Source organism: Modestobacter italicus, from assembly GCF_019799965.1.
Taxonomy (GTDB): domain Bacteria; phylum Actinomycetota; class Actinomycetes; order Mycobacteriales; family Geodermatophilaceae; genus Modestobacter; species Modestobacter italicus_A.
On record NZ_JABGCJ010000003.1, the window covers coordinates 512366 to 566745 of the forward strand.

The 54380-nt window shown below is 71.5% G+C and carries 67 protein-coding genes and 4 tRNA genes (2 of these 71 running past the window's edge); 10 read left to right on the forward strand and 61 right to left on the reverse strand.

Features of this window, described 5'->3' with window-relative positions; translation table 11 throughout:
* From rpsI to HLA93_RS09995, 4 genes are all read right to left on the reverse strand, one after another.
* Positions 1–7, reverse strand: the start of a protein-coding gene (gene rpsI, locus HLA93_RS09980; RefSeq protein WP_368858260.1) for a 30S ribosomal protein S9. The gene continues 413 nt to the left of window position 1, outside the view; the window shows 7 of its 420 coding nt (coding positions 1–7); it begins with the start codon at positions 5–7; the stop codon falls past the left edge of the window.
* Positions 4–447 (reverse strand): 50S ribosomal protein L13, encoded by a 444-nt coding sequence (gene rplM / locus HLA93_RS09985; RefSeq protein ID WP_222194215.1) that lies wholly within the window; start codon positions 445–447, stop codon positions 4–6. The genes rpsI and rplM overlap by 4 nt, the downstream gene beginning before the upstream one ends.
* Positions 448–642: 195 nt before the next feature.
* On the reverse strand, positions 643–1128 hold the full coding sequence (locus HLA93_RS09990; RefSeq protein ID WP_222194216.1) for a beta-class carbonic anhydrase: 486 nt from the start codon (positions 1126–1128) through the stop codon (positions 643–645).
* A gap of 52 nt (positions 1129–1180) precedes the next feature.
* Positions 1181–2173 carry a PfkB family carbohydrate kinase gene (locus HLA93_RS09995; protein ID WP_439957977.1) on the reverse strand — a complete coding sequence of 331 codons (993 nt, stop codon included), beginning with the start codon at positions 2171–2173 and terminating at the stop codon, positions 1181–1183.
* A gap of 116 nt (positions 2174–2289) precedes the next feature.
* Here HLA93_RS09995 and moeA point away from each other — a divergent pair, with 116 nt between their 5' ends.
* From moeA to HLA93_RS10010, 3 genes are read left to right on the forward strand one after another with little or no spacing between them, the layout of a single operon-like run.
* Positions 2290–3495, forward strand: a complete 1206-nt coding sequence (gene moeA / locus HLA93_RS10000; protein WP_222194217.1) for a molybdopterin molybdotransferase MoeA — start codon at positions 2290–2292, stop codon at positions 3493–3495.
* The gene (gene moaC, locus HLA93_RS10005; protein WP_222194218.1) at positions 3492–3965 is read left to right on the forward strand and encodes a cyclic pyranopterin monophosphate synthase MoaC; all 474 of its coding nucleotides are present in this window, start codon (positions 3492–3494) and stop codon (positions 3963–3965) included. The genes moeA and moaC overlap by 4 nt, the downstream gene beginning before the upstream one ends.
* A complete protein-coding gene (locus HLA93_RS10010) occupies positions 3962–4459 on the forward strand; it encodes a MogA/MoaB family molybdenum cofactor biosynthesis protein (protein WP_222194219.1) in 498 nt (165 codons plus the stop codon). The genes moaC and HLA93_RS10010 overlap by 4 nt, the downstream gene beginning before the upstream one ends.
* A 191-nt stretch (positions 4460–4650) precedes the next feature.
* On the opposite strand, the gene fdhD is transcribed toward HLA93_RS10010, so the two are convergent.
* Positions 4651–5481: a formate dehydrogenase accessory sulfurtransferase FdhD gene (gene fdhD, locus HLA93_RS10015; protein WP_222194220.1), complete on the reverse strand. Its 831-nt coding sequence runs from the start codon at positions 5479–5481 to the stop codon at positions 4651–4653.
* Positions 5482–5523: 42 nt separating this feature from the next.
* Here fdhD and mobA point away from each other — a divergent pair, with 42 nt between their 5' ends.
* Together mobA and HLA93_RS10025 are read left to right on the forward strand one after the other, a co-directional pair.
* Positions 5524–6111 carry a molybdenum cofactor guanylyltransferase gene (gene mobA, locus HLA93_RS10020; RefSeq protein WP_222194221.1) on the forward strand — a complete coding sequence of 196 codons (588 nt, stop codon included), beginning with the start codon at positions 5524–5526 and terminating at the stop codon, positions 6109–6111.
* 43 nt (positions 6112–6154) lie between these two features.
* Positions 6155–6820: an NAD(P)H-binding protein gene (locus tag HLA93_RS10025; protein ID WP_222194222.1), complete on the forward strand. Its 666-nt coding sequence runs from the start codon at positions 6155–6157 to the stop codon at positions 6818–6820.
* Positions 6821–6827: 7 nt separating this feature from the next.
* Here the strand turns inward: HLA93_RS10025 and truA are convergent, their stop codons facing one another.
* The 36 genes from truA to rpsL form a co-directional block, all read right to left on the reverse strand.
* Positions 6828–7712, reverse strand: coding sequence for a tRNA pseudouridine(38-40) synthase TruA (truA, locus tag HLA93_RS10030; RefSeq protein ID WP_222194223.1), 885 nt, complete (start codon positions 7710–7712; stop codon positions 6828–6830).
* A 27-nt stretch (positions 7713–7739) separates the two neighbouring features.
* Complete coding sequence (rplQ, locus tag HLA93_RS21790; protein WP_222194224.1) at positions 7740–8462, reverse strand: 50S ribosomal protein L17; 723 nt, start codon at positions 8460–8462, stop codon at positions 7740–7742.
* Positions 8463–8590: 128 nt separating this feature from the next.
* Complete coding sequence (locus HLA93_RS10040; RefSeq protein ID WP_222194225.1) at positions 8591–9658, reverse strand: DNA-directed RNA polymerase subunit alpha; 1068 nt, start codon at positions 9656–9658, stop codon at positions 8591–8593.
* A gap of 118 nt (positions 9659–9776) precedes the next feature.
* Positions 9777–10403 carry a 30S ribosomal protein S4 gene (gene rpsD, locus HLA93_RS10045; protein WP_222194226.1) on the reverse strand — a complete coding sequence of 209 codons (627 nt, stop codon included), beginning with the start codon at positions 10401–10403 and terminating at the stop codon, positions 9777–9779.
* A gap of 34 nt (positions 10404–10437) precedes the next feature.
* Positions 10438–10845 (reverse strand): 30S ribosomal protein S11, encoded by a 408-nt coding sequence (gene rpsK, locus HLA93_RS10050; protein ID WP_026844840.1) that lies wholly within the window; start codon positions 10843–10845, stop codon positions 10438–10440.
* A gap of 128 nt (positions 10846–10973) precedes the next feature.
* Entirely contained in the window at positions 10974–11348 is a 375-nt protein-coding gene (gene rpsM, locus HLA93_RS10055; RefSeq protein WP_036334299.1) for a 30S ribosomal protein S13, read from the reverse strand.
* A gap of 14 nt (positions 11349–11362) precedes the next feature.
* Positions 11363–11476: a 50S ribosomal protein L36 gene (gene rpmJ, locus HLA93_RS10060; RefSeq protein ID WP_014742835.1), complete on the reverse strand. Its 114-nt coding sequence runs from the start codon at positions 11474–11476 to the stop codon at positions 11363–11365.
* A gap of 70 nt (positions 11477–11546) precedes the next feature.
* Positions 11547–11768, reverse strand: a complete 222-nt coding sequence (gene infA, locus HLA93_RS10065; RefSeq protein WP_012950459.1) for a translation initiation factor IF-1 — start codon at positions 11766–11768, stop codon at positions 11547–11549.
* A gap of 268 nt (positions 11769–12036) precedes the next feature.
* On the reverse strand, positions 12037–12840 hold the full coding sequence (gene map / locus HLA93_RS10070; protein WP_222194227.1) for a type I methionyl aminopeptidase: 804 nt from the start codon (positions 12838–12840) through the stop codon (positions 12037–12039).
* A gap of 73 nt (positions 12841–12913) precedes the next feature.
* Positions 12914–13558, reverse strand: a complete 645-nt coding sequence (locus HLA93_RS10075) for an adenylate kinase (protein ID WP_222194228.1) — start codon at positions 13556–13558, stop codon at positions 12914–12916.
* Entirely contained in the window at positions 13558–14868 is a 1311-nt protein-coding gene (gene secY, locus HLA93_RS10080) for a preprotein translocase subunit SecY (protein ID WP_222194229.1), read from the reverse strand. The genes HLA93_RS10075 and secY overlap by 1 nt, the downstream gene beginning before the upstream one ends.
* A 175-nt stretch (positions 14869–15043) precedes the next feature.
* Positions 15044–15487, reverse strand: coding sequence for a 50S ribosomal protein L15 (rplO, locus tag HLA93_RS10085; protein ID WP_222194230.1), 444 nt, complete (start codon positions 15485–15487; stop codon positions 15044–15046).
* Between the two features lie 13 nt (positions 15488–15500).
* On the reverse strand, positions 15501–15683 hold the full coding sequence (rpmD, locus tag HLA93_RS10090; RefSeq protein WP_164699904.1) for a 50S ribosomal protein L30: 183 nt from the start codon (positions 15681–15683) through the stop codon (positions 15501–15503).
* 1 nt (position 15684) lies between these two features.
* On the reverse strand, positions 15685–16311 hold the full coding sequence (gene rpsE / locus HLA93_RS10095) for a 30S ribosomal protein S5 (protein ID WP_222194231.1): 627 nt from the start codon (positions 16309–16311) through the stop codon (positions 15685–15687).
* A 34-nt stretch (positions 16312–16345) separates the two neighbouring features.
* Complete coding sequence (rplR, locus tag HLA93_RS10100) at positions 16346–16726, reverse strand: 50S ribosomal protein L18 (protein ID WP_222194232.1); 381 nt, start codon at positions 16724–16726, stop codon at positions 16346–16348.
* 35 nt (positions 16727–16761) lie between these two features.
* On the reverse strand, positions 16762–17301 hold the full coding sequence (gene rplF / locus HLA93_RS10105; RefSeq protein WP_222194233.1) for a 50S ribosomal protein L6: 540 nt from the start codon (positions 17299–17301) through the stop codon (positions 16762–16764).
* Positions 17302–17316: 15 nt separating this feature from the next.
* Complete coding sequence (gene rpsH / locus HLA93_RS10110) at positions 17317–17727, reverse strand: 30S ribosomal protein S8 (protein WP_222194234.1); 411 nt, start codon at positions 17725–17727, stop codon at positions 17317–17319.
* A 175-nt stretch (positions 17728–17902) separates the two neighbouring features.
* Complete coding sequence (locus HLA93_RS10115; RefSeq protein ID WP_222194235.1) at positions 17903–18088, reverse strand: type Z 30S ribosomal protein S14; 186 nt, start codon at positions 18086–18088, stop codon at positions 17903–17905.
* 32 nt (positions 18089–18120) lie between these two features.
* Complete coding sequence (gene rplE / locus HLA93_RS10120; protein ID WP_222194236.1) at positions 18121–18705, reverse strand: 50S ribosomal protein L5; 585 nt, start codon at positions 18703–18705, stop codon at positions 18121–18123.
* 5 nt (positions 18706–18710) lie between these two features.
* Positions 18711–19058: a 50S ribosomal protein L24 gene (gene rplX / locus HLA93_RS10125; RefSeq protein ID WP_246626160.1), complete on the reverse strand. Its 348-nt coding sequence runs from the start codon at positions 19056–19058 to the stop codon at positions 18711–18713.
* A gap of 2 nt (positions 19059–19060) precedes the next feature.
* Positions 19061–19429 carry a 50S ribosomal protein L14 gene (gene rplN / locus HLA93_RS10130; RefSeq protein WP_029433456.1) on the reverse strand — a complete coding sequence of 123 codons (369 nt, stop codon included), beginning with the start codon at positions 19427–19429 and terminating at the stop codon, positions 19061–19063.
* A 202-nt stretch (positions 19430–19631) separates the two neighbouring features.
* Positions 19632–19931 carry a 30S ribosomal protein S17 gene (gene rpsQ / locus HLA93_RS10135; protein ID WP_222194237.1) on the reverse strand — a complete coding sequence of 100 codons (300 nt, stop codon included), beginning with the start codon at positions 19929–19931 and terminating at the stop codon, positions 19632–19634.
* Entirely contained in the window at positions 19928–20161 is a 234-nt protein-coding gene (rpmC, locus tag HLA93_RS10140; protein WP_014742850.1) for a 50S ribosomal protein L29, read from the reverse strand. The genes rpsQ and rpmC overlap by 4 nt, the downstream gene beginning before the upstream one ends.
* Positions 20161–20577, reverse strand: coding sequence for a 50S ribosomal protein L16 (gene rplP, locus HLA93_RS10145; protein ID WP_222194238.1), 417 nt, complete (start codon positions 20575–20577; stop codon positions 20161–20163). The genes rpmC and rplP overlap by 1 nt, the downstream gene beginning before the upstream one ends.
* 3 nt (positions 20578–20580) lie before the next feature.
* A complete protein-coding gene (gene rpsC, locus HLA93_RS20900; protein ID WP_222194239.1) occupies positions 20581–21510 on the reverse strand; it encodes a 30S ribosomal protein S3 in 930 nt (309 codons plus the stop codon).
* Positions 21510–21974, reverse strand: a complete 465-nt coding sequence (gene rplV, locus HLA93_RS10155) for a 50S ribosomal protein L22 (protein WP_222194240.1) — start codon at positions 21972–21974, stop codon at positions 21510–21512. The genes rpsC and rplV overlap by 1 nt, the downstream gene beginning before the upstream one ends.
* 31 nt (positions 21975–22005) lie before the next feature.
* Entirely contained in the window at positions 22006–22287 is a 282-nt protein-coding gene (gene rpsS / locus HLA93_RS10160) for a 30S ribosomal protein S19 (protein WP_153359827.1), read from the reverse strand.
* Positions 22288–22310: 23 nt separating this feature from the next.
* Positions 22311–23144 carry a 50S ribosomal protein L2 gene (gene rplB, locus HLA93_RS10165; protein ID WP_222194241.1) on the reverse strand — a complete coding sequence of 278 codons (834 nt, stop codon included), beginning with the start codon at positions 23142–23144 and terminating at the stop codon, positions 22311–22313.
* Between the two features lie 42 nt (positions 23145–23186).
* Positions 23187–23489: a 50S ribosomal protein L23 gene (gene rplW / locus HLA93_RS10170; protein WP_014742856.1), complete on the reverse strand. Its 303-nt coding sequence runs from the start codon at positions 23487–23489 to the stop codon at positions 23187–23189.
* Positions 23486–24505, reverse strand: coding sequence for a 50S ribosomal protein L4 (gene rplD / locus HLA93_RS20905; protein WP_308128045.1), 1020 nt, complete (start codon positions 24503–24505; stop codon positions 23486–23488). The genes rplW and rplD overlap by 4 nt, the downstream gene beginning before the upstream one ends.
* Positions 24502–25167 (reverse strand): 50S ribosomal protein L3, encoded by a 666-nt coding sequence (rplC, locus tag HLA93_RS10180; protein WP_222194242.1) that lies wholly within the window; start codon positions 25165–25167, stop codon positions 24502–24504. The genes rplD and rplC overlap by 4 nt, the downstream gene beginning before the upstream one ends.
* Before the next feature lie 15 nt (positions 25168–25182).
* Positions 25183–25488 carry a 30S ribosomal protein S10 gene (rpsJ, locus tag HLA93_RS10185; protein WP_012950483.1) on the reverse strand — a complete coding sequence of 102 codons (306 nt, stop codon included), beginning with the start codon at positions 25486–25488 and terminating at the stop codon, positions 25183–25185.
* A gap of 122 nt (positions 25489–25610) precedes the next feature.
* On the reverse strand, positions 25611–26804 hold the full coding sequence (gene tuf / locus HLA93_RS10190; RefSeq protein ID WP_222194243.1) for an elongation factor Tu: 1194 nt from the start codon (positions 26802–26804) through the stop codon (positions 25611–25613).
* A gap of 101 nt (positions 26805–26905) precedes the next feature.
* The gene (fusA, locus tag HLA93_RS10195; RefSeq protein ID WP_222194244.1) at positions 26906–29005 is read right to left on the reverse strand and encodes an elongation factor G; all 2100 of its coding nucleotides are present in this window, start codon (positions 29003–29005) and stop codon (positions 26906–26908) included.
* 87 nt (positions 29006–29092) lie between these two features.
* On the reverse strand, positions 29093–29563 hold the full coding sequence (gene rpsG, locus HLA93_RS10200; RefSeq protein WP_222194245.1) for a 30S ribosomal protein S7: 471 nt from the start codon (positions 29561–29563) through the stop codon (positions 29093–29095).
* A 1-nt stretch (position 29564) separates the two neighbouring features.
* Positions 29565–29939, reverse strand: coding sequence for a 30S ribosomal protein S12 (gene rpsL / locus HLA93_RS10205; RefSeq protein ID WP_153359811.1), 375 nt, complete (start codon positions 29937–29939; stop codon positions 29565–29567).
* 645 nt (positions 29940–30584) lie between these two features.
* On the opposite strand from rpsL, the gene HLA93_RS10210 reads away from it, so the two are divergent.
* The 3 genes from HLA93_RS10210 (at position 30585) to HLA93_RS10220 (ending at position 32987) form a co-directional block, all read left to right on the forward strand.
* Positions 30585–31586: a S1 family peptidase gene (locus HLA93_RS10210; RefSeq protein WP_222194246.1), complete on the forward strand. Its 1002-nt coding sequence runs from the start codon at positions 30585–30587 to the stop codon at positions 31584–31586.
* Positions 31587–31666: 80 nt separating this feature from the next.
* The gene (locus HLA93_RS10215) at positions 31667–31882 is read left to right on the forward strand and encodes a hypothetical protein (protein WP_222194247.1); all 216 of its coding nucleotides are present in this window, start codon (positions 31667–31669) and stop codon (positions 31880–31882) included.
* 67 nt (positions 31883–31949) lie between these two features.
* Positions 31950–32987: an LLM class F420-dependent oxidoreductase gene (locus tag HLA93_RS10220; protein ID WP_222194248.1), complete on the forward strand. Its 1038-nt coding sequence runs from the start codon at positions 31950–31952 to the stop codon at positions 32985–32987.
* A gap of 165 nt (positions 32988–33152) precedes the next feature.
* Here the strand turns inward: HLA93_RS10220 and HLA93_RS10225 are convergent, their stop codons facing one another.
* From HLA93_RS10225 to HLA93_RS10310, 19 genes are all read right to left on the reverse strand, one after another.
* Complete coding sequence (locus HLA93_RS10225; protein WP_222194249.1) at positions 33153–37052, reverse strand: DNA-directed RNA polymerase subunit beta'; 3900 nt, start codon at positions 37050–37052, stop codon at positions 33153–33155.
* A gap of 97 nt (positions 37053–37149) precedes the next feature.
* Positions 37150–40659, reverse strand: a complete 3510-nt coding sequence (gene rpoB, locus HLA93_RS10230) for a DNA-directed RNA polymerase subunit beta (RefSeq protein ID WP_222194250.1) — start codon at positions 40657–40659, stop codon at positions 37150–37152.
* Between the two features lie 575 nt (positions 40660–41234).
* A complete protein-coding gene (rplL, locus tag HLA93_RS10235; protein ID WP_222194251.1) occupies positions 41235–41624 on the reverse strand; it encodes a 50S ribosomal protein L7/L12 in 390 nt (129 codons plus the stop codon).
* Positions 41625–41641: 17 nt separating this feature from the next.
* Positions 41642–42259, reverse strand: coding sequence for a 50S ribosomal protein L10 (gene rplJ, locus HLA93_RS10240; protein WP_222194252.1), 618 nt, complete (start codon positions 42257–42259; stop codon positions 41642–41644).
* 476 nt (positions 42260–42735) lie between these two features.
* Positions 42736–43455 (reverse strand): 50S ribosomal protein L1, encoded by a 720-nt coding sequence (rplA, locus tag HLA93_RS10245; protein ID WP_222194253.1) that lies wholly within the window; start codon positions 43453–43455, stop codon positions 42736–42738.
* A gap of 127 nt (positions 43456–43582) precedes the next feature.
* A complete protein-coding gene (rplK, locus tag HLA93_RS10250; protein WP_222194254.1) occupies positions 43583–44011 on the reverse strand; it encodes a 50S ribosomal protein L11 in 429 nt (142 codons plus the stop codon).
* 90 nt (positions 44012–44101) lie between these two features.
* Complete coding sequence (nusG, locus tag HLA93_RS20910; protein ID WP_222194255.1) at positions 44102–44998, reverse strand: transcription termination/antitermination protein NusG; 897 nt, start codon at positions 44996–44998, stop codon at positions 44102–44104.
* A gap of 42 nt (positions 44999–45040) precedes the next feature.
* Positions 45041–45517, reverse strand: a complete 477-nt coding sequence (secE, locus tag HLA93_RS21795; RefSeq protein WP_222194256.1) for a preprotein translocase subunit SecE — start codon at positions 45515–45517, stop codon at positions 45041–45043.
* An 84-nt stretch (positions 45518–45601) separates the two neighbouring features.
* Positions 45602–45677 (reverse strand) — tRNA-Trp (locus HLA93_RS10265).
* A gap of 196 nt (positions 45678–45873) precedes the next feature.
* Complete coding sequence (locus HLA93_RS21505; protein WP_281425215.1) at positions 45874–45999, reverse strand: hypothetical protein; 126 nt, start codon at positions 45997–45999, stop codon at positions 45874–45876.
* A complete protein-coding gene (locus tag HLA93_RS10270; protein WP_222194257.1) occupies positions 45990–46511 on the reverse strand; it encodes a hypothetical protein in 522 nt (173 codons plus the stop codon). Before HLA93_RS10270 ends, HLA93_RS21505 begins: the two co-directional genes overlap by 10 nt.
* Before the next feature lie 100 nt (positions 46512–46611).
* On the reverse strand, positions 46612–47034 hold the full coding sequence (locus tag HLA93_RS10275; RefSeq protein WP_222194258.1) for a MaoC family dehydratase: 423 nt from the start codon (positions 47032–47034) through the stop codon (positions 46612–46614).
* Complete coding sequence (locus HLA93_RS10280) at positions 47031–47477, reverse strand: MaoC family dehydratase N-terminal domain-containing protein (protein WP_222194259.1); 447 nt, start codon at positions 47475–47477, stop codon at positions 47031–47033. The genes HLA93_RS10275 and HLA93_RS10280 overlap by 4 nt, the downstream gene beginning before the upstream one ends.
* 30 nt (positions 47478–47507) lie before the next feature.
* Complete coding sequence (gene rpmG, locus HLA93_RS10285) at positions 47508–47672, reverse strand: 50S ribosomal protein L33 (protein ID WP_014742879.1); 165 nt, start codon at positions 47670–47672, stop codon at positions 47508–47510.
* 111 nt (positions 47673–47783) lie between these two features.
* Positions 47784–47857: transfer RNA gene (locus HLA93_RS10290), tRNA-Met, on the reverse strand.
* Between the two features lie 49 nt (positions 47858–47906).
* A tRNA-Thr gene (locus HLA93_RS10295) sits at positions 47907–47979 on the reverse strand.
* Between the two features lie 100 nt (positions 47980–48079).
* Entirely contained in the window at positions 48080–50530 is a 2451-nt protein-coding gene (locus HLA93_RS10300) for a putative bifunctional diguanylate cyclase/phosphodiesterase (RefSeq protein ID WP_308128046.1), read from the reverse strand.
* Positions 50531–51019: 489 nt separating this feature from the next.
* Entirely contained in the window at positions 51020–53065 is a 2046-nt protein-coding gene (locus HLA93_RS10305; protein ID WP_222194260.1) for a hypothetical protein, read from the reverse strand.
* Positions 53062–53334, reverse strand: coding sequence for a hypothetical protein (locus HLA93_RS10310; RefSeq protein WP_222194261.1), 273 nt, complete (start codon positions 53332–53334; stop codon positions 53062–53064). Before HLA93_RS10310 ends, HLA93_RS10305 begins: the two co-directional genes overlap by 4 nt.
* A gap of 162 nt (positions 53335–53496) precedes the next feature.
* Here HLA93_RS10310 and HLA93_RS10315 point away from each other — a divergent pair, with 162 nt between their 5' ends.
* On the forward strand, positions 53497–53937 hold the full coding sequence (locus HLA93_RS10315; RefSeq protein ID WP_222194262.1) for a pilus assembly protein TadG-related protein: 441 nt from the start codon (positions 53497–53499) through the stop codon (positions 53935–53937).
* Between the two features lie 90 nt (positions 53938–54027).
* On the opposite strand, the gene HLA93_RS10320 is transcribed toward HLA93_RS10315, so the two are convergent.
* Positions 54028–54109, reverse strand: a tRNA-Tyr gene (locus tag HLA93_RS10320).
* Between the two features lie 89 nt (positions 54110–54198).
* On the opposite strand from HLA93_RS10320, the gene HLA93_RS10325 reads away from it, so the two are divergent.
* Positions 54199–54380, forward strand: partial view of a YajQ family cyclic di-GMP-binding protein gene (locus HLA93_RS10325; protein ID WP_222194263.1) — the start only. The gene runs 310 nt beyond the window's last position; only the first 182 of its 492 coding nucleotides appear in the window; the start codon lies at positions 54199–54201; its stop codon lies off the right edge, out of view.

Below are 54380 nucleotides of genomic sequence, written 5' to 3' on the forward strand. Positions count from 1 at the left end.
TGGTCACTGGGCCACCTGCTTGATCTCGTAGGTCTGGGGCTGCTGGGCGGCGTGGGGGTGCTCGGGCCCGGCGTAGACCTTGAGCTTGGAGAGCATCTGCCGGCCCAGCGAGTTGTGCGGCAGCATCCCCTTGACGGCGCGCTCGATCACGCGGTCGGGACGGGTCTTCAGCTCGTCACCGACGTTGATCGCCCGCAGGCCGCCCGGGTAGCCGGAGTGCCGGTAGGCGACCTTGGTGTCGCGCTTGGAGCCGGTGAGGGCCACCTTGCCCGCGTTGACGATGACGACGAAGTCGCCGGCGTCGACGTGCGGCGCGAACTGGGGCTTGTGCTTGCCGCGGAGGAGGATCGCGGTCTGGCTGGCGAGTCGACCGAGCACCACGTCGGTGGCGTCGATGACGTGCCAGGCCCGGGTGATGTCACCGGGCTTGGGGCTGTACGTGCGCACGAGGCTCACTTGTCCTGTCGTCGTCGGGCGGGTGGCTGGTGGGATCGCCTCACCGAACACGGGAGACGCGGACTGACCCGACGGGTCGGGGTCCCGGACGCGCGCGCACCAGCCGGCGGCGCGCACCAGCGGATGACGATACCAGCCACACCAGCCCGGCCTCCCGCCGTCTGCCCGGCAGGACGGCGACGGTGGTCAGCTGACCTCGCGCAGCCTCCCGGTGGCCACGTCGTAGACGGTCCCGCGGACCTCGGTGCTGAGCAGGTAGGGCGTCGCGCGGATCAGCGCCATCGACTCGCGCACGTCGGCGTCCACGTCGGTGAAGGTGCGGGCGGCCCACGGCGGCCGGTGCCCGGTGCGCTGCTCGACCAGGTCGGCGACCTGGTCGTCGGTGGCCTTGTTCAGGCCGCAGTCGGTGTGGTGCACCAGCACGACCGCGCGGGTGCCCAGCACGTGCTGGGAGATGGTCAGCGAGCGCAGGGTGTCCTCGGTGACGACGCCGCCGGCGTTGCGGATGACGTGCGCGTCGCCGACGGCCAGGCCGAGCATGCCGAACAGCGGCATCCGGGAGTCCATGCAGGCGACGACGGCGACCTTGCGCGCCGGGGCCACCGGGAGGTCTCCGGGGAACTCCCCGAGCCAGGCCTCGTTGGCCGCCAGCATCCGGTCGATCTCGGTCACCAGGTCCTCCGCCCGTCGTGCGCTGATCGCCGAACACCGTAACCGGGCCCGGCTACACCCGGGACCGGCCCTCCTCCGCGAGCCGGGCGACCTCGGCCGGGGACAGCCGCGGCCGGCCGCCCAGGCGGGACACCGTCAGCGCCGCCGCGGCACCGGCCTCCCAGGCCGCCGTCCGGGGGTCGGCGCCGCGCAGCAGGGCGACGGTCAGGGCGGCGACGACGCTGTCGCCGGCCCCGGTCGGGTCGACCGGGTCCTGCCCCAGCAAGGGCACCAGCTGTTCCCGCACCTGGCCGCCGGGCTCCCGCCAGACGGTCAGGTCGCCCTCCTCGCCGGCGGCGAGGCTGACGACCCGGGGGCCGGCGGCGCACAGCTCGCGGGCCGCGGCCCGCACGTCGCGGAGCCCGTCCAGCTCACCACCCACCCACATCGCCGCCTCGGCCTCGTCGGCGCGGAGCACGTGCACCGACGCCAGCAGCGCGTCCCGGGTCTCCTCGTCCGGCGGGGCCCCGTCGGCCACGGTCAGCGCGCCGCGCGGCGCCCGCTGCAGCGCGGCACGCACCGCGTCGCCGGGCTGCTGGAGCTGCAGCAGCACCGCCCGGGCCCGGCGGAGCAACGGATCGGCCGCCGCGACGTCCGCCGGGGTGAGCAGGGTCGGGCCGGGGACGTCCTCCAGCAGCCGGCGGACGCCACCGGGTTCCACCAGGTCGACCAGCAGGGCCGTCGCCGCGTCCGGCCGGCGGACGACCCCGGACACCCACAGGCCGTCGCTGACCGCCTGGGCCAGCACCAGATCGCCGGCCGGGTCGTCCCCGAGGACGCCGACCAGCGCCACCGGACAGCCCAGCTGGACCGTGGCCAGCCCCTGGTTGGCGCCCTTGCCGCCGAGCACCTCGCGCCGGCGGCGCACCGCCGTGGACCGCCCGCCGCGCGGCAGCCGGTCGATGTTCAGGACGAGGTCCCGGCCCACCTGACCGACGACGACGGCGGGTCCCTCCAGGGCGGTCAGCGGTCCTCTCCACTCCGTCGGCGGCGTCCCGGCCGCGATCCGATGATCATCACTCGGACAGCCTGCCCGGTCACGCTGCGTGGTGCGAGTACCGGTGGCGCACCACCGGTCCCCGCACCGTCCCGGCGCCGGGGCCCATCGGTGAGGATGGGCGGGTGCGCACCGTCGAGGAACACCAGGCAGTGGTCGCCGGGCTGCTCGCCCCGCTGCCGGTCGAGGACGTCCCGGTCGCGGGGGCAGCAGGGCGGGTGCTGGCCCGGGACCTGACGGCGCGGGTCGCGCTGCCGGGCTTCACCAACTCCGCGATGGACGGCTACGCCGCCCGCCACGCCGACGTGGGGTCCGCCCGGGAGGACGCCCCCCTCCGGCTGCCGGTCGCCGCCGACCTGCCGGCCGGCCGCAGCGACGTCCCCCCGCTGGAGCCGGGCACCGTGCACCGGATCATGACCGGCGCCCCGGTGCCCGCCGGCGCCGACGTGGTCGTCCCGGTCGAGCGCACCGACGCCGGCACGGACGTCGTCACGATCAGCTCCTCCCCCGCCGCCGGCAGCCACCTGCGCCACGCCGGGGAGGACATCCGGGCCGGCGAGCTGGCCATGCCGGCCGGGACCGCACTGGGCGCCGCCCAGCTGGGCCTGGCCGCCGCGGTCGGGTACGCCACCGTCCCGGTCCGCCGGCGGCCCCGGGTGCTGGTGCTCTCCACCGGCAGCGAGCTGGTCGAGCCGGGCCGGCCGCTGCGGATGGGGCAGATCTACGAGTCCAACTCGGTGCTGCTGGCCGCCGCGGTGGCCGATGCCGGGGGCGAGGCCCGCACGCTGCACTTCGTGCCCGACGACGTCGAGCAGTTCCTCACCGCCGTCCGCGCCGAGCTGCCGGACGCCGACCTGCTGGTGACCAGCGGCGGGGTCAGCGCCGGGGCCTACGAGGTGGTGAAGGACGCCTTCGCCGGGCTGGGCACCGTCGAGTTCGGCAAGGTCGCCATGCAGCCGGGCGGGCCGCAGGGCGCCGGCACCGTGGACGGAGTCCCCGTGGTGACCCTGCCCGGCAACCCGGTCAGCTCCTTCGTCTCCTTCGAGGTGTTCGTCCGGCCCGCGCTGCGCCGCGCGCTCGGCCACGGCTCCCCCGACCGGCTGCGCACGACCGCCCGGCTGACCACCCCGCTCCGCTCCCCCGCCGGCCGCCGGCAGTTCCTCCGCGGCCGGTTCGACGGCGAGGTCGTCAGCCAGGTCGGCGGGCCCGGTTCCCACCTGGTCGCCCACCTCGCGCGGGCGAACTGCCTGGTCGTCGTCCCCGAGGACGTCACCGAACTGCCCGCCGGCGCGCAGGTCGCCGTCGTCCTGATCGAAGGAGCCCTCCAGTGAGCGAACCGCGCCTGACCCACGTCGACGAGACCGGCGCAGCCCGGATGGTCGACGTGACCGCCAAGCCGGTCACCCCCCGGGTCGCGACGGCCGCCGGCCGCGTCCTGGTCAGCCCGGAGGTGGTCGCGCTGCTGCGCGGCACCGGGGTGCCCAAGGGCGACGCGATCGCGGTGGCCCGGATCGCCGGCATCGCCGGGGCCAAGCGGACGCCGGACCTGGTGCCGCTGTGCCATCCCATCGCGCTGCACGGGGTCACCGTCGACCTGGAGGTGACCGACGAGGCCGTGGAGATCACCGCGACCGCCCGCACCGCCGACCGCACCGGGGTGGAGATGGAGGCGCTGACCTCCGTGGCCGTGGCCGGGCTGACCGTCATCGACATGGTGAAGGCCGTCGACCCGCGTGCGTCGGTCACCGACGTGCGGCTGCTCGCCAAGTCCGGCGGCAAGAACGGCGACTGGGTCCGGTGACCGCCGAGCTGCCCGCCGGCGCCCGGGCCGTGGTGCTCACCGCCTCCAACCGGGCCTCCGCCGGGGTCTACGAGGACCGTTCGGGGCAGCTGCTGGCCCAGGGGCTGCAGGAGCTGGGCTTCGCCGTCGAGGGCCCACACGTCCGCCCGGACGACGTCGGGGCCCTCACCGAGGTCCTCCGGGCCGCCGTGGCCGGCGGGGCCGACGTCGTCCTCACCACCGGGGGCACCGGCCTCTCGCCCACCGACGTCACTCCGGAGGCGACCCGCGCGGTGCTCGAGCGCGAGGCACCCGGCATCGCCGAGGCGGTGCGCCGCTTCGGTGCCGACCACGTGCCGACGTCGGTGCTGTCCCGCGGCCTCGCCGGCACCGCCGGGCGCACGCTCATCGTGAACCTGCCCGGCTCCACCGGTGGCGTCCGGGACGGCCTCGCCGTCCTCGGCCCGCTCCTGCCGCACGTCGTCAGCCAGCTCCGCGGCGGCGACCATTCCTGACGTCGCGCTGCCGCGCTCCCCCGTGGCCAGGTGCCGTCCCGGCTCTCGCTGAGCCGTTCCCCGGGCCCGCAGCGGGAGCCTCCGGCCCCACGCTGCGCTCCCGGACCGTCCTGGCGGACGGGAGGTCCGTACCCGTGCCCGACTCAGCCCGTGGCCGATTCAACGGGTGGCCGACTCCCGTCGGGGCCGGATCAGGTGGGCAGGACGAGCCGCTCGGGGTGGGTGTAGACGTTGCAGCCGTCGCCGCGGAGGAAGCCGATCAGGGTGATGCCGACCTCCTGGGCCAGCTCCACGGCCAGCGAGCTGGGGGCGGAGACGGCCGCCAGCACCGGCACCGCGGCCATCGCCGCCTTCTGGGTCAGCTCGAACGACGACCGGCCGCTCACCATCAGCACGTGCCCGGCCAGCGGCACCCGGCCCTCCCGGACCGCGTCCCCGACCACCTTGTCCACCGCGTTGTGCCGCCCCACGTCCTCCCGCAGGGCCACCAGCTCGCCGTCGGTGCGGAACAGCCCAGCCGCGTGCAGCCCACCGGTCTTGTCGAACACCTCCTGCGCGGCCCGCAGCCGGTCCGGGAGCGCCAGCAGCGTCTCCAGCGTCAGCCGGGTGCCGTCCGCGGCGACGTCGTAGGCGGTCTTGGTGCGGATGGCGTCGATGCTGGCCTTGCCGCACACCCCGCAGGAGCTGGTCGTGTAGAAGTTCCGGTCCAGCGCGGTGTCCGGTGCCTCCACGCCGGGGGCAAGGTCGACGTCGACCACGTTGTAGGTGTTGCGGCCCTCGTCGTCGACGGAGTTGCAGTAGCGCAGCCCCGCGATGTCCGCGGCCGAGGCGATCACGCCCTCGGTGGTGAGGAACCCGTGCACGAGGTCGAAGTCGTCGCCCGGGGTGCGCATGGTGACCGCGAGCGGCGTCCCGTTCAGCCGGATCTCCAGCGGCTCCTCCGAGGCGACGGTGTCCGGCCGCCGGGTGTGCAGGGGCCCACGGATGCGCAGCACCGGGGTGCGGCTGGTGACTCGTCCCACCCCGCAGACGGTACTCACGGCCCGCGCCCTACCGTTCGCCCCATGACCGCGCTGCCGCCCTTCGCCGCCGTCGTCCTGGCCGGCGGTCGCGCCGCCCGGCTGGGTGGGCAGGCCAAGCCCCAGCTGGACGTCGGCGGGCGGTCGATGCTGGCCACGGTCGTGGCCGCGGTCGCCGATGCGTCCCCGGTCGTCGTGGTGGGCCCGCCGCAGCCGGTCCCGGACGGCGTCGTGCTGGTCCGCGAGGAGCCCCCGGGTGGCGGACCGGTGCCGGCGCTCGCGGCCGGCCTCGCCGCCGTGGGGGACGCCGAGGTCGTCGCCGTCCTCGCCGCCGACCTCCCCTTCCTCACCCCGGCCCTGGTGCAGGCGCTGCGCGAGCGGCTGACCGGTGACGGGGTGCTGGTGGTCGACGAGACCGGCCGGGACCAGCTGCTGCTCGGCGTCTGGCGCACAGCGGCGCTGCGGGCCGTCACCGGTTCGGCTCGCGCGCACGCCCCACTGCGCGGGCTGCTGGCCCCGCTCTCCGTGCAGCGGTACCGGCCCGAGTCGCTGCCCGGGGCACCGGCGCCGTGGACCGACTGCGACACCCCGGCCGAGCTGGCCCGCGCTCGCGCCGCCGCACTGCGCCCCTGATCACGATCGGAGTGCCTGCCGCCCGCGCGGGTAGGGCCCGGACATGCGCGTCGTCATCGCAGGAGCCCACGGGCAGATCGCCCGCCGCCTCGGCCGGATGCTGAGCGACCGGGGGGACACGGTGCTCGGCATCGTCCGCAACCCCGACCACCGACCCGACCTGGAGTCCGACGGCGTCCAGCCGGTGGTCCTGGACCTGGAGCAGGCGTCGGTCGAGGACGTCACCGCCGTCGTCAGCGGGGCGGACGCGGTCGTCTTCGCCGCCGGCGGCGGCCCGAACAGCGGCGCCGCCCGCAAGGACAGCGTCGACCGGGGCGCCGCCGTGCTGCTGGCCGACGCCGCCGTCGCCGCCGGGGTGCGCCCCTACCTGCTGGTGTCCTCGATCGGGGTCGAGCTGGTCGCCGACGGGGCGACCCCCGAGGGGGTGGACGAGGTCTTCGTCGCCTACCTGCGAGCGAAGCTGGCCGCCGAGCAGCACGTGCTGTCCCTGGAGGGCCTGGCTCCGGTGGTGCTGCGTCCCGGGAGCCTCACCGATGGGCCCGGCACCGGCCGGGTGCGACTGGAACGCACGACCGACCGCGGCGAGGTGCCCCGGGACGACGTCGCCGCGGTGCTGCTCGCCCTGCTCGACGACCCGAAGGACGGCGCGGTGGTGGAGCTGCTCGGCGGCGACACCCCCGTCGCCGAGGCCGTCGCCGCCCTGCGCTGACGCCCGGTTACCCGCCGGCGGCCTCCGCCGGGTCGGCCCGGTGCGGCTCGGGCCGCTTGGCCCGGGTGACCACCGCCCGGGCGGCGAGCTCGTCGTCGTCCGGGTAGTCGACCCGGACCAGCGTGAGACCGCCGGCGGGTGCCACCGGCACGTCGTTGGCCCGTTCCGTCCGGGTCAGCAGGGAGGCCGGCCAGCCCGCCGGGCGACGGCCCTCCCCCACGGCGATCAGCGCGCCCACCAGGCTGCGCACCATCGAGTGGCAGAACGCGTCGGCTGAGGCCCGGATCTCGATCAGGTCGCCGTCCCGGCTCACGTCGAGGTCCAGCAGGGTGCGGATGGTGGTCGCGCCCTCGCGTCGTCTGCAGAAGGCGGCGAAGTCCTGCTGCCCCAGGAGCAACGAGGCGGCGACCCGCATGTCGGAGACCCGCAGGGAGCGGGGCCAGGCGGCGGTGTCCGCCCGGCGCAGCGGGGGCGGACCTGAGTCGGCGTCGGTCAGCCGGTAGACGTAGTGCCGGGCCAGCGCCGCAAAGCGGGCGTCGAAGTCCGGACTGACCACCCGGGCGCCGGTGACCGCCACGTCCGGGGGCAGCACCCCGCGCAGCCGCCGCAGCAGCTTGCCGTGGTGCCGGGCGAACAGCTCCGCCGGCAGGTCGGTGTGGGCGACCTGGCCGGTGGCGTGCACGCCGGCGTCCGTGCGGCCGGCGACCGTCAGGTCGACGTCGTGCCGGAGCACGGTCGCCAGACCGAGCTCCAGTTCACCCTGGACGGTGCGCTGGCCGGGCTGGCGCGCCCAGCCGTGCAATGCAGTGCCGTCGTACGAGATGTCGAGCCGGACGCGGACGAGCCCGCCACCGGTTCCGGTGGCGGGCTCGTCGACGTGCTGCTGCTCCATGGAGCGGACCGTCAGCAGACGGTCAGGTCACTTCGGGTCGGTGGCCGGCTCGCCACCGGGTGCCTGGACGCCGGCGGTCGCAGCATCGCCGAGCTCGGCGGCCTCGACCTCGGCGGCGGCCGCGTTGGCCACGTCCGGGGACAGCTCCGGGTCATCGACCACGGCGGCGTTCTCGCGGGTGGGCTCAGGGGTGACGTCGCCGTCGTCCTGCCGCTCACCGTCGGGGTTGTAGACGTCGGTGACGACCTGCTCGGCCTCGGCCGCCGGGTCACCGCTGCCGGACTCGACCGCGTCCGCGGTCACCTCACCGGCGGCCGCGGACGAACCGGCGCCGGAGGCGAACTGGGTACCGCGGGCGCGCTCGGCCTCGCCGACGGCCTGCTGCGCCACCGTCTGGCCCTCGACCAGCTCGATGATCGCCATCGGTGCGTTGTCGCCCTTGCGCGGACCGACCTTGACGATGCGCGTGTAGCCACCGGGGCGGTCGGCGAAGCGCGGGCCGATCTCGGCGAACAGGTGGTGGACGACGTCCTTGTCACGGATGGTCGTCATGACCTGGCGACGAGCGTGCAGGTCCCCGCGCTTGGCGAAGGTGACCAGCTTCTCGGCCAGCGGACGGAGCCGCTTGGCCTTGGTCTCGGTGGTGGTGATCCGCCCGTGCTCGAACAGCGAGGTGGCCAGGTTGGCCAGCATCAGCCGCTCGTGCGCGGGGGACCCGCCGAGACGGGGGCCCTTTGTGGGGGTGGGCATGTCGGTCCTTCCTCAGGCCGCCGGGGGGTCCCTGCGAGCCGCGCGTTCACTGATGGGTGGTGCTCCGGTGCCGGCGGTGCCGGACCCGGCGGGACCCTGCCGCCCCGGGAGGCGGCAGGGTCCGTCTGTCAGAGCTGCTCGGTCTCCTGGAAGCTGCCCTCGTCGTACTGGGCCGGGTCGCCGTAAGCGGCGTCGCCCTGGTACGCGTCGGTCTCGTAGCCTTCGTCGTAGCTCTCCACCGAGGTCGGGATGAACCCGGGCGGGCTGTCCTTGAGGGCCAGACCCATCGCGGCGAGCTTGAGCTTGACCTCGTCGATCGACTTCGCACCGAAGTTGCGGATGTCGAGCAGGTCGGCCTCCGAGCGGGTCACGAGCTCACCGACGGTGTGCACGCCCTCGCGCTTGAGGCAGTTGTAGGACCGGACCGTGAGGTCCATGTCCTCGATCGGCATGGAGAAGTTCGCGATGTCGGCGGCCTCGGCCGGGCTGGGCCCGACCTCGATGCCCTCGGCGTCGACGTTCAGCTCGCGCAGCAGGCCGAAGAGCTCGACCAGGGTCGAACCGGCGCTGGCGATCGCGTCCCGGGGCTCCATCGACGGCTTGGTCTCGACGTCGACCACGAGGCGGTCGAAGTCGGTGCGCTGCTCGACGCGGGTCGCCTCGACGGCGTAGGTCACCTTCAGCACCGGCGAGTAGATCGAGTCGACGGGGATGCGACCGATCTCCTGGCCGGGCTGCTTGTTCTGCGTGGCCGGCACGTAGCCGCGACCGCGCTCGACGACCAGCTCGATCTCGAGCCGGCCCTTCGCGTTGAGGGTCGCGATGTGCAGCTCGGGGTTGTGCACCTCGACACCGGCCGGCGGAGCGATGTCCGCGGCGGTGACCTCACCCGGGCCCTGCTTGCGCAGGTACATGGTCACCGGCTCGTCCGAGTCGGAGCTGACCACGAGGCCCTTGAGGTTCAGGATGATCTCGGTGACGTCCTCCTTGACGCCCGGCACGGTGGTGAACTCGTGCAGGGTGCCCTCGATGCGGATGCTGGTGACAGCAGCGCCGGGGATCGAGGACAGCAGGGTGCGACGCAGTGAGTTGCCGAGGGTGTAACCGAAGCCCGGCTCCAGCGGCTCGATGACGAACCGCGAGCGCTGGGCGTCGATGGTCTCCTCGGTGAGGGTCGGACGCTGTGCGATGAGCATGGTTCTCCTCCAGGTCCTCCGGCACCCGCCATATGACGCCGTGAGGGGTGGTGCCGGCGGGACGGGCATCCGTCCGCCCGTCCCGCCGTCCTGCTGGTCGTGCTGCCTTACCGGCCGATCACTTCGAGTAGAGCTCGACGATCAGCTGTTCCTGCACCGGGGTGTCGATCACCTGGCGCGCCGGGATGCTGTGGACCAGCACCTTCAGCTGCGAGGAGATGACCTCCAGCCACGGCGGGACCGGACGGGAGCCGGCCTTCGCCTGGGCGACCTGGAACGGCACCATCTCGGCGGACTTCGCAGCCACCTCGAGGATGTCGTTCGCGGTCACCCGGTAGGACGGGATGTCGACCTTGCGGCCGTTGACCTTGATGTGGCCGTGGCGCACCAGCTGGCGGGCCATGTCACGGGACTCGGCGAAGCCGGCCCGGTAGACCACGTTGTCCAGGCGCGACTCGAGGATCTGCAGCAGGACCTCACCGGTCTTGCCCGACTTCTTGTTGGCCTCTTCGTAGTAGCCGCGGAACTGCTTCTCCAGCACGCCGTAGATGCGGCGGGCCTTCTGCTTCTCACGCAGCTGCAGCAGGTACTCGCTGTCCTTGGTGCGACCGCGACCGTGCTCGCCCGGCGGGTACGGCCGGATCTCGATCGGGCACTTCGCGGACTCGCACTTGCTGCCCTTGAGGAACAGCTTCATCTTCTCGCGCCGGCACAGGCGGCAATCGGCTCCGGTGTAACGGGCCACGTCTATCTACCTTCTTCGTCTCGTCAGTGACCGGTCAGACCCGGCGGCGCTTCTTGGGGCGGCAGCCGTTGTGCGGCTGCGGCGTCACGTCCTGGATCTGACCCACCTCGAGGCCGGTGGCCTGCAGGGAGCGGATCGCGGTCTCGCGGCCGGAGCCCGGGCCCTTCACGAAGACGTCGACCTTGCGCATGCCGTGCTCCTGCGCCTTGCGCGCGGCGTTCTCGGCAGCCATCTGCGCCGCGAACGGCGTCGACTTGCGGGAGCCCTTGAACCCGACGTGGCCGGCCGAGGCCCAGCTGATCACGTTGCCCGTGGGGTCGGTGATCGACACGATCGTGTTGTTGAAGGTGCTCTTGATGTGCGCCGCGCCGTGAGCGACGTTCTTCTTCTCCTTGCGGCGCACCTTCTTGGTGCCAGCTGCCGCGCGAGCCCTGGGAGGCATCTCTCTCCGGTCTGAGTCTGTGTTCGTGGCCTGGTCGCCCACCCGGTCCTAGCCGAGGGGACGGTCGTGCTCAGGCGCACCGCCGGTCCGGCCCTACGGACCCGCGACGGTGCGCCGACGTGCTGAGGTCAGCGGGCCTTCTTCTTGCCCGCGATGGTCTTGCGCGGGCCCTTGCTCGAGCGCGCGTTCGTCTTGGTGCGCTGCCCGTGCACCGGCAGGCCGCGGCGGTGCCGCAGGCCCTGGTAGCAACCGATCTCCACCTTGCGGCGGATGTCGGCAGCCACCTCGCGGCGCAGGTCACCCTCGACGCGGAAGTGCTCGTCGATGTAGTCGCGCAGCTTGAGCAGGTCCTCGTCGGTCAGGTCCTTGGCGCGCAGGTCCGGGCTGACGCCCGTCGCGGCCAGGGTCGCCTTGGCCGAGGTCGGCCCGATCCCGTAGATGTAGGTGAGCGCGATCTCCATCCGCTTCTCGCGGGGAAGGTCGACGCCAGCAAGTCGTGCCATTGTCAGGTACTCCCTCAGCCCTGGCGCTGCTTGTGCCGGGCGTTCTCGCAGATGACCATGACCCGGCCGTGCCGGCGGATCACCTTGCACTTGTCGCAGATCTTCTTCACCGACGGCTGGACCTTCACCGGTGCCGCCCTCATTCCTGTAGTTCGTGGCCGGAGCCCGACGTCCGCACGGACGCCGGACCGGCGGGGGTCACTTGTAGCGGTAGACGATGCGGCCGCGCGTGAGGTCGTAGGGCGAGAGCTCCACGACGACGCGGTCCTCGGGCAGGATGCGGATGTAGTGCTGCCGCATCTTGCCGCTGATGTGGGCGAGCACCCGGTGCCCGTTCTGCAGTTCGACCCGGAACATCGCGTTGGGCAGCGGCTCGACGACGCGACCCTCGACCTCGATGGCCCCGTCCTTCTTCGCCACGCCTACACGGCCTCCTCGTTCGATCGAAGTGCATGCGCCCATGCCGGTGCGACAGGGCGGTGGTGCTGGGGTCCACTGCTGGATGGTGCGAGCGATCTCGCTGAGGGCGTCCATCGGCGTACGGCCACAGCACGACGACGGACGGCGCGAACGCCATCGGTCACTGTACTCCCCGTGGCACCAGGTCTCCAACCCGGCCTGGGGTGACGGTGACCATCCCCCCGGCTGCGGTGGGACCCGCGCGGGACGGGCGTCCGCGGTCGACCGATCAGGACCGGGCGGTGACGCCGAACGGCGCCAGGCCCGCGAGGCCGCCGTCCTCGGCGGTGAGGACCCAGGGGCCCTCAGGGGTGACGGCCACGGTGTGCTCGAAGTGCGCCGCTCGGGAGTGGTCCTTGGTCACCACGGTCCAGCCGTCCTCGAGCTCGACGGTGGCCGGGTCACCGATGGTCACCATCGGCTCGATCGCCAGCACCAGCCCCGGCACGAGCTTGGGCCCGCGGCCCGGCCGCCCGTAGTTGAGCACGTGGGGGTCCTGGTGCATCTCCGTGCCGATGCCGTGGCCGCCGTAGTGGTCGACGATGCCGTAGGGGTGCTCGTGCGCGGTGATGGACTCCTCCACCGCGTGGCTGATGTCGGTCAGCCGACCACCGGCGATCGCCTTGGCCAGCCCGGCCCACATCGACCGTTCCGTGACCTCCAGCAGCGCTGCGTCCTCCGGGGTGGCCGAACCGACGGTCACGGTCACGGCCGAGTCGCTGTGCCAGCCCTGCAGGATGGCGCCGCAGTCGATCGAGATGTTGTCCCCCTCGGCCAGCACCCGGTCCGGATCGGGGATGCCGTGCACAACCTCGTCGTTGATCGACGCGCAGATGGTGCCGGTGAACCCGTGGTAGCCGAGGAAGTTCGGCACCGCGCCATGGGACCGGATGTGGTCCTCGGCGATCGCGTCGAGCTCACCGGTGGTGACACCGGGCGCCACCGCGGCCTTGACCGCCTTCAGCGCACCGGCGGTGATCAGACCGGAGGCCCGCATCAACTCGACCTCGTGCGCGGTCTTGATCTGGATCATGCGTCCACTCCACTTCGCCACCAGGGGCAGTCGGCCGAGGAGCGCGGCACCGCGGTCGCCGTGCACCGGAGACCTACCGGTCTCGGTCCTCGGTCGAGCCGTCGGCCGGCTCGTCCCCGGGCTCGTCGTCCAGTGCGGCCTCGGCGCCCAGCGCCTCCAGCGCACGTCGGGTGACCTCGTCGATCTCGCCGATCGCGTCGATCTGGCTCAGCAGCCCGGCCTCCGCGTAGAAACCGGACAGCGGCGCCGTCTGTTCCCGGTAGACCTCCAGACGGTGCCGGACGGTCTCGGGCTTGTCGTCGTCCCGCTGCACCCACTCGCCGTCGACGAGCATCCGGCGTCCGGAGAGCCGACGGACCAGCTCGTCCTCGTCCACGACGAGCTCGAGGCACCGGTCCAGTACGTGACCCATCTCGGCGAGCGAGTCACGCAGCTGCTCCGCCTGGGCGATGGTGCGGGGGAAGCCGTCCAGCAGGAAACCGGCCTTGGCGTCCGGCTCGGCCAACCGGTCGGACACCATCGCCACGGTGATCTCGTCGGGGACCAGGTCACCGGCGTCCATGTAGGCCTTCGCCTGCTGTCCGAGCTCGGTCTCCCCGCTCACGTTCGCCCGGAAGATGTCACCCGTCGAGATGGCGGGCACGCCGAGCCGGCGGGCGATGATCTGGGCCTGGGTCCCCTTGCCGGCTCCGGGCGGGCCCAGCAGCACGACGCGCACTACCGCAGGAACCCTTCGTAGCTGCGCTGGTTGAGCTGCGTCTCGATCTGCTTCACCGTCTCCAAGCCAACTCCCACCATGATCAGCACCGCGGTCCCGCCGAACGGGAAGTTCTGGTTCTGCCCCTCTTGCGTGATCGAGAGGAACAGGTTGGGCAGCACCGCCACCAGCCCGAGGTAGATCGAGCCGGGGAGGGTGATCCGCGACAGCACGTACTGCAGGTACTCAGCGGTGGGACGCCCGGGCCGGATGCCGGGGATGAAGCCGCCGTAGCGCTTCATGTCGTCGGCCCGCTCCTCGGGGTTGAACGTGATCGACACGTAGAAGTACGTGAAGAACATGATCAACGCGAAGTAGATCGCGATGTGGACCGGGCTGCTCTGGTTGATCACGTAGTTCTCGAAGAACCGCCGCACCGGACCGGTCGAGTCGCTCTGCAGCTGACTGATCAGCTGCGGCAGGTACAGCAGCGAGGAGGCGAAGATGACCGGGATGACGCCGGCCTGGTTCACCTTCAGCGGCAGGTACGTCGAGGTCCCGCCGTACATCCGGCGGCCGACCATGCGCTTGGCGTACTGCACCGGGATACGGCGCTGCGCCTGCTCGACGTAGACCACCGAGGCGATGACCACCAGCGCGAAGATGCACACGACCGTGAAGACGACCGCGCCACGGGTCTGCAGGATGGACCCCCCCTCGGCGGGGATGCGCGCCGCGATCGAGGTGAAGATCAGCACGGACATGCCGTTGCCGATCCCCTTCTCGGTCAGCAGCTCGCCCAGCCACATGATCACGGCCGTGCCCGCGGTCAGCGTGACCACCAGGACGACGGTGGTCCAGACCGAGTCGGACGGGATGATGTCCTGCTGACAGTTCGGGAACAGCTGCCCGCTGCGCGCCAGCGCGATGATCCCGGTGCTCTGCAGCACGGCGAGCGCGATGGTCAGGTACCGGGTGTACTGGGTCAGCTTCTGCTGGCCCGACTGCCCTTCCTTCTTCAGCTGCTCGAAACGCGGGATGACCACGACCAGCAGCTGCACGATGATGCTCGCGGTGATGTACGGCATGATGCCGAGCGCGAACACCGAGAGCCGCAGCAGCGCGCCACCGGAGAAGAGGTTGACCAGCGAGTAGACGTCGCGCTGGTCGGAGGCCTGGGCCTGGTCCAGGCAGCTGTTGATCGCCTCGATCGAGACGCCCGGCCCGGGCACGCTGGCCCCCAGCCGGTACACGGCGATGAGGGCCAGGGAGAACAGCAGCTTGCGCCGGAGGTCTGGCGTCCGGAACGCCGCGGCGAACGCCTGCAGCACGTGCCCTCCCCGAGTCGGTCGTGTGAGTGTAAGGACCACCCCGCCCCCCACCACTCGCAGGCTCGCGGCGGGGCCCTGCGGGGCGGCCGTCCAACCCTATCCGTGGGGAGCTGGATGCCAGACGACCCCCGGGACAGGCACCCTGTTCGGGTGACCGGCCCGGGGGTCGGCTGGGTCAGATCTGGGTGGTGCTGCCCCCGGCAGCGCCGATCTTCTCCTCGGCGGACTTGGAGAAGGCGTGCGCACGCACGTTCACCGAGACCCCGCCGAGCTCGCCGGTGCCGAGCACCTTGACCGGCTGACCGCGCCGGATGGCGCCGGCGTCAGCCAGCGTGTCCGGGTCGATCGCGCCGCCCTGCGGGAACAGGGAGGCGATCCGGTCCAGGTTCACGACCTGGAAGACGACCTTGTTGTTGTTCTTGAAGCCCGAGAGCTTCGGCAGCCGCATGTGCAGCGGGGTCTGACCGCCCTCGAAGCGGGCAGAGACCTGCACGCGGGCGCCGGAGCCCTTGGTGCCGCGACCAGCGGTCTTGCCCTTGGAGCCCTCACCACGACCGACGCGGGTCTTCTTGGTGTGGGCGCCGGGGGCCGGCCGCAGGTGGTGGACCTTGAGAGTCATTGCGTTCCCCTGCTCAGACGATCTCTTCGACGGCGACCAGGTGCGGCACCGTCGCGACCATCCCGCGGATCTCGGGACGGTCCTCCTGGACGACCGAGTCGTTGATCCGCTTGAGCCCCAGCGAACGCAGCGTCTGACGCTGGTTCGGCTTGGTGCCGATGGCCGACTTGACCTGGGTGACCTTCAGCTGAGCCATCTCAGACCCCCTGACCGGCCCGCGCGCGCAGCATGGCGGCCGGGGCGACGTCCTCCAGGGGCAGGCCGCGGCGAGCCGCGATCTCCTCGGGGCGGACGAGGTCCTTCAGCGCCTGCATGGTCGCGTGGACGATGTTGATCGGGTTCGAGGACCCGAGGCTCTTGGAGAGCACGTCGTGGATGCCGGCGCACTCCAGGACGGCGCGCACCGGACCACCGGCGATGACACCGGTACCCGGGCTGGCCGGCTTGAGCAGCACCACACCGGCCGCCGCCTCACCCTGCACGGGGTGCGGGATGGTGCTGGCGATGCGGGGCACCTTGTAGAAGTGCTTCTTGGCCTCCTCGACGCCCTTGGCGATCGCCGCGGGCACCTCCTTGGCCTTGCCGTAGCCGACACCCACGGTGCCGTCGCCGTCGCCGACGATCACCAGCGCGGTGAAGCTGAAACGCCGACCGCCCTTGACGACCTTCGAGACGCGGTTGATGGCCACGACCCGCTCGATGAACTGGCTCTTCTCCGCGGCACCACCGGGTCCGCGACCGCCGTCCCGGCGGTCACGACGGTCGTTGCCGCCGGTGCCACCGGCACCGCCGGCGCCACCGCCGCGTCGCTGTGGTCCTGGCATCAGACGTCCCTCTCGATCTCGGTTGTGGTGCTCATCAGAAGTCCAGCCCGCCCTCGCGGGCAGCATCGGCCAGAGCCGCGATGCGCCCGGCGTACCGGTTGCCGCCGCGGTCGAACACGACCGCGTCGATGCCGGCGGCCTTGGCGCGCTCGGCGACCAGGGCCCCCACCCGGCGGGCGAGGGCGGACTTGTCGCCCTCGGCGCCCTTGAGGCTGGCGTCCATGGTCGAGGCGCTGGCCAGCGTACGGCCCACCGTGTCGTCGATGACCTGGACGTGGATGTGCCGGGAGCTGCGCTTGACGACCAGACGCGGTCGCTCCGGCGTGCCACCCACCCGCTTGCGCAGGCGGTTGTGACGGCGCAGCCGCGAGACGCGGCGCGCAGTGCTGACGTCGGTGCCCACGGGCTTGTGCACCCGGGCACCCTTCGCGGTGTTCGCTGCCTGTGCCATCACTTGCCCGTCTTCCCGACCTTGCGCTTGACGACCTCGCCCTGGTACCGCACGCCCTTGCCCTTGTACGGGTCGGGCCGGCGGATCTTGCGGATCTTGGCGGCGACCTCGCCCACCTGCTGCTTGTCGATGCCGGTCACCCGCAGGCGGGTGGGGGCCTCGACCGTGAAGGAGATCCCCTCGGGGGCCTTCACCACCACCGGGTGGCTGAAGCCGAGCGCGAACTCGAGGTCCGAGCCCCGGGCCTGCACGCGGTAACCGACACCGACGATCTCCAGGGTCTTGTCGTAGCCCTGGGTCACACCGGTGATCATGTTGGCGATCAGCGTCCGGGACAGACCGTGCAGGGCCCGGCTCTCGCGCTCGTCGTTCGGGCGCTGCACCAGCAGCGTCCCGTCCTCACCGCGCTCGACGGTGATGGGAGCGGCCACCGTGTGGCTCAGCTTCCCCTTCGGTCCCGACACGTTGACCGTGCGCCCGTCCAGGGCGACGTCCACTCCGCTGGGCACCGGAATCGGGAGTCGTCCGATCCGTGACATGTCTGCTCGCTCCTCTTACCAGACGTAGGCGAGGACTTCCCCACCCACGCCCTTCTTGGTCGCCTGCTTGTCGGTCAGCAGCCCAGTGGAGGTGGAGATGATCGCCACCCCGAGGCCGCCGAGGACCTTCGGCAGGGCGGTCGACTTCGCGTAGACCCGCAGGCCGGGCTTGGACACGCGGCGGACGCCGGCGATGCTGCGCTCACGGTTGGGGCCGTACTTGAGGGAGACCACGAGCTCCTTGCGGACGTGGCCGTCCACCTCGACGTCGTTGACGGTCCAGCCGCCGATGTAGCCCTCCTGCTGGAGGATCTCGGCGACCTTCGTCTTCAGCTTCGACGACGGCATGGCCGCGGCGTCGTGGTACGCCTGGTTGGCGTTGCGGATGCGCGTGAGCATGTCCGCGATCGGGTCGGTCATCGTCATGGGTGCGTCGTGCCTCTCTCGCCGCGGTTCCTCATGCGCTGGGTCCCGGAGACTTGGCGCTGGGCCTGTCGGCGATCGGTGGTGCTCATCTGGGTGACCGGTTGGTCGGTGTCACTGCTGAACAGCCCCGCTCCGTCCCACCGCGACTCAGTCGCGACGGGACGGAGCGGGTACGTCACCAGCTGGACTTGCTCACGCCGGGGAGCTCCCCGGCGTGCGCCATCTCGCGCAGGCAGATCCGGCACAGGCCGAACTTGCGGAACACGGCGTGCGGACGACCGCAGCGCTGGCAGCGGGTGTAGCCGCGCACGGCGAACTTCGGCGTGCGGGCCGCCTTGTTGACAAGGGCCTTCTTGGCCATCTCTCGGTCTCCTACCTTCTACGCAGACCGCGTCAGCGGGTCGCGTTCACGACGGTCTGGCCGGCGAAGGGGAAGCCGAGCAGCGTGAGCAGCTCGCGGCCCTCCTCGTCGGTGGTGGCGGTGGTCACCAGGGTGATGTCCATGCCACGCGGACGGTCGATCTTGTCGACGTCGATCTCGCGGAACATCGACTGCTCGGTCAGGCCGAACGTGTAGTTGCCGTGGCCGTCGAACTGCTTGGGGTTCAGGCCGCGGAAGTCGCGGATGCGGGGCAGGGCCAGCGACAGGAGCCGGTCCAGGAACTCCCACATGCGGTCGCCGCGGAGGGTGACCTTGGCGCCGATCGGCATGCCCTCGCGCAGCTTGAACTGCGCGATGGACTTGCGGGCCCGCACGACGGCGGGCTTCTGGCCGGTGATGGCGGTGAGGTCACGGACCGCACCGTCCATCAGCTTGGCGTCACGGGTGGCCTCGCCGACGCCCATGTTGACCACGATCTTGACCAGACCGGGGATCTGCATGACGTTGCTGTAGCCGAACTCGGACTGCAGGGCCGGCGCGATCTCCTCGCGGTACCGGGCCAGCATCCGGGGCAGCTCACGGGTGGGTGCGCTCATGGTGATCAGAGGTCCTTACCGGTGCGCCGCGAAACCCGGATGTTGCGGCCTTCCTCGTCCTTGCGGTAGCCGACCCGGGTCGGCTTGTCCTCGGAGTCGATGACCATCACGTTGCTCACGTGGATGGCCGCCTCCTGCGTGACGATCCCGCCCGACTGGGCACCACGCTGGGTGGTGCTGATCCGGGTGTGCTTCTTCACCCGGCCGATGCCCTCGACGAGGACCTTCTGGGTCTTCGGGAACGCGGCGATGACGCGGCCCTTGGCGCCCTTGTCCTTGCCGGACAGGACGACGACCGAGTCGCCCTTCTTGACCTTCATCGACGGGGTCTTCCCGCTCGACGGCTGAGCCATGATCACAACACCTCCGGAGCGAGCGAGATGATCCGCATGAAGCGCTTGTCACGCAGCTCGCGGCCGACCGGGCCGAAGATGCGGGTCCCGCGCGGGTCGCCGCTGTCGCGGATGATGACCGCGGCGTTCTCGTCGAAGCGGATGTAGGAGCCGTCGGGACGCCGACGCTCCTTCACCGTGCGGACGACGACGGCCTTGACCACGTCGCCCTTCTTGACGCCGGCGCCGGGCAGCGCGTCCTTGACGGTGGCGACGATGACGTCACCGATGCCCGCGTAGCGGCGCCCGGACCCGCCGAGCACGCGGATGCACAAGATCTCCTTGGCCCCGGTGTTGTCGGCGACCCTGAGCCGCGACTCCTGCTGGATCACTTCCTGCTCCTGTATCTCAGTGGCGACAGCCGGACCGGATCGGTGAACCGGCTGTCCGGCACCCACGTGCGGACGCACCGGCAGCATGTGCCGCCGGTGCGTCCGTGCACGGGTACCGGGATGCGGCGCGCACCCGGAGGGCGCGCCAGTCGTCCAGAGTACTCCCTGCCCACCGGCCCCGAGAGGCCGGCTGCCGAGTGACTTACTTGGCCCGCTCGACGATGGTCACCAGGCGCCAGCGCTTGGTGGCCGAGGTCGGCCGGGTCTCCATGATCTGGACCCGGTCGCCGATGCCGGCGGTGTTCTCGTCGTCGTGCGCCTTCAGCTTGCTCGTCCGGCGCAGGACCTTGCCGTACAGGCCGTGCTTCACGCGGTCCTCGACCTCGACGACGATGGTCTTGTCCATCTTGTCGCTGACGACCAGGCCCTCACGGACCTTGCGGTAGCCGCGCCCGGCGAGGCCCGGGCCGCTGGCAGCCTGCGTCTGCTCGCTCTCGCTCATGCCACACCCTCGTTCGGGGCGACCGAGAGACCCAGCTCGCGCTCGCGCATGATCGTGTAGATCCGGGCGATGTCGCGGCGGACGGTCTGCAGTCGCCGGTTGTTGTCCAGCTGGCCGGTGGCCACCTGGAACCGCAGGTTGAACAGCTCTTCGCGCGACTCGCGCAGCCGGGTGGCCAGCTCGTCGGCGGACAGCTCGCGCAGCTCAGGCGCAGTGAGACCGGCGGCCATCACACCTCTCCTTCGCGAGTGATGAAGCGGCACTTCATGGGCAGCTTGTGGATGGCGCGGCGCATGGCCTCGCGGGCCACCGGCTCGGCGACACCCGACAGCTCGAACATGATCCGGCCGGGCTTGACGTTGGCGACCCACCACTCGGGCGAGCCCTTGCCGGAGCCCATGCGGGTCTCGGCGGGCTTCTTGGTGAGCGGACGGTCCGGGTAGATCGAGATCCACACCTTGCCGCCACGCTTGATGTGACGGGTCATGGCGATACGAGCGGACTCGATCTGCCGGTTGGTCACGTACGCCGGCTCGAGAGCCTGGATGGCGTACTCACCGAAGTTGATCGCGGTACCGCCCTTGGCCCGCCCGGAACGGTCCGGGTGGTGCTGCTTGCGGTGCTTGACGCGACGTGGGATGAGCACGTCTCAGCCCTCCGTGTTCTCGGCACCGGCGGCCTGCGCGGCTGCGGTGCCCTCGGCGCCGGCGGCCTCGCCGACGCTCTGTGCGGGAACGGCCTCACCGGAGGTGACGGCGACGACGTCGGCCGGCGCGTCGGTGGGCTGCTCGGTGGTGGCCGGGCCGGTGGTGGTCTCGGCCGCGGCGCGGCCGGCCTCGGTGCCACCGGCGGTCGTGCCGGAGGAACCCGACCGGCGCTGCGGGCGCTGGGCCCGCTCACGGCGCTGCTGACGCTGGGCGAGGGCCTCGAGGGCCTCCCGCTCGGCCCGCGAACCGCTGGCGTCGCCCTTGTAGATCCACACCTTGACGCCGATCCGACCGAAGGTCGTACGGGCCTCGTAGATGCCGTAGTCGATGTTCGCCCGCAGCGTGTGCAGCGGCACACGACCCTCGCGGTAGAACTCCGAACGGCTCATCTCGGTGCCGCCCAGGCGCCCGGAGCACTGCACGCGGATGCCCTTGACCTGCGGGCTGCGCTGCGCCGACTGCATGGCCTTGCGCATGGCCCGACGGAAGCTGACGCGGCTGGAGAGCTGCTCGGCGACACCCTGGGCGACGAGCTGGGCATCGGACTCGGGGTTCTTGACCTCGAGGATGTTCAGCTGCACCTGCTTGCCGGTGAGCTTCTCCAGCTCACCGCGGATGCGGTCGGCCTCCGCACCACGGCGGCCGATGACGATGCCCGGCCGGGCGGTGTGGATGTCCACGCGGACGCGGTCACGGGTGCGCTCGATCTCCACCTTCGAGATGCCGGCGCGCTCCATGCCCTTGCCCATGAGCTTGCGGATGGCCACGTCTTCCTTGACGTAGTCGGCGTACAGCTTGTCCGCGTACCACCGGGACTTGTAGTCGGTGGTGATGCCGAGCCGGAACCCGTGCGGGTTGACCTTCTGACCCACTAGCGGGTCCCTCCCCTCGTGTTGCTCTTCTGCTGGGTCGCCGGGCCGGACTGCCCGGTGTCCCGACGTGCCTTGCGGGAACGCTGCGCGAGCTCGGCGCTCGAGCTCACCTCGCTCACCTCGACGGTGATGTGGCTGGTCCGCTTGTTGATGCGGAACGCCCGGCCCTGCGCACGCGGACGGATCCGCTTGAGCGTGGGGCCCTCGTCGACGAACGCGGCGCTGACGACGAGCGCAGCCGGGTCGAGCTGCAGGTTGTGCTCGGCGTTGGCGACGGCGCTGGCGACGACCTTGGCCACCGGCTCGCTGGCGGTCTGCGGCGCGTAGCGCAGCAGGGCCAGTGCCTCGTCGGTCGGCAGGTAGCGGATCAGGTCCACCACCCGGCGTGCCTTCATGGGGGTGACGCTGACGAACCGGGCCGTGGCCCGGGCGACCGGCGTTTCCTGTCCCAACTGGGAAGTCATCTGGAGATTCTCTTCTCTACCTGGTCGTCGCTCAGCCGCGCCGCGACCGGCGGTCGTCCTTGACGTGCCCACGGAAGGTGCGCGTGGGCGCGAACTCGCCGAGCTTGTGCCCGACCATCGCCTCGGTGACGAACACCGGGACGTGCTTGCGGCCGTCGTGCACGGCGATCGTGTGCCCGAGCATGTCGGGGATGATCGTCGAACGCCGCGACCAGGTGCGGATGACGTTCTTGGTGCCCTTGTCGTTCTGAGCGTCCACCTTGGCGAGCAGGTGGTCGTCGACGAACGGGCCCTTCTTCAGGCTGCGTGGCATGTCTGTCGGACTCCTCTACCCGCTCAGCGCTTCTTGTTGGTGCGCCGGCGGCGCACGATCAGGGCGTCACTGGCCTTCCGCTTGCGCGTCCGGCCCTCCGGCTTGCCCTTCGGGTTGACCGGGTGCCGGCCACCGGAGGTCTTGCCCTCACCACCACCGTGCGGGTGGTCGACCGGGTTCATGGCGACACCGCGGACGGTGGGGCGCTTGCCCTTCCACCGCATGCGACCGGCCTTGCCCCAGTTGATGTTCGACTGCTCGGCGTTGCCGACCTCGCCGATCGTCGCGCGGCAGCGGACGTCGACGTTGCGGATCTCGCCGGAGGGCATGCGCAGCTGCGCGAAACGACCCTCGCGGGCGACCAGCTGGACGCTGGTGCCGGCCGAGCGGGCGATCTTGGCCCCGCCACCGGGCCGGAGCTCGATGGCGTGGATGACCGTGCCGACGGGGATGTTGCGCAGCGGCAGGTTGTTGCCCGGCTTGATGTCGGCCGCGGGGCCGCACTCGACCAGGTCGCCCTGCTTCAGCTTCGCCGGGGCGATGATGTAGCGCTTCTCGCCGTCGGCGAAGTGCAGCAGGGCGATGCGCGAGGTGCGGTTCGGGTCGTACTCGATGTGCGCGACCTTCGCCGGCACGCCGTCCTTGTCCGCCCGGCGGAAGTCGATCAGCCGGTAGGCGCGCTTGTGCCCGCCGCCCTGGTGCCGAGCGGTGACCCGGCCGTGGACGTTGCGCCCGCCGCGACCGTGCAGCGGCCGGACCAGCGACTTCTCGGGGTGGTCGCGGGTGACCTCGGCGAAGTCGGCGACGGACGAGCCGCGGCGGCCCGGCGTCGTCGGCTTGTACTTACGGATGGCCATGGTTCCTCAGAGTCCTCTGGTCCGATCGGGAGTCCGGGGCCGTCAGGCGCCCGGGCCCCCGAAGAGCTCGATGCGGTCGCCGGGGGCCACGGAGACGATGGCGCGCTTGGTGTCCTTGCGCTTGCCCATCACAGCGCCCTTCGAGCGCTTCCTCTTCCCCTGACGGTTGATCGTGTTGACGGCGAGGACCTTCACGTTGAAGACCTGCTGCACAGCGATCTTGATCTGGGTCTTGTTGGCGTCGGGACGCACGATGAACGTGTACTTGTTCTCGTCGAGGAGCCCGTAGCTCTTCTCCGAGATGACCGGGGACAGCAGGACGTCCCGGGGGTCGCGGACGCTCATGCCTTCTCCTCGGTGCTCGCGGCGACATCGCTGTTCTGGTTCGACGTGGTGCCGTCCTCGGTGGGCGCGGTCGCGTCGACACCGGCGTTGGCGGCCTCGGCCTGCTCGGCCGGGGCAGCAGCGGCCTCGGCCGCAGTGGCCGGGGCAGCGTCCTCGGCGGAGGCCTTGGGCGCTGCCTTCTTGGCGGCGGCCTTCTTCGTCGCCTTCTTGACCGGCGCCGGGTCGACCGGGGCGACGCCCTCGTCGAGGTCCGTGGTGCCGTGACCCTCGATGGAGGGGATGGCGCCCGGGATGTCCGGCGTGGTCAGGTCGGGCAGCTCGGCGGAGCTGGCCCGGCCGCGACCGGTGGCACCGGGGCCGGCGACGTACTCGGCCAGCGCGGTCTCGGTGAAGACGACCTCGTCGGCGACGAGCACGTCGTAGGTGTTCAGCTGGCCGGCCTCGATCAGGTGCACCCGCGGCACGTTGCGCAGGCTGACCCAGTTGAGGACGTCGTCCCGGTCGAGCACGACCAGGACCCGCTTGGCGGCGCTGACCGCGTCGAGCACCTTGAGCGCGGCCTTGGTCGAGGGCGCGTCGCCGTCGACGAAGGCGGTGACCACGTGCACCCGACCCTCACGGGCCCGGTCGGAGAGGGCACCACGCAGGGCGGCGGCCTTCATCTTCTTCGGGGTCTTCTGCTCGTAGTTGCGCGGCTGCGGGCCGTGCGAGATGCCACCGCCGGCGAACTGCGGCGCGCGCAGCGAGCCCTGACGGGCGCGGCCGGTGCCCTTCTGGCGGTACGGCTTGGCGCCGGTACCGCTGACCTGGGCGCGCGTCTTGGTGGCGTGCGTGCCCTGGCGGGCCGCGGCCAGCTGGGCCACGACGACCTGGTGCAGCAGCGAGACGTTCGCCGGGGCGTCGAAGAGCTCACCGGGCAGCGTCACGCTGCCGGAGGTCTCCCCCGCCGGCGTCCGGACGTCGACCTGACGGTCGGTCCGGGTCGCGTTCGACCCGGCAGAAGTCGGTGCGGTCACTTCGCGTCACTCCCCACGGGGCCGCCCTTGACCGCGGACCGGACGAGCAGGAGCCCGCCGCGCGGTCCGGGGACGGCGCCCTTGATCAGGACCAGGCCCTTCTCGGTGTCCACCTGGTGGACCTTCAGCGAGAGCGTGGTCGTGGTGACCGCGCCCATGCGCCCGGCCATGCGCACGCCCTTGAAGACGCGACCGGGGGTGGAGGCACCACCGATCGAGCCAGGGGCGCGGTGCTTGCGGTGGGTGCCGTGTCCGGCGCCGAGGCCCTTGAAGCCGTGACGCTTCATGACACCGGCGGTGCCCTTGCCCTTGCTGGTGCCGATGACGTCGACCTTGGCGACGCCGGAGAGGACCTCAGCGGTCAGCTCCTGGCCCACGGTGTAGTCGCCGGCGTCCTCGGTGCGCAGCTCGACCACGTGCCGCCGGGGCGTGACGCCCGCCTTGGCGAAGTGCCCGCCCTCGGGCTTGTTCACCTTGCGGGGGTCGATCGCGCCGAACCCGAGCTGGACGGCGGAGTAGCCGTCCTTCTCCGGGGTGCGGACCTGGGTGACCACGCACGGGCCCGCCTTGACGACGGTCACCGGCACGATGCGGTTGTTCTCGTCGAAGACCTGGGTCATCCCCAGCTTCTCGCCGAGGAGACCACGGAATGTGCTCGCCATGTCTGGAAACAGCCCTTACTGGATGTTGACGTCGACCGAGGCCGGCAGGTCGATGCGCATGAGCGCGTCGACCGTCTTCGGCGTCGGGTCGAGGATGTCGATGAGCCGCTTGTGCGTGCGCATCTCGAAGTGCTCGCGCGAGTCCTTGTACTTGTGCGGCGAGCGGATGACGCAGTAGACGTTCTTCTCCGTCGGCAGCGGCACGGGGCCGACGACGCGCGCTCCGGTCTTCGTCACCGTCTCGACGATGCGCCGCGCCGAGGCATCGATCGCCTCGTGGTCGTAGGCCTTCAGCCGGATGCGGATCTTCTGTCCCGCCATCGGTTGTCTTCGCTCCTGCCGATCGGTTGTGAAAGTTCAGGTGGGTCTGCTGACCCGGTGGTCGGTTGAGCCGACCAGGCTGACGGGCGGCGATCGCTGAGCGACCGCCGCCCGTCAGGGTGTCACTTGAGGATCTTGGTGACCCGGCCGGCGCCGACGGTGCGGCCACCCTCACGGATGGCGAACCGCAGGCCCTCCTCCATGGCGATGGGCTGGATCAGCTCCACCGTCATCTCGGTGTTGTCGCCGGGCATGACCATCTCGGTGCCCGAGGGCAGCGTGACGACGCCGGTCACGTCCGTGGTCCGGAAGTAGAACTGCGGACGGTAGTTGTTGAAGAACGGCGTGTGCCGACCGCCCTCGTCCTTCGAGAGGATGTAGACCGAGCCCTCGAAGTTCGTGTGCGGGGTGATCGAACCCGGCTTCACGACCACCTGGCCGCGCTCGACGTCCTCGCGCTTGATGCCGCGCAGCAGCAGGCCCACGTTGTCGCCGGCCTGACCCTGGTCGAGCAGCTTGCGGAACATCTCGACGCCCGTGACGGTCGTCTTCGTCGAACCCTCGCGGATGCCGACGATCTCGATCTCCTCGGAGACCTTGACGATGCCGCGCTCCACGCGACCGGTGACGACGGTGCCGCGACCGGTGATGGTGAAGACGTCCTCGACGGGCATGAGGAACGGCTTGTCGATCTCACGCTCGGGCTCGGGGATCGCCGAGTCGACGGCGTTCATGAGCTCCATGAGCTTGTCGCCCCACTCGGCGTCGCCCTCGAGGGCCTTCAGCGCCGAGACGCGGACCACGGGGACGTCGTCGCCCGGGAACTCGTACTCGGACAGCAGCTCGCGGACCTCCAGCTCGACGAGCTCGAGGATCTCCTCGTCGTCGACCATGTCGGCCTTGTTGAGCGCAACCACGATGTAGGGGACGCCGACCTGGCGGGCCAGGAGGACGTGCTCCTTGGTCTGCGGCATCGGGCCGTCGGTGGCCGCGACCACCAGGATGGCGCCGTCCATCTGCGCCGCACCGGTGATCATGTTCTTGATGTAGTCGGCGTGCCCGGGGCAGTCGACGTGCGCGTAGTGCCGGTTCTCGGTCTGGTACTCGACGTGGGCGATCGAGATCGTGATGCCGCGGGCCTTCTCTTCGGGCGCCTTGTCGATCTGGTCGAAGGCGGACGCCTCGTTGAGCTCCGGGTACTTGTCGTGCAGCACCTTGGTGATCGCCGCGGTCAGCGTCGTCTTGCCGTGGTCGATGTGCCCGATGGTGCCGATGTTGACGTGCGGCTTGGTCCGCTCGAACTTGGCCTTGGCCACTGGGTTCCTCTCCTCGTGTCTTCGCAGTCGTGCGCGTGCTTGGGGTGGGCCGTGCTCGGGGGCGGCGGGCGCCCAGTGGGGTCCTGGAGCCCGCCGTCCGGTTACTCGCCGGTCGCCTTGGCGATGATCTCCTTGGCGACGTTGGCCGGGACCTCGGCGTACGAGTCGAACACCATGGTGTAGCTCGCCCGCCCCTGGGTGCGGCTGCGCAGGTCGCCCACGTAGCCGAACATCTCCGACAGCGGCACCAGGGCCCGGACGACGCGGGCGCCGGAGCGCTCCTCCATCGCCTGGATGGTCCCGCGGCGGGAGTTCAGGTCGCCGATCACGTCACCCATGTAGTCCTCGGGGGTGACGACCTCGACGGCCATCATCGGCTCGAGCAGGGCCGGGCTGGCCTTGCGTGCGGCCTCCTTGAAGACCATCGAGCCGGCGATCTTGAAGGCCATCTCCGAGGAGTCGACCTCGTGGTACTGGCCGTCGATCAGCGTCGCCTTCACGCCGACCATCGGGTACCCGGCCAGGATGCCGTACTGCATGGCGTCCTGCATGCCCGCGTCGACCGACGGGATGTACTCCCGCGGGATGCGACCGCCGGTGACGGCGTTCTCGAACTCGTAGGTCGGGCCGTCGGCCGCGACCTGGAGGGGCTCGATCGTGACCTGCACCTTGGCGAACTGGCCGGACCCACCGGTCTGCTTCTTGTGGGTGTAGTCGACCTTCTCGACCTTCTTGCGGATGGTCTCGCGGTAGGCCACCTGCGGCTTGCCGACGTTCGCCTCGACGCGGAACTCACGCCGCATGCGGTCGACCAGGATCTCCAGGTGCAGCTCGCCCATCCCGGAGATGACGGTCTGGCCGGTCTCCTCGTCGAGCTTCACCTGGAAGGTCGGGTCCTCCTCGGCGAGCTTCTGGATCGCGGTGCCCAGCTTCTCCTGGTCGCCCTTGGTCTTGGGCTCGATGGCCACCGAGATGACCGGCGCGGGGAAGGTCATCGACTCGAGGATCACCGGACTCTGCGGGTCGCAGAGGGTGTCACCCGTCGTCGTCTGCTTCATGCCGTTGACGGCCACGATCTCGCCGGCGCCCACGCCCTGACGCTCTTCGCGCTTGTTGGCGTGCATCTGGTAGATCTTGCCGACCCGCTCCTTGCGGTCCTTGGTGCTGTTCAGCACCGGAGAGCCCGCGTCGAGCTTGCCGGAGTAGACCCGGATGTAGGTCAGCTTGCCCAGGTGCTGGTCCGTCTGGATCTTGAAGGCCAGCGCCGAGAACGGCTCGTCCTCGTCGGCGTGGCGCAGCACCTCGGTCTCACCGTCGAGCGCGGTGCCGACGATGGCCTCGATGTCCAGCGGGCTGGGCAGGTAGTCCACGACACCGTCGAGCAGGGGCTGCACGCCCTTGTTCTTGAACGCGGTGCCGGTGAGGACCGGGTTGACCTGGCCGGCGATGGTGGCCTTGCGGATGGCCGCCTTCAGCCGGTCGACGGCGATCTCCTCGCCACCGAGGTAGTCCTCCATGAGCGAGTCGTCGAAGTCCGCGATGTTCTCGAGCAGCTTCTCGCGGTACTCGGCGGCCTGGTCGGCGAGCTCGGCCGGGATCTCCTCGACCGCGTAGTCCTCACCCATCTTGGTCTCGCCGCGCCAGGTGAGCGCCCGCATCTGGACCAGGTCCACGACACCGATGAAGTCGGCCTCGGCACCGATCGGCAGCTGCAGGACCAGCGGGTTCGCCGCCAGCCGCTCGACCATCATGTCGACGCAACGGAAGAAGTCGGCACCGGTGCGGTCGAGCTTGTTGACGAAGCACATGCGCGGGACGCCGTACTTCTCGGCCTGCCGCCACACCTGCTCGGTCTGCGGCTCGACGCCGGCGACCCCGTCGTAGACCGCGACCGCACCGTCGAGCACGCGCAGGGACCGCTCCACCTCGACGGTGAAGTCGACGTGCCCGGGGGTGTCGATGATGTTGATGTCGTGGTCGTTCCAGGAGCACTTGGTCGCGGCGGACGTGATGGTGATGCCGCGCTCCTGCTCCTGCTCCATCCAGTCCATCGTGGCCGCGCCGTCGTGGACTTCACCGATCTTGTAGTTGATACCGGTGTAGAAGAGGATCCGCTCGGTCGTCGTCGTCTTGCCGGCGTCGATGTGCGCCATGATCCCGATGTTGCGGGTCTTGGCGAGTTGGGCCTCGTTCTGGGCCATTCTCTTACTCCTCTTCCTTCTCGTCCGTGCGCGGTGTCCGGGGGTCGCCCGGTTCGACCGCGGGCAGCGGCTGCTGGTGGACCGTCGTCACCAGCGGTAGTGCGCGAAGGCCTTGTTCGACTCGGCCATCTTGTGCGTGTCCTCGCGGCGCTTGACCGCGGCACCGAGACCGTTGCTGGCGTCCAGGAGCTCGTTCATCAGGCGCTCGGTCATCGTCTTCTCGCGACGGGCCCGGCTGTACTGGATCAGCCAGCGGAGCCCCAGCGTGGTGCTGCGGGAGGCGCGGACCTCGATCGGCACCTGGTACGTGGCGCCACCGACGCGGCGGCTGCGGACCTCGAGGGCCGGCTTGACGTTGTCCAGCGCCCGCTTGAGCGTGACGACCGGGTCTGTGTCGTTCTTGGCCCGGACGCCCTCGAGGGCGCCGTAGACGATCGCCTCGGCGACGGAGCGCTTGCCGTCGACGAGCACCTTGTTCACCAGCTGGGTCACCAGCGGCGACTGGTACACCGGGTCGGCAACGAGCGGACGCTTCGGCGCAGGTCCCTTGCGAGGCATGTCAGCTCTTCTCCTTCTTCGCGCCGTACCGGCTGCGAGCCTGCTTGCGGTTGCGGACGCCCTGGGTGTCCAGCGAGCCGCGGATGATCTTGTAGCGGACGCCGGGGAGGTCCTTCACGCGACCGCCGCGCACGAGCACCATGGAGTGCTCCTGCAGGTTGTGGCCGACGCCCGGGATGTAGGCGGTCACCTCGATGCCACTGGTGAGGCGGACGCGAGCGACCTTGCGCAACGCCGAGTTCGGCTTCTTCGGCGTCGTCGTGTAGACGCGCGTGCACACGCCGCGGCGCTGAGGGGAACCCTTCAACGCCGGGGTCTTGGTCTTCTCGACCTTGTCCTCGCGGCCCTTGCGGACCAGCTGCTGGATCGTGGGCATGGGTGGCCTGGATCTCCTGCCTGCGCTGGGTCGTGCTGTGGATGTGGTGCGGTGCTGTGGTGTGCCCGGTCGCCCGGCCGTGCCGAGCCTGGTCATGACCCGCCCTCCGACCCCCGCGTTCGGGCGTGTCGCCCTTCGCGAGAACCGGCCAGCTGGTCGAACCGGACTCGTCGCCCCGTGTTCGGCGCCGGCCACACCATCGCGAGATGGCCCCCGTCTGAGACGAGCGTGACCCCCGGCGCCCCGCCGACCCGTGGGGGTCGATGGACGCGCAGGTGCACCAGTATCGGAGCAAGGCCCAGTCACCCTGGGCACAGCTGACCACAGTACCCGGCCCTCTCGACCCGGTCAAAGCCGGGTCGACATGTGGTCCCGAGCACCGGACCAGCCGGTCTCCTCAGCTCCAACTGCGGACCGGCGGAGGCCATTCCCCCGGACGGTGACGGCGGGCCCGGCGGCGCTCGACGGCACCGCTGCGCGCCCCGCCCGGAGCGGAACGTACCGGAGCCGGGCCGACGACGGACGGACGGCGCGCGCCGGCTCGACGTCCCACGTCGCTTCTGTCCGACCCCCGCCCTACCGTCGGTGGCGCACCGCTCACGAACCGCAGTCCATCCTGGGCCGCTCGACCACCGGAGGTACGCCGTGCTCCCCGACTCCGCACGAGAACTGAAGGCCCGGCTGTCCCAGCGGCTCAGCGAGGCCCCGCTCAGCGGGGCGACGGCCCGGGCGGCCGACGGCGCCCGCCCGTGGAGCGGGGTCGCCCTGGGCCTGCGCCCGGTGGCCCCCGAGCAGGTGCACCTGGCGATCCGGCTGGTGTCGCAGGCCGATGCGGACGTGGTGCTGGCCGGGCTCGACGAGAGCGCCCGGGAAGAGGTCGACGTACGGGTGATCGGCCGGGTCCACCCGCTGTCCTCCCCCACCCCCGAGGAGCTCCGCCGGCGCACGCGGCCGCTGCGGCCCGGCCTCTCCATCAGCCACCCGGACGTCACCGCGGGCACGCTGGGCGGGTTCGTCCGGCGCCCGGGGAGCGACGCGCTGCTGGTGCTGTCCAACAACCACGTGCTGGCCAACAGCGACGCGGCGGCCGAAGGCGACGAGGTGCTCCAGCCGGGCGTCGCCGACGGGGGCAGGGCCACCGACCGCATCGGCGTCCTGACCTCGTTCGTCCGGTTCTCCCCGGAGCCCGGCAACCTCGTGGACGCCGCCGTCGCCACGCTGGACGCCGGCACGGTCGCCGACCCGGGTGCCTACCCCGGCGGTCCCCTGGGGTCCCTGGTCGCCGCGGCCGACACCGTGGACCCGGACGAGCTGGTGGAGAAGGTGGGCCGGACGACCGGGCACACCCGCGGCAGGGTCACCGCCGTCGAGGTCGACGGGGTGGGCGTCCAGTACGACGACGGCGTGTACACGTTCGACGACCAGGTGGAGGTGGAGGGGCTCGACGGCGCCTTCAGCGCGGGCGGCGACAGCGGCTCGGTGATCTGGCGGAGCAGTGACCGGGCTCCGCTGGGCCTGCTCTTCGCCGGCTCCACGGTGGGTGGCAGCGCCGGGGGTGGGGTCACCTTCGCCAACCCGCTGGCCACCGTGCTGCGTGAGCTCGGCGTGGAGTGGCCGACGGGCCCTCTGCCGCCCACCAACCGCTAGCCCGCGGTCGCCCCCCCCCATGGGGGCGACGAGGGCCGGACCCCTGGGCAGGCGGCGTCCGTGGGGGCACCATGGGTGCCATGACCGACCGTGCCACCGCCCGCGCCGCCAAGAGCGCGCTGGCGTCGCGCTTCGCCGCCGACCCAGCGGTCGCCGGCGTGGGGCTGGCCCGGCAGGACGCCGAGTACGTCGTCCGGGTCGACCTGACCGAGGCCGGTGCTGGTGGCCGGGTGCCCCACGACGTCGACGGCGTCCGCGTCGTCACCCACGTGATCGGCACCGTCCGGCCCCAGTGACCCACCGGGCCGTTACCGTCCCCGGGAGCGGCACCGACGAGGGTGCCGCGAACGCCGAGGAGGACGCGTGCGCATCGGGATCCAGGCAAGCTACGCCGGGAACTTCAAGCAGACCGCGGCAGAGATCCGCGACCTGGAGTCCGCCGGTCTCGACGTCGCGATGTGCGCGGAGGTCTACACCTTCGACGCGGTGAGCCAGCTCGGCTACCTGGCCGCGGTCACCGACCGGGTGGAGCTGATGAGCGGCATCCTGCCGATCTACAGCCGCACCCCCGCGCTGACCGCGATGACCGCGGCCGGGCTGGACTTCGTCTCCGACGGGCGGTTCACCCTGGGCCTGGGCGCCTCGGGGCCGCAGGTGATCGAGGGGTGGCACGGCCTCCCCTACGACGCCCCGATCCAGCGCACCCGGGAGGTCGTGGAGATCTGCCGGCAGGTGTGGCGGCGGGAGCGCCTCGTGCACGAGGGCAAGAAGTACACCGTGCCCCTGCCGGCCGAGCAGGGCACCGGGCTGGGCAAGCCGCTGAAGCTGATCAACACCCCGGTGCGCGAGCGGATCCCCGTTCTGCTGGCGGCCCTGGGCCCCAAGAACGTCGAGCTGGCCGCGGAGATCGCGGAGAAGTGGGAGCCGATCTTCTTCCACCCGGAGCGGGCGGCGGACGTCTGGGGTGCCTCCCTCGAGTCCGGGAAGGCCAAGCGCGACCCGGCCCTGGGCGAGCTGGACGTGGTGGTCGGGGTCCCGGTGGCCATCGGCGAGGACGTCGACCACCTGGTGCAGGCGGTTCGGCCGGGCATCGCCCTCTACGTCGGCGGCATGGGTGCCAAGGGGAAGAACTTCTACAACGACCTGGCCCGCCGCTACGGCTACGAGGCGGAGGCCGAGACGATCCAGGACCTCTACCTCGCCGGCCGCAAGGAGGAGGCAGCCGCCGCGGTGCCGGAGGACCTGGTCCGCGCGACCTCGCTGATCGGGCCGGAGTCCTACGTGGCCGAGCGGATCGCGGCCTTCGCGCAGGCAGGCGTCACCACGATCAACCTGCAGCCCCTGGACGACAGCCGCGAGGGTCGCCTGCGGACCGTGGAGACCATGCGCCGGCTCTGCTGACGGGTGCGGCCCGGGCCGCACTGCGGCGGTGAGGTGCCGGATCCCCCGTGCGCCGGTCCGCCGTCCGGCCCCTTGCTCCGGGCGGGTTCCGTCACGTGACGCCGAGGACGCAAGAGGCCCCGCACGCCGATGGCGTGCGGGGCCTCTTGTCACTCACTCAGCGCATCAGCGCCAGTCGTACTCCTCGAGTCGGACGGCCTCGCCCGACCCCTGACCGAAGACGTCCGGGCTGTAGTACTGCCCGTCGTCGTAGCCGGCCATGGTGTAGACCGCGGCGCGGGCCTCCTCGGTCGGCTCGACCGTGATGTTCCGGTAGCGGCTGATCCCGGTACCGGCCGGGATCAGCTTGCCGATGATCACGTTCTCCTTGAGCCCGAGCAGGCTGTCGCTCTTGCCCTGGATCGCGGCGTCGGTGAGCACCTTGGTCGTCTCCTGGAAGGAGGCGGCCGACAGCCACGACTCCGTCGCCAGCGACGCCTTGGTGATCCCCATCAGCACCGGACGGGCCGAGGCGGGCTCGCCGCCCTCGGCGACGACCCGGCGGTTCTCGGTCTCGAACAGCGTCCGCTCGACCAGCGCACCGGGCAGGAACTCCGTCGCACCCGAGTCGATGATGGTCACCCGCTTCAGCATCTGCCGGATGATCACCTCGATGTGCTTGTCGTGGATCGACACACCCTGGCTGCGGTAGACCTCCTGGACCTCGCGGACCAGGTGCAGCTGCACCTCGCGCGGGCCCATGATCCGCAGCACCTCGTGCGGGTCGACCGCACCCTCGGTCAGCTGCTCGCCGACCTCGACGTGGCCGCCGTCCTCGACCCGCAGCCGCGAACGACGCGACAGCTTGTCGTAGACGACCTCGTCGGAGCCGTCGTCCGGGGTGATCGTGAGCTTGCGGAACTGCTCGCCGTCCTCGATCCGGACGGTGCCCGCCAGCTCGGCGATCGGGGCCTTGCCCTTGGGGACGCGGGCCTCGAAGAGCTCCACCACACGCGGCAGACCGTGGGTGATGTCCTCACCCGCGACACCACCGGTGTGGAAGGTGCGCATCGTCAGCTGGGTACCGGGCTCACCGATCGACTGGGCGGCGATGATGCCGACCGCCTCGCCGACATCCACCAGCTTGCCGGTCGCCAGGGAGCGGCCGTAGCAGGTGGCACAGGTGCCCAGCAGCGACTCACAGGTGAGCACGCAGCGGACCTTGACCTCGGCGATGCCGGCGTCGACCAGCTGGGCGATGAGCACGTCACCCAGGTCGGCCCCGGCCGGGGCGATCTGCGTGCCGTCGGCGGCGACCACGTCGGCGGCCAGCGCACGGGCGTACACGCTGGTCTCCACGTGGGCGTCCCGCGTCACGACGCCGTCGGAGACGGTGCCGATCGGCATGATCACGCCACGCTCGGTGCCGCAGTCCTCCTCGCGGATGATGACGTCCTGCGAGACGTCCACCAGCCGGCGGGTGAGGTACCCGGAGTCGGCGGTCCGCAGCGCGGTGTCCGCCAGGCCCTTGCGGGCGCCGTGGGTGGAGATGAAGTACTCGAGCACGGACAGACCTTCCCGGAAGTTGGCCTTGATCGGCCGCGGGATGATCTCGCCCTTCGGGTTGGCCACCAGGCCACGCATGCCGGCGATCTGGCTGATCTGCATCATGTTGCCGCGAGCGCCGGAGTTGACCATGACCCACACCGGGTTGGTGGTGGGGAAGTTGTCGACCATCGCCTGGCTGACCTCGGCCCGCGCGCGGGTCCAGATCTCGATGAGCTCGGAACGACGCTCGGCGTCGGTGATGACGCCGCGCTCGTACTGACGCTCGATCTTGCGCGCCTCGTCCTCGTGCCGGTCCAGGATCGCCTGCTTCACCGGCGGGGTGACGACGTCGTCGATCGCGATCGTCACGCCCGAACGGGTGGCCCAGCGGAAGCCGGCCGCCTTGAGGGCGTCCAGGGTCGCCGCCACCTGCACCTTGGGGTAGCGCTCGGCGAGGTCGTTGACGATCGCGCCCAGCGCCTTCTTCGGCACCTGGTAGTTGACGAACCGGTAGTCCTCCGGCAGGGCCTCGTTGAACAGCACGCGGCCCAGGCTGGTGGAGACGACGGCGGGCTTGCCCGGCTCCCAGTCCTCCGGGGCCTCCCACGGGTCGTTGGGCCCGCTGTCGACGCCGAAGACCTCGTCGAGACGGATGAGCACCCGCTCCTGCAGCCCGAGCACGCCCTTGTCGTAGGCCATGACCGCCTCGGCGGTGGTGGCGTAGGACTTCGGACGCTCGTCCTCGGCCAGCTCCGCCGAACCGGTGAGGCTCGTCAGGTGGTAGAGGCCCAGCACCATGTCCTGGGTCGGCGCGGTGATCGGACGACCGTCGGCCGGGCTCAGGATGTTGTTGCTGGACAGCATCAGGATCCGGGCCTCGGCCTGGGCCTCAGCCGACAGCGGCAGGTGCACCGCCATCTGGTCGCCGTCGAAGTCCGCGTTGAACGCGGTGCAGACCAGCGGGTGGATCTGGATGGCCTTGCCCTCGACCAGCTGGGGCTCGAAGGCCTGGATGCCCAGACGGTGCAGGGTGGGCGCACGGTTCAGCAGCACCGGGTGCTCGGTGATGACCTCCTCGAGCACGTCCCACACGACCGGCCGCGCGCGCTCCACCATCCGCTTGGCGGACTTGATGTTCTGCGCGTGGTTGAGGTCCACCAGCCGCTTCATGACGAACGGCTTGAACAGCTCCAGCGCCATCTGCTTGGGCAGACCGCACTGGTGCAGCTTCAGCTGCGGGCCGACGACGATGACCGAACGGCCGGAGTAGTCGACGCGCTTGCCCAGCAGGTTCTGGCGGAACCGCCCCTGCTTGCCCTTGAGCAGGTCGCTCAGGGACTTCAGCGGGCGGTTGCCCGGACCGGTCACCGGACGGCCACGACGACCGTTGTCGAACAGCGCGTCCACGGACTCCTGGAGCATCCGCTTCTCGTTGTTGACGATGATCTCCGGCGCGCCCAGGTCCAGCAGTCGCTTCAGCCGGTTGTTCCGGTTGATCACCCGGCGGTAGAGGTCGTTCATGTCGCTGGTGGCGAAGCGGCCACCGTCGAGCTGCACCATCGGGCGCAGGTCCGGCGGGATGACCGGGACGCAGTCCAGCACCATGCCCATGGGCGAGTTCTGGGTCTGCTGGAACGCCGCGACGACCTTGAGGCGCTTGAGCGCGCGCAGCTTGCGCTGGCCCTTGCCGCTGCGGATGGTCTCGCGCAGCGAGACGGCCTCGGCGTCGAGGTCGAAGCCGGCGAGCAGCTTCTGCAGCGCCGCGGCGCCCATGCCGCCCTCGAAGTACTCACCGAAGCGGTCGCGCAGCTCGCGGTAGAGGCCCTCGTCGGCGATGAGCTGCTTGACCTCGAGCTTGCGGAAGGTGTCCATCACCTCGTCGAGGCGGTCGATCTCCCGCTGGGCGCGGTCGCGCAGCTGACGCATCTCGCGCTCGCCGCCCTCGCGCACCTTGCGGCGCACGTCGGACTTGGCACCCTCGGCCTCGAGCTCGGCGAGGTCGGCCTCCAGCTTCTGCTGGCGGGCCTCCACATCGGCGTCGCGCCGGGTCTCCAGGTTGTGCTTCTCCGCGCTGATCTCGGCCTCGACGGTCGGCAGGTCGCGGTGACGCGCCTCGTCGTCGACCGAGGTGATCATGTATGCGGCGAAGTAGATGATCTTCTCGAGGTCCTTGGGCGCCAGGTCGAGCAGGTAGCCCAGGCGCGAGGGGACGCCCTTGAAGAACCAGATGTGGGTGACCGGCGCGGCCAGCTCAATGTGGCCCATCCGCTCACGACGCACCTTGGCGCGAGTGACCTCGACGCCGCAGCGCTCACAGATGATGCCCTTGAAGCGGACGCGCTTGTACTTCCCGCAGTAGCACTCCCAGTCCCGGGTGGGACCGAAGATCTTCTCGCAGAACAGACCGTCCTTCTCCGGGCGGAGAGTGCGGTAGTTGATGGTCTCGGGCTTCTTCACCTCGCCGTGTGACCACTGGCGGATGTCATCACCGCTGGCCAGACCGATGCGCAGTTCGTCGAAGAAGTTGACGTCGAGCACTCGATGTACCCCTTTCCGGGGCTAGTTCTTCGCTTCTAATCGATGAGGGTGGGTGGCCGGCCGGCCCTGACTCGGTCAGGGCCGGCCGGCGGGCCGATCAGACGTCTTCGACGGACGACGGCTCGCGACGGCTCAGGTCGATGCCCAGCTCCTCCGCGGCCCGGAAGACCTCGTCGTCGGTGTCGCGCAGCTCGATCGCCTGCCCGTCACCGGACAGGACCTCCACGTTCAGGCAGAGCGACTGGAGCTCCTTGAGCAGCACCTTGAACGACTCCGGGATGCCCGGCTCGGGGATGTTCTCGCCCTTGACGATCGCCTCGTACACCTTGACGCGGCCGAGGATGTCGTCGGACTTGATGGTGAGCAGCTCCTGCAGCGCGTAGGCCGCGCCGTAGGCCTGCATCGCCCAGCACTCCATCTCACCGAAGCGCTGGCCACCGAACTGCGCCTTACCACCCAGCGGCTGCTGCGTGATCATCGAGTACGGGCCGGTCGAGCGGGCGTGGATCTTGTCGTCGACCAGGTGCAGCAGCTTCAGGATGTAGACGTAGCCCACGGCGATCGGCTCGGGGAAGGGCTCCCCGGAGCGGCCGTCGAACAGCCGCGCCTTGCCGGTCTCCTTGACCATCCGCTCACCGTCACGGTTCGGCGTCGTGGAGCCGAGCAGGCCGATGAGCTCGTCCTCCTTGGCGCCGTCGAACACCGGGGTGGCGGTGCGGGTGCCGGGAGCGGCCTGGCGGGCTGCGCCGGGCAGCTTCGCAGCCCACTCCGGCGTGCCCTCGACCTGCCAGCCCTGCTTGGCGATCCACCCGAGGTGCATCTCCAGCACCTGGCCGACGTTCATCCGACCGGGCACGCCCAGCGGGTTGAGCACGATGTCGACCGGGGTGCCGTCCTCGAGGAACGGCATGTCCTCCTGCGGGAGGATCTTGGAGATGACGCCCTTGTTGCCGTGCCGGCCGGCCAGCTTGTCGCCGTCGCTGATCTTGCGCATCTGGGCCACGTAGACCCGGATGAGCTCGTTCACGCCGGCGGGCAGCTCGTCGCCGTCCTCGCGGGAGAAGACCCGGACGCCGATGACCTTGCCGGACTCACCGTGCTTGACCTTGAGGCTGGTGTCGCGGACCTCGCGGGCCTTCTCACCGAAGATCGCCCGCAGCAGCCGCTCCTCCGGGGTCAGCTCGGTCTCGCCCTTGGGCGTGACCTTGCCGACGAGGATGTCGCCGGGGACGACCTCGGCACCGATCCGGATGATCCCGCGCTCGTCGAGGTCGGCGAGGACCTCCTCGGAGACGTTCGGGATGTCCCGGGTGATCTCCTCGGCGCCGAGCTTGGTGTCGCGGGCGTCGACCTCGAACTCCTCGATGTGGATCGAGGACAGGACGTCGTCCTGCACGAGGCGCTGCGACAGGATGATCGCGTCCTCGTAGTTGTGGCCCTCCCAGGGCATGAAGGCGACGAGCAGGTTCTTGCCCAGCGCCATCTCGCCCTCGTCGGTGCACGGGCCGTCGGCGACGACCTGACCGACCTCGACCCGCTGGCCCTCCTGGACCACCGGGCGCTGGTTGATCGAGGTGCCCTGGTTCGAGCGCTGGAACTTCAGCAGCCGGTAGGTCTGCCGGGTGCCGTCGTCGGCCATCACGGTGACGTAGTCGGCGGTGGAGTCCTCGACCACACCGGCCTTCTCGGCCACCACGACGTCGCCGGCGTCCACGGCGGCACGCAGCTCCATGCCGGTGCCGACCAGCGGCGCCTCGCTGCGCAGCAGCGGGACGGCCTGACGCTGCATGTTCGCGCCCATCAGGGCGCGGTTGGCGTCGTCGTGCTCGAGGAACGGGATCATCGCCGTCGCGACCGAGGTCATCTGCCGCGGCGAGACGTCCATGTAGTCGACGTTCTCGGGAGCCAGGTAGTCGACCTCACCGCCCTTGGTGCGGACCAGGACCCGCTCCTCGGCGAGGCGGCCCTGGGCGTCCAGCGGCGAGTTGGCCTGCGCGACGACGAAGCGGTCCTCCTCGTCGGCGGTCAGGTAGTCGATCTGGTCGGTGACGGTGCCGTTCTCGACCTTGCGGTACGGCGTCTCGATGAAGCCGAACGGGTTCACCCGGCCGAAGGAGGACAGCGAGCCGATCAGGCCGATGTTCGGGCCTTCCGGGGTCTCGATCGGGCACATCCGGCCGTAGTGGCTGGGGTGCACGTCGCGGACCTCCATGCCCGCGCGCTCACGGGACAGACCACCCGGGCCCAGCGCCGACAGGCGGCGCTTGTGGGTCAGGCCCGCGAGCGGGTTGGTCTGGTCCATGAACTGCGAGAGCTGGCTGGTGCCGAAGAACTCCTTGATGGAGGCGACGACCGGCCGGATGTTGATCAGGGTCTGCGGCGTGATCGCCTCGACGTCCTGGGTGGTCATCCGCTCGCGGACCACGCGCTCCATGCGGGAGAGGCCGACCCGGATCTGGTTCTGGATCAGCTCGCCCACGGTGCGCAGCCGGCGGTTGCCGAAGTGGTCGATGTCGTCGACGCCGTGGTCGGGCTCGCCGGCGTGCAGACGCACGACGTACTCGATGGTGGCAACGATGTCGTCCTCGGTCAGCGTCGAGGTGCCCTGCGGCACCTCCACACCGAGCTTCTTGTTCACCTTGTAGCGGCCGACCTTGGCCAGGTCGTAGCGCTTGGGGTTGAAGAAGAGGTTCTCCAGCAGCGCCTGCGCCGACTCGCGCGTCGGCGGCTCGCCCGGACGCAGCTTGCGGTAGATGTCCAGCAGCGCCTCGTCCTGGCCGGCGATGTGGTCCTTCTCCAGGGTGGCCAGCATGGTGGGCGACCACTGGAAGTGCTCACGGATGCGGTCCTCGGTCCAGCCGAGGGCCTTGAGCAGGACGCTGACCGGCTGACGGCGCTTGCGGTCGATCCGGACGCCGACGGTGTCGCGCTTGTCGACGTCGAACTCCAGCCAGGCACCACGGCTGGGGATGACCTTGGCGCTGTAGACGTCCTTGTCCGACGTCTTGTCCAGGGCCTTGTCGAAGTAGACGCCCGGCGAGCGGACCAGCTGCGAGACGACGACGCGCTCGGTGCCGTTGATGACGAACGTGCCCTTGCTCGTCATCACCGGGAAGTCGCCCATGAACACCGTCTGGCTCTTGATCTCGCCGGTGGTGTTGTTCATGAACTCGGCGGTGACGAACAGCGGCGCCGCGTAGGTCATGTCCTTGTCCTTGCACTCCTCGAGGGACGCCTTGACGTCCTCGAAGCGCGGGTTGGAGAAGGACAGCGACATCGAGCCGCTGAAGTCCTCGATCGGGGAGATCTCCTCGAGGATCTCGGCCAGACCGCCGACCGCGTCGGCCTGCTCCTCGGGGGGGAGGGTGGCCTTCCACGCGGGGCTGCCGACCAGCCAGTCGAAGGACGCGGTCTGCAGGGCCAGCAGATCCGGCACCTCGAGGGGCTCGTGGATCTTCGCGAAGGAGACGCGCAGCGGGGCGCCGGGGATCTTCTGGTGGTCGGTGCCACCGGTGCGGGGACCGGCCTGGACGTCGACCGGGGTGGTCTGGGTGGTGCCGGACTCGGTGGTGCCGGGGGTGATGCTGGTGGGGCGAGAGCCTGCCAAGATGCGTCCTTCCAAGGACCTCACGACGTGCGGGCGGTGGGGTGCAGATCGTCCTGGGTCGTCGTCGGTTTCGGCGAGGCTGACCGCGGATGCCGACCTCGTCGGTACGGTCAACACGGGGTTGCCCGGAGCCGTTCCCGGGCACCCCTGGTGACCCGTGTCAACGGGCTGGCAGTCAGAGGGCAGCGCAACAGGAGACCCTACCCCTGCTGCGCGCCGGTGTCCACGTCGGGTCGCGCTCGCGACGGGTGACCCACCCGCGAGGGGTGGCCGGCGCCCGCCCGGCCCAGGGAGCGCAGCCTCGGAGGGGCCGGTGCCGTGGGATCGGGGGCAGAGCGCGGGGGGATCAGCGGAAGAGCGCGGTGGGATCGGGGGCGGGCGAGGTGGGTGCACCGCCGATGATGCCAGCGAGCCGGTCGGGTGGCAGCAGCCACGCCGTGCCCTGGGGGTGAACGGCGGCCGGCCGTTCCCCGACCGGGACGTGCGACAGGGGCCGACCCACCGGAGTGGATCGGCCCCTGTCGTTGGTGCGGGGTGGTGCTACCCGGCGGCCACGCGGGCCGCCGGGCGGGGGGTCACTTGACGGTGACGGTGGCGCCGGCGCCCTCGAGAGCGGCCTTGGCCTTCTCGGCGGCGTCCTTGGCGACCTTCTCCAGGACCGGCTTCGGCGCGTTGTCGACCAGGTCCTTGGCCTCCTTGAGGCCGAGCGAGGTCAGGCCGCGCACCTCCTTGATGACCTGGATCTTCTTGTCACCGGCGGACTCGAGGATGACGTCGAACTCGTCCTGCTCGGCGGCGGCCTCGGGGGCAGCGCCACCACCGGCGGGGCCGGCGGCCGCGACGGCGACGGGGGCGGCGGCGGTGACCTCGAAGGTCTCCTCGAACTGCTTCACGAAGTCCGACAGCTCCAGGAGGGTCATCTCCTTGAAGGCGTCGAGCAGCTCGTCGGTGGAAAGCTTGGCCATGGTGTCTCCTTGGTGGGTCAGGCGTCGCTGGCCGCGGTGTCCGCGGCAGCGTCGGTGGTCTCGGGGGTGGTGTCAGCAGCAGCTGCGTCGGCGGCAGGAGCAGCGACCTCGTCGGTCGACGAGGCGGGCTTCTTCTCCTTGAGGGCCTCGGCCAGGCGGGCGACCTGCGACAGCGGGGCCTGGAACAGCCCGGCAGCCTTGGTCAGGTTGCCCTTCATCGCGCCGGCCAGCTTGGCCAGCAGGACCTCGCGCGGCTCGACGTCGGCGAGGCGGGTGACCTCGGAGGCGTCGACCGTGCGGCCGTCGACCACGCCACCCTTGACGACGAGCGACGGGTTGGCCCGCGCGAAGTCACGGATGGCCTTCGCGGCCTCGACCGGGTCGCCCTCGATGAAGGCGATCGCGGTCGGGCCGTTCAGCAGCGGGCCCAAGTCGGAGAAACCGACCGAGTCCGCCGCCCGCTTCGTCAGGGTGTTCTTGACGACGGCATAGCTGCTGCCCGCACCGAGGGAACGACGCAGCTCGGTCAGCTGCGCCACGGTCAGCCCGCGGTACTCGGTGAGCACGGCCGCGCTTGATGCCTGGAAACGCTCGGTGATCTCCTGGATCGCGGCGTCCTTGGCCTGCGTGGGCATGGGCCTCCTCTCGCTGTCGGGCGACCACCGGCCGGTGCGCGCTCGCACACGATCGGGGCCCGGAGACGAGGAACGCCCCGGCGCAGGGCGCACGGGGCGAGGGAGGTCGGTGGATTCGGGTCAGCCGACCCGGATCCGACGTCACATCGATCCGTCCACCTGCGCAGGCCGTCCGGAGGTCCGGACCTTCGATCGCACGCGGACGTGCGACGACCAAGCGGTCATGGGGGGAACAGCGGCAAGAGTACGTCATGCCCCGTCGTCCGCGCCAACCGCCTCGGCCACACCCCGCCGGCGGCGGTGCGCACCTGCCTCCTCGTGGCCCCCGACCGGGTCCCCCACGATCGTCGAGCCCGCCGGGAGCGCGGCCCGACAGACGACGAACGGCGCCGCCCCCGAGGGGGCGGCGCCGTCACGGTCTCGTCCTACGGCTCAACCCGGGCCTGCGCCCGGGGTGAGGAGGACGGTGTCCTCCGTCAGGCGGAGGGCTCGTCCACCGTCAGGTTGCGGGTGCGGTTCGGGTCGACCTGGATGCCGGGGCCCATCGTCGTGGAGACGGTGACCTTCTTGACGTAGCGACCCTTGGCCGCGGACGGCTTGGCGCGGAGGACCTCGTCGAGGGCAGCGGCGTAGTTCTCCACCAGCTTCGTCTCGTCGAAGGAGGTCTTGCCGATCACCAGGTGCAGGTTGGCCTGCTTGTCGACGCGGAAGTTGATCTTCCCGCCCTTGATGTCGTTGACGGCCTTGGTGACGTCGGGGGTCACGGTCCCGGTCTTCGGGTTCGGCATCAGGCCACGGGGGCCGAGGATGCGGGCGATGCGGCCGACCTTGGCCATCTGGTCCGGGGTCGCGATCGCGGCGTCGAAGTCCAGGAAGCCGCCCTGGATCTGCTCGATCAGGTCGTCGGAGCCGACCACGTCGGCGCCGGCGGCCTCGGCCTCGGCGGCCTTGTCACCGGTCGCGAAGACGATCACGCGCGCGGTCTTGCCGGTGCCGTGCGGCAGGTTGACCGTGCCGCGGACCATCTGGTCGGCCTTGCGCGGGTCGACGCCGAGCCGGATCGCGACCTCGACGGTCGCGTCGTACTTGGTGGTCGAGGTCTGCTTCGCCAGACCGGCCGCCTGCAGCGGGCTGTACAGCGTGTCCGCGTCGACCAGCTCAGCGGCCTTGCGGTAGTTCTTGCCGTGCTTCGCCATGGTGGTGCTCCTTCCCCCCGGGACGGGGGTCGCGTGGTGCGCGGGCCTGGCTGGGCCCTCCCACGAGTGCTGGCCGGGTCCGCGCGGACCCGGGTGGTGCGGTGCCGCCGTCAGCCGGCGGCCTGCCTCACTTGACCGTGATGCCCATCGACCGGGCGGTGCCGGCGATGATCTTCTCGGCCTGGTCGATGTCGTTGGCGTTGAGGTCGGCCATCTTGGTCTGCGCGATCTCGCGGACCTGGTCACGGGTGACCGTGGCGACCTTCGTCTTGTGCGGCTCGCCCGAGCCCTTCTCCACCCCGGCGGCCTTGAGCAGCATGCGCGCTGCCGGCGGCGTCTTGGTGACGAAGGTGAACGACCGGTCCTCGTAGACCGAGATCTCGACCGGGATGACGTTGCCGCGCTGGGCCTCCGTCGCGGCGTTGTACGCCTTGCAGAACTCCATGATGTTCACGCCGTGCTGACCGAGGGCGGGGCCCACGGGCGGCGCGGGGGTGGCCGCACCGGCGTTGATCTGGAGCTTGATGACCGCGGTCAACCGCTTCCTGGGGGGCATGACTTCCTTCTTTGGTGACGGGATGGAACGGCCCCGTCGCAGGGCCCCGACACGATGGTACGAGCGTCGGGGGGGGCGACGGGGCCTCGATCAGATCTTGGAGACCTGGGTGAACGACAGCTCGACCGGGGTCTCGCGGCCGAAGATGGAGACGAGCACCTGGAGCTTCTGCTGCTCGGGGTTGATCTCGTTGATGGTGGCCGGCAGCGTCGCGAACGGGCCGTCCATGACGGTGACCGACTCGCCGACCTCGAACTCGACGACCGGCGCCGGGCCGGCGGTCGGGGCGGCCTCGGCGGCGACGGCCGGCTTGGCCGTGGTCGCCGGGACGAGGAGGTTGACGACCTCGTCGATGCTCAGCGGCGAGGGCTTGGAGGTGGCCCCGACGAAGCCGGTGACACCCGGGGTGTTGCGGACCGCGCCCCAGGACTCGTCGTTGAGGTCCATCCGGACCAGCAGGTAGCCGGGCAGCTTCTTGCGGTTGACCTGGGTCCGCTTGCCGTTCTTGATCTCGGTGACCTCCTCGGTGGGCACCTCGATCTGGAAGATGTAGTCCTCCATGTCCAGCGAGGTGATCCGGGACTCGAGGTTGGTCTTCACCTTGTTCTCGTAGCCCGCGTACGAGTGGATCACGTACCAGTCGCCGAACTGGTTGCGCAGCGTCTTGCGCAGCGCCTGGGCCGGGTCCTCGTCCTCCTCGTCGGCGGACTCGAGGGCCTCGGTCACGACCGGGTCGTGGTCGGGGGCCGGCTCGGGCAGCGGGTCGCCGGCCAGCGTGCCCGGCTCGCCGGTCTCGACCTCGGGGACGACGTCGGCGACACCGGTGTCGGTGTCCTGGTCGGCGGTGTCGGTCGATCCCTCGGCGGACCCGGTCTCGCCGGCACCCGTCTCGAGGTCGGCACTGCCGCGCACGTCCGCTCGTGCGTCGTCGAGGTCGATGCCCTCGACCGCGCTGTCGGTCTCGAAGGGCTCGCGGGGGTCCGTCACAGGGTCTCTTCCTTCTCGGGTGGCGTGCAGTCGCGGGGCGGGTCAGCCGAAGACGGCGAGCACGCCCTGGGCGAAGAGGATGTCCAGGCCGGCGACGATGGCCACCATCACGGCCACGAAGACGATCACCACGGTCGTGTAGGTGATGAGCTCCTTGCGCCCCGGCCAGATGACCTTGCGCAGCTCGGCCACGACCTCGCGGAGGAACCGGCCGATGCTGCGCTTGCGGCGCAGCTCGGCGGCGCGGGCGCGCTCTGCCTCGGCGCGGGTGCGGGTGCCCTCACCCGTACGGCCGGACTCCGTCGGGCGACCGGCCGGGCGGGCACCGCGGGCGCGGCGGCGGGGCGGCGTGGCGACGACCTTGTCCTCGTCGTCCTGGGCGTCCTCGGCGACCTCGGCCTCGGCTGCCTCGAGCTCACCGGCGTCGTCGACACCCGGGGTCTCGGCGTCGATGCGCTCAGCCTCGGTGGGCTCGGCGTCGAGCTGCTCGCCGTTCGGCTCGCCGTCCTTCTCGCTCACAGCGCCTCGCTCACTTCGGTCGGCTCGGTCGGGTCCACCTCGGCCGGCTGGTCCGGGTGGATGACGACGGGCTGTCGTCGGTCGTGGCAGGGGTGACAGGACTTGAACCTGCAGCCTGCGGTTTTGGAGACCGCTGCTCTGCCAATTGAGCTACACCCCTAGGGGACGCCCGGACCCGCCCGACGGCATGGCCCCGTCCTGCGACGCACCCCCGAGAGGGGCCTCCGGGGCACGCCGGTGGCGGGGCCCTTCAGGCCCCAGGACGACGAGTGTACGGGACCGCCGGGGCGGCCAGCCAACGCCCGCCCCGGCAGGCCCGCGAGGAGCCCCTCCCACGCGTGCCGGGGCCGCCCGGGTCACCGTGGCAGGTCCGCCGGGTCGAGGGCCCCGGCGGACTCCGGCACGGCCAGCGCAGCGGGTGCGTCCACGGTGGTCGTGGTGTCGCTGGCCGGGCTGGTGGCGGTCTCCCCCATCAGCGCCACGAAGGGGTCCCGGGCCCAGCCGACACCCGGCTCCTGGCGAGCAGCGGGACACCGCTGCCGAACCAGGACACGTCCTGCGCGGTCTCGACCCGCTCGGAGTCGGCCTCGCCCGGCCGCAGCGTGAGGCCCGGCGCCACCTCGGTCGACTCCCCGGCGCCCAGTGGCTCGGCCAGCGCGACCACGTACCGCCAACCGGGAGCTGCCGCCTGCGCGCTCTCGTGACCGGCGGCGACGTCCGCGCCACGCAGCTGGGTCGACCGTGAGCCGGTTGCCCAGCGCGCTGGCGTCCCGGGCGTTCGGGACGAGCTGGCGGACCAGCTCGTCGGTCGGCAGGTCGGCGGTGGAGCGCACGGTCTCGCTGGCGGCGCCGTGCGACGGTCGTCGGACAGCGAGAACGCCATCTCCACCACCACCGGGCGCTCGGGGTCGGGCTCGGACCGCTCCCCGAGGCAGCCCTCGGTCCGGGGCTGTGGTGCGGTCGGCTCGGCCGACGGCTCACCCGGGAGGTGCAACCGGACACCACGAGCCGGACACCACGAGCGCGGCGGCCGGCGCGGTCGCGAGGGCCGTGGCCGCACGGGCGCTCCCGGCGGCCTCCTCACCCGGACCGGCTCAGCTCAGGGCGACCACGGCGCGAGCGAGCGAGAGCACCTTCTCGCCACCGCTGGTGACGGTCAGGTCGACCCGCACCCGGCCGTCCTCGAGGAGGGCGGCCACCCGGCCGCGGACGGTCAGCTCGGCCCCGGCGTCGTCGTCCGGGACGACCACGGGCCGGCTGAACCGCACGTGGTAGTCGACGACGGCGCCCGGGTCACCGGCCCAGCTCGTGACCGCACGGGCAGCCAGGCCGGCGGTGAGCATGCCGTGGGCGATCACGTCGGGCAGGCCCACCTCACGGGCGACCCGCTCGTTCCAGTGGATGACGTTGAGGTCCCCCGAGGCACCGGCATAGCGGATGAGGTCCGCCCGGGTGACCCGGGAGGTCTGCTCGGGCAACTCGGTGCCGACCTGGACGTCGACCGGGCGGGCGCTCACGCCGTGCCCCGCGCGACGAGCATCGACCGGGTGGTGCACACCGGCTCGCCGTCCTCGGTGACCAGGTCGACCCGCGTGGTGAGCATGTCGTTGCCGGCGACCGTCTTGACCGCGTCGATCGTGGCGGTGGCGACCAGCCGGTCACCGACCCGGATCGGGCGGTGGTGGGTGAAGCGCTGCTCGCCGTGCACGACGCGGCTGTAGTCGATCCCCACGTCGGGGTCGTCGACGACGACGTTGCCGGCGCCCAGGCTCAGCACGATGGCGAAGGTGGGGGGCGCGATCACGTCCGGGTGGCCGGCCGCGCGGGCGGCCGCCGGGTCGCGGTAGACCGGGTCGGGGTCAGCCAGCGCCGTGGCGAACTCGGCGATCTTCTCCCGCCCGACCTCGTAGACGGCAGAGGGCGGGTAGCTGCGCCCGACCAGTCCTGCGTCCAGCGCCATGCTCCCGCCCTCTCCTCGCGACCGCTGCGGTCAGCGCGTCTCGCGGTGGACCGTGTGCTTCCGGTCGGTCGGGCAGTACTTCTTCAGCTCGATCCGGTCGGGGTCGTTCCGCCGGTTCTTGCGGGTGATGTAGTTGCGGTTCTTGCACTCCTGGCACGCCAGGGTGATCTTCGGACGGACGTCAGTGGCTGCCATGAGCGCATCCTCGCCTTGTCGGTGGTCGAGAGTTCCTCGACATCGGGTGGTGCCCGTGTGCGGCGGGAGCCGGACACGACGACGGACCCCGCGAGCGGGGTCCGTCTGGAGTAGCGGTGACCGGACTTGAACCGGTGACACAGCGATTATGAGCCGCTTGCTCTACCAGGCTGAGCTACACCGCCGGGTGACCGCCCGGCCCGGTCTCGCGACTGGACCGGTGGTCGTCGTACGAGCCCCTTTACGGAATCGAACCGTAGACCTTCTCCTTACCATGGAGACGCTCTGCCGACTGAGCTAAAGGGGCCTGCTCCGAGGAGCCGTGGAGAACTGTACCTGACGCCTTCGGCCTCCCTGCAGGGGCCCGCCGCGACCCTGCGAGCAGTGGGGCGGCAGGAGGTCCTTCCTCAGGTCCGGACGAACAACCGGCGGTGAGTGGCGCCCGGCGCCGGGGCCCGGACCCCGGTCCGGGCCAGCAGCCACCCCTCGAGCCGGTCGTCCGGCAGCGGCCGGCTGACCAGGAACCCCTGCAGCTTGTCGCAGCCCATCTGGGCCAGCAGGTCACGGGTGACCTCGTCCTCGACGCCCTCGGCCACGACCCGCAGCCCGAGGTTGTGGGCCAGCTCCACGATGGAGCGGGCGATGAACGACTCGTTCTGGCTGGTCGACATGCCGAGCACGAAGGACTTGTCGATCTTCAGCTCGTCGATCGGCAGCAACCGCAGCTGGGACAGCGACGAGTACCCGGTGCCGAAGTCGTCCATCGACAGCCGCAGCCCGAGGGCGTGCAGGTCGGCCAGGACGGTGCTGTTGCGCACCGTGTCGTCGACGACGCTGCCCTCGGTCAGCTCCAGGGTGAGCAGCTCGCCCGGGACCCCGTGCCGCCGCAGGGCGCTCCGCACCCGCTCCACCAGATCCGGTTGCACCAGGCAGCGCGCGGAGAGGTTGACCGCAACCGACAGCGCGATGTCCTGGTCCAGCCAGCGCCGGCAGCGGTCCAGCGCCCGGTCCAGCACGTGGTCGGTGAGCGGCCCGATGCGGCCGATCTGCTCGGCGAGGCTGATGAAGTCGTCCGGCGGGATCTCGCCGTACCGGGGGTGCGCCCAGCGCACCAGCGTCTCCACCGAGACGATGTCGGCGGTCCGGGTGTCGACGATGGGCTGGAAGACCACGGTGATCTGGCCCTCGGCCATCGCCGTCTCCAGCTCGGTGCCCAGTTGCAGCCGCCGGAGGCTCTGCTGGTCCAGCACCGGGTGGTAGGTCGCCACTCCCCCGGAGCTGTGCGCGGCCAGCAGGGCGACGTCGGCACGCTGGATGAGCGTCCCGGCCCCGGAACCGTGCACCGGCGCCGCGGCGACGCCGATGGTCAGCGACACCTCCAGGTCGAGCCCGGCGACCCGCGCCCGGGTCGAGGCGGCCTCGCGCAGCCGGCGGGCGGCACGCTCGGTGGCCGGCAGGGACAGCCCCGGCAGCAGGACGGCGAACTGGCCGCCCTCCATCCGGGCCACCAGCGCCTGCGGGGGCGCGTGCTCGCGCAGCAGCCCCGCGGTCACCAGCAGCAGCTCGTCGCTGGCCGCGTGCCCGAGGGTGTCGGTGACGTCGGTGTAGCCGTCCAGGGCGGCCAGCACCAGCCCGGCCCGGGCAGTGTCCGGCTCCACGGACAGCACCGCGTCGATCTCCGCGGCCAACCGCTGTCGGTTGGGCAGCCCGGTCAGCCGGTCGTGGTCGGCGTCGTGCCGGATCTGGGCGAGCAGCTGCTGCTGGCGGATCGCGGCGTTGACGTGGGTGAGCATCGAGTCCAGCGCGCCCTGCTCGCCCGCGCCGAAGGTCATCACGTCACTGCGGCGGTCGCAGACCTCCAGGTAGCCCGGCTCCCCGGCAGCGGTCACCACGGACGCACCGAGCACCTCGCGGGCACCGCGCCGACCCAGTGCCGCGGCCTCACGGCCGTCCGCCCGAGCCGTCGACAGCAGGACGGGACCGGTCGCCTCGGGGGCGAGCGCGCGCTGGCGGACCAGGTCGTCAGGGTCGCCAGGGCCGTCGTACCAGGCGAGGTCGCTGTCGGCGGCATCGACCACCAGCAGCGGGCCCTCGTCGAGGTACGGCGGCAGCCACAGGGCCACCCGGTCGGCGTTGAGCAGGTCCCGCACCGCGCGGACGATCTCGCGGATGCCCTCCTCGTCCGGGGTCACCAGCTCCACCCGGCGGGCGAAGTCGTACACCTGCTGGACCGTCCGACGCTCGCGCTGGGCCTGCGTTCCCTGTCGGAAGATCGCCAGCACACCGAGCACCAGCGGCACGATCAGCGCCCAGCCCCACGGCGTCTGACGGGCCAGCAGGAGGGCCACCACGCCGACGACGGCGCTCAGCGGCGCCACGGCCAGCGCCGGCATCATCCCGAGCAGCAGCCCCCAGCCGGGGAAGCCGCCGGCCAGGGAGATGGCCAGGCAGGTGAGGAGCATCCCGACGAAGGTCGCGCCCACCAACGCACAGGCCAAGGAGACCCAGCTCGACGGCTGACCGAGGTCCAACGGTGGCAGCCAGGACAGCACCAGCACGGCCGCGCAGACCTCGACCACCGCCAGCGAGAGGTTGAACCCAACCTTCGGCAAGGGCAGGGACTGGCGCGCCAGGACGACGGCAACGGCGCCCACTCGGGCCGCCGCCGTCCAGACGCCCCCGACCTCGACCAGGCCCACGAGGAGGGCGACCTCCGAGGGTGAGACCGAGAACGTCTGCCGACGGAACTCGATGTCCAGCTGGACCGACTCGGTGACCAGGAAGGCGGCGAACAGCGCCAGCACCGCCCACACCGGCGGGGTCGCCCAGGCGTGCGGAAGCGTCAGCGCACCGAGCACGACCGCCGCTGCACACGCAACGGCGAAGATCGTCTCCGGGCGCCGGAACAGAGCTTCCCCCCGGGTCTCGGGGGCCGGACGTGCCGAGGGCTCGGCCAACGTGAGCCTGTCTGTCGGGAGGCGGTGTCGACCGACGGTAACAGCGACACCGGGCCCGGAGCAGCAGGCTCACCCGATGGTGCAGGTCCCCGAACAGGGCGCCCGCACCGACCGGGTCAGCTGGTCAGCGGCTCCAGCGCCAGCCGCGGGACCAACGCCAGCCGCGGTCGGCGGCGGCAGGGCGGACGGCGGTGAGCGAGGTGGTGCTGGACATGACGCCTCCAGAGGGCACGACGGGGTGTGGGCGCGGCAGCCGCCCACGCGGGGGCAGAGCGTCGTCCGGCACAGACCGCTATGGGGAGACTGCAAGGTGTCACCCACACGAGGCAACCATTGACACGCCAGAGGGAACGCTTTTCGCCGTGTCGTTACTCTCCGTGAGCCTGATTGTCACCGACGTGGGATCTTTCGCGGCTGTTGCCGATCTCCCTGGTCCGGGAACGGCAGGTCATCGACCCAGTCGAGCGGCCCCGGCTCGGGCGGGGAGAGCGTCCCCAGTGCCTGCAGTGCCGCGGTGAAGCCCTCCTCGGCCGCAGCGCCCACGGGTGCGCCGGCGACACCCCCGCCCAGCGTCTGGACCGCCCAGCGCTGCGCGTCGGCCGCCGTGCGCACCCGTCCGAGGTCTGGGCCGAGGTCCACCTCGCCGTCGGCGTCCAGCAGCCCGGCGGCACCGTCGAGGACGGCCCCGACCAGGTCCTCCGCCGGGCCGCGAGCCAGCACCGTGACGGGCAGGTCCACCCCGATCGTCCAGACCATCTGCACGTCCACGGCCCGGCTCTGGGCCCGGCTGAACTCGAGCGCGTACGTGAGGCGCTGGGCGTGCTCCTGGACGGCGACGTGGCCACCGGCCACGGCAGGAGCCGCCGTTCCTGCGGCGCCGCCGGCGAGCGCCGCCGCCAGCGCGGTCGTGACCACCTCGTCCCGTGCGGCGTCGGTGAGCAGGTGCGCGAGCCCGCGGAGTGCCGCGTCCGTCTCCGGCGCCAGCGCACCGGGCACCGCGTCCGACGCCGCCGCCAGCAGGGGGACGACGACGTCCGGCTGCCCGGCCACGAGGTCGGCCAGCGGCGCGCCCACCACCGCCAGGACCTCGGGGTCGACGACCACCCTGTCCGTGGACCCCGGTGCCAGCCCCTGCCCCAGCGCGCCCAGACCGGCGGCCGCCACCTGGCCGGCCGTCGGTGCCCCAGCCGCCAGGCGCACCGCCGCCGCCAGGTCGGCGGCCCCGTCCGGCCAGGATCGGGAGGTCAGGGTCGACCAGGAGCGGGCGGTGCCCAGCAGCCGAGCGGCCGCTGCCGGGTCTCCCCCGGCGACCACCACCCGCAGGACGCCGACCAGCGGGTCGGGCAGTGTGGCCGCCGTCCGGGCGACGGCCCCCGCGCCCTGCGCTCCCTCCCGGTCCAGCAGCTGGCGACCCCAGCCGGCCGCGAGCCCAGCGGCTGTGACTGGTCCGCCGCGGGCCGCCACGCCCCCGAGGACCAGTCCCATGCCGATCCCGGCCAGGTCGACCGCGCCGTCCGGGTCGTCACGGTCCAGCCGTACCGCGGCCAGCACCTGCGCACCTCGCCCACCGGCGGCCGTCGCGGTGGCCACGACCGTGGCGAGCAGGGCGGTCAGCGCGTCGTCCTGGCCGCCGGTCGCCCGGGTGCCCAGCACGGTCAGCAGCCAGCCGACCCCGTCGGCACCGAGCCGGCCCAGCACCTCCTCGACGAAGGCCGGCACCTCGGCGTACGCCGTCCAGCGGGCGGCTGCGGCCTCCAGCTCGGCGGCGGTGAGCCGGCCGGACAGCTCCCCCGCCGCCTGCCCGCCCAGGTCGGCGAGCGCTGCCTCGCCCCAACCGGGCAGCCGGGCAGCGAGCCGGGCCGTCAGCTGAGCAGCGGAGCCGGGGCGGACGTCGCCGCCCAGCGAGCCGAGCGCCGCGGCCAGCAGTCTCGCCGTGTCCGCTGCGTCCTCCGCGAGCGCGGCGAGCAGGGCCCGGTGCTCGGCGGCACGGGCGTCGTCGGCCGTCGCCACCGTGCCGGCCAGCTCCTGCGCAGCGGCCTCGCCCGGCCCCGGGTCACCGCGCTCCAGCGCCGGGCCGACCAGCACCCCGATCCGCACCGCGGCGTCGGCGAAGTCGGCCCGCTGCTGCTCGCGCAACGCGGCCACCCGGGCCAGCACCCGCTGCCAGACCTCCCGGTGCTCACCCAGCCGCGTCCACGCCGAGACCAGCGCGGCGTGCAGCTCCCCGGCGACGGCGGTGGCCGCGGCCACCTCGGCAGCGGCCGCGTCCGCGTCCGCGCCCTGCCAGCCGGGGACCACCCCCGCCGACCCGAGCAGGTGCACCGTGAGCCCGGCCGCGTAGCCGGCCGACGCCAGCTGTCCGACCAGCTCGTCCAGGGCGGGGAGGGAGCCGGGCGGATCGGGCAGCGGGGCCGGCGGCGACAGCAACCCGTTCACCCCGGCACGCCGGGGACCGTGAGCGTCCCGTCCAGCCGCTGCCAGGAGTCCGCCGCTGCGGCGACCGCCTCGCCGAGCCAGGACAGCTCACCGGCCAGGCAGTGCCCCGCGGTGCGGACGCTCTCGCCGAAGCCGACGGTGGCCGCCCCCAGCGGGCCGCCCACCGGGGCGCCGGGGACGGCGCCCGCCACCTGCCTCGCCCGCTCAGCGGCCGCCGCCAGGGACGAGGCCAGCGCGTACAGCTGGGCAGGGGTCACCTCGATCGCCATGCCGGCAGTCTGGAGCGCCAGCGAGCCGGGAGAGGGCGTCGTCCACAGGCTGCGCGGCTGTGCGCGGCCCGGGCGAGGTCGTCGTCCACATCGTCCACAGCCGCCGTCCACAGTCGGTGGACGACGCGGACTGCGCCGCGCGGCGGCCTCTAGGCTGCGCGCGTGCGACGCGGCCGACCCGGCACCCCGGACCCCGAGGCGGGCTCCACCCTGCCCTTCGTCCTGGTCTGCTGGCTGGTGGCTGCACTGATGGCCCTCGGCGCGATCGCCGCCTCCGACGCCTTCCTGGAGCAGCAGGAGGTGCAGTCCATCTGCGACGGGGCCGCACTCGCCGCGGCCAACCAGGCCGACGAGGCCGTCGTCTACGCCCAGGGGGTCGGCGCGGAGCTGCCCCTCACCCGGGCAGCAGCCGAGGCCGCGGTCGCCGACCAGCTGGCCGACGCCGGCGTCGGCCTGGACAGCTGGTCGGCCGAGACCAGCGGCGCCGAGGTCACCGTGCGCTGCACCCGGTCGGTGCCGATCGCCTTCGGCTGGCTCTTCCTCGCCGGGGAGCCGCTGGAGCGCACCGCGGTCGCCAGTGCCCGCGCACCCACGATCCCGTGACGGTGGCGCCGAGGTCGGTGTTCCCGAGGCAGGGTGCCCGGGAACGAGAGCGGCCCCCGACCGTGTGGTCGGGGGCCGCCGTACCAGGCGTGGCGGGTGAAGGATTCGAACCTTCGTAGGCTAAGCCGACGGATTTACAGTCCGCTCCCATTGGCCACTCGGGCAACCCGCCGTGGTGGTACCGGGAGAGCTTACAAGACGGGGGACGACGCCTTCGCCGGGTACCGGCAGGCGCGTCGTCCCCGCTGAGGAGGAACCGACATGGCCGATGCGTCCTTCGACGTGGTGAGCAAGGTGGACCGGCAGGAGGTCGACAACGCCCTGAACCAGGCGGGCAAGGAGCTGTCGCAGCGGTTCGACTTCCGCGGCGTCAACGCCACCATCGCCTGGGCCGGCGAAGAGGGGGTGACCCTGCAGGCCGACACCGAGGAGCGCGTGGCCGC

Excerpts from the sequence above, each read along its gene's own strand:
- mobA (WP_222194221.1), top strand. The coding sequence starts at position 5,524 with ATGACCGCGCTGCCGCCCTTCGCCGCCGTCGTCCTGGCCGGCGGTCGC.
- HLA93_RS10025 (WP_222194222.1), top strand. The coding sequence starts at position 6,155 with ATGCGCGTCGTCATCGCAGGAGCCCACGGGCAGATCGCCCGCCGCCTC.
- truA (WP_222194223.1), bottom strand. The coding sequence starts at position 7,712 with ATGGAGCAGCAGCACGTCGACGAGCCCGCCACCGGAACCGGTGGCGGG.
- rplQ (WP_222194224.1), bottom strand. The coding sequence starts at position 8,462 with ATGCCCACCCCCACAAAGGGCCCCCGTCTCGGCGGGTCCCCCGCGCAC.
- HLA93_RS10040 (WP_222194225.1), bottom strand. The coding sequence starts at position 9,658 with ATGCTCATCGCACAGCGTCCGACCCTCACCGAGGAGACCATCGACGCC.
- rpsK (WP_026844840.1), bottom strand. The coding sequence starts at position 10,845 with ATGCCTCCCAGGGCTCGCGCGGCAGCTGGCACCAAGAAGGTGCGCCGC.
- rpsM (WP_036334299.1), bottom strand. The coding sequence starts at position 11,348 with ATGGCACGACTTGCTGGCGTCGACCTTCCCCGCGAGAAGCGGATGGAG.
- map (WP_222194227.1), bottom strand. The coding sequence starts at position 12,840 with ATGATCCAGATCAAGACCGCGCACGAGGTCGAGTTGATGCGGGCCTCC.
- rplO (WP_222194230.1), bottom strand. The coding sequence starts at position 15,487 with ATGACTCTCAAGGTCCACCACCTGCGGCCGGCCCCCGGCGCCCACACC.
- rpmD (WP_164699904.1), bottom strand. The coding sequence starts at position 15,683 with ATGGCTCAGCTGAAGGTCACCCAGGTCAAGTCGGCCATCGGCACCAAG.
- rpsE (WP_222194231.1), bottom strand. The coding sequence starts at position 16,311 with ATGCCAGGACCACAGCGACGCGGCGGTGGCGCCGGCGGTGCCGGTGGC.
- rplF (WP_222194233.1), bottom strand. The coding sequence starts at position 17,301 with ATGTCACGGATCGGACGACTCCCGATTCCGGTGCCCAGCGGAGTGGAC.
- rpsH (WP_222194234.1), bottom strand. The coding sequence starts at position 17,727 with ATGACGATGACCGACCCGATCGCGGACATGCTCACGCGCATCCGCAAC.
- HLA93_RS10115 (WP_222194235.1), bottom strand. The coding sequence starts at position 18,088 with ATGGCCAAGAAGGCCCTTGTCAACAAGGCGGCCCGCACGCCGAAGTTC.
- rplE (WP_222194236.1), bottom strand. The coding sequence starts at position 18,705 with ATGAGCGCACCCACCCGTGAGCTGCCCCGGATGCTGGCCCGGTACCGC.
- rplX (WP_246626160.1), bottom strand. The coding sequence starts at position 19,058 with ATGGCTCAGCCGTCGAGCGGGAAGACCCCGTCGATGAAGGTCAAGAAG.
- rpsQ (WP_222194237.1), bottom strand. The coding sequence starts at position 19,931 with ATGAGCGAGAGCGAGCAGACGCAGGCTGCCAGCGGCCCGGGCCTCGCC.
- rpmC (WP_014742850.1), bottom strand. The coding sequence starts at position 20,161 with ATGGCCGCCGGTCTCACTGCGCCTGAGCTGCGCGAGCTGTCCGCCGAC.
- rplV (WP_222194240.1), bottom strand. The coding sequence starts at position 21,974 with ATGACTTCCCAGTTGGGACAGGAAACGCCGGTCGCCCGGGCCACGGCC.
- rpsS (WP_153359827.1), bottom strand. The coding sequence starts at position 22,287 with ATGCCACGCAGCCTGAAGAAGGGCCCGTTCGTCGACGACCACCTGCTC.
- rplB (WP_222194241.1), bottom strand. The coding sequence starts at position 23,144 with ATGGCCATCCGTAAGTACAAGCCGACGACGCCGGGCCGCCGCGGCTCG.
- rplW (WP_014742856.1), bottom strand. The coding sequence starts at position 23,489 with ATGAGCGTCCGCGACCCCCGGGACGTCCTGCTGTCCCCGGTCATCTCG.
- rplC (WP_222194242.1), bottom strand. The coding sequence starts at position 25,167 with ATGGCGAGCACATTCCGTGGTCTCCTCGGCGAGAAGCTGGGGATGACC.
- rpsJ (WP_012950483.1), bottom strand. The coding sequence starts at position 25,488 with ATGGCGGGACAGAAGATCCGCATCCGGCTGAAGGCCTACGACCACGAG.
- fusA (WP_222194244.1), bottom strand. The coding sequence starts at position 29,005 with ATGGCCCAGAACGAGGCCCAACTCGCCAAGACCCGCAACATCGGGATC.
- rpsG (WP_222194245.1), bottom strand. The coding sequence starts at position 29,563 with ATGCCTCGCAAGGGACCTGCGCCGAAGCGTCCGCTCGTTGCCGACCCG.
- rpsL (WP_153359811.1), bottom strand. The coding sequence starts at position 29,939 with ATGCCCACGATCCAGCAGCTGGTCCGCAAGGGCCGCGAGGACAAGGTC.
- HLA93_RS10215 (WP_222194247.1), top strand. The coding sequence starts at position 31,667 with ATGACCGACCGTGCCACCGCCCGCGCCGCCAAGAGCGCGCTGGCGTCG.
- rplL (WP_222194251.1), bottom strand. The coding sequence starts at position 41,624 with ATGGCCAAGCTTTCCACCGACGAGCTGCTCGACGCCTTCAAGGAGATG.
- rplJ (WP_222194252.1), bottom strand. The coding sequence starts at position 42,259 with ATGCCCACGCAGGCCAAGGACGCCGCGATCCAGGAGATCACCGAGCGT.
- rplA (WP_222194253.1), bottom strand. The coding sequence starts at position 43,455 with ATGGCGAAGCACGGCAAGAACTACCGCAAGGCCGCTGAGCTGGTCGAC.
- rplK (WP_222194254.1), bottom strand. The coding sequence starts at position 44,011 with ATGCCCCCCAGGAAGCGGTTGACCGCGGTCATCAAGCTCCAGATCAAC.
- HLA93_RS10280 (WP_222194259.1), bottom strand. The coding sequence starts at position 47,477 with ATGGCGCTGGACGCAGGACTGGTCGGGCGCAGCTACCCGCCCTCTGCC.
- rpmG (WP_014742879.1), bottom strand. The coding sequence starts at position 47,672 with ATGGCAGCCACTGACGTCCGTCCGAAGATCACCCTGGCGTGCCAGGAG.
- HLA93_RS10310 (WP_222194261.1), bottom strand. The coding sequence starts at position 53,334 with ATGGCGATCGAGGTGACCCCTGCCCAGCTGTACGCGCTGGCCTCGTCC.